Origin of the sequence: Gracilimonas sp., assembly GCF_031581265.1 — a bacterium.
Lineage (GTDB): Bacteria > Bacteroidota > Rhodothermia > Balneolales > Balneolaceae > Gracilimonas.
Genome location: NZ_JAVLBQ010000013.1, coordinates 1 through 57,671, shown reverse-complemented (window position 1 = coordinate 57,671; position 57,671 = coordinate 1). Strand labels below are relative to the sequence as shown.

49 protein-coding genes (1 of these 49 running past the window's edge) are annotated in these 57,671 nt (G+C 41.4%); 15 read left to right on the top strand and 34 right to left on the bottom strand.

The window, feature by feature from the left end; translation table 11 throughout:
- The 3 genes from secF to RI561_RS06760 all read left to right on the top strand — a co-directional run.
- Positions 1 to 160 carry the 3' portion of a protein translocase subunit SecF gene (gene secF, locus RI561_RS06770; RefSeq protein WP_395079473.1) on the top strand. The gene continues 752 nt to the left of window position 1, outside the view, so the window shows 160 of its 912 coding nt (coding positions 753-912); the start codon falls outside the window, past its left edge; the stop codon is at positions 158 to 160.
- A 19-nt stretch (positions 161 to 179) separates the two neighbouring features.
- Positions 180 to 521 carry an STAS domain-containing protein gene (locus tag RI561_RS06765; RefSeq protein ID WP_395079472.1) on the top strand — a complete coding sequence of 114 codons (342 nt, stop codon included), beginning with the start codon at positions 180 to 182 and terminating at the stop codon, positions 519 to 521.
- A 62-nt stretch (positions 522 to 583) separates the two neighbouring features.
- Positions 584 to 1,858: an adenylosuccinate synthase gene (locus tag RI561_RS06760; protein ID WP_395079471.1), complete on the top strand. Its 1,275-nt coding sequence runs from the start codon at positions 584 to 586 to the stop codon at positions 1,856 to 1,858.
- A 30-nt stretch (positions 1,859 to 1,888) separates the two neighbouring features.
- Here the strand turns inward: RI561_RS06760 and RI561_RS06755 are convergent, their stop codons facing one another.
- The 10 genes from RI561_RS06755 to RI561_RS06710 form a co-directional block, all read right to left on the bottom strand.
- Positions 1,889 to 2,617, bottom strand: a complete 729-nt coding sequence (locus RI561_RS06755; RefSeq protein ID WP_395079470.1) for a sulfotransferase family protein — start codon at positions 2,615 to 2,617, stop codon at positions 1,889 to 1,891.
- A 71-nt stretch (positions 2,618 to 2,688) separates the two neighbouring features.
- The gene (locus RI561_RS06750; RefSeq protein ID WP_395079469.1) at positions 2,689 to 3,612 is read right to left on the bottom strand and encodes an aminotransferase class IV; all 924 of its coding nucleotides are present in this window, start codon (positions 3,610 to 3,612) and stop codon (positions 2,689 to 2,691) included.
- Between the two features lie 163 nt (positions 3,613 to 3,775).
- The gene (locus tag RI561_RS06745; protein WP_395079468.1) at positions 3,776 to 4,450 is read right to left on the bottom strand and encodes an FAD-binding oxidoreductase; all 675 of its coding nucleotides are present in this window, start codon (positions 4,448 to 4,450) and stop codon (positions 3,776 to 3,778) included.
- 76 nt (positions 4,451 to 4,526) lie between these two features.
- Entirely contained in the window at positions 4,527 to 6,422 is a 1,896-nt protein-coding gene (locus tag RI561_RS06740; RefSeq protein ID WP_395079467.1) for a PAS domain S-box protein, read from the bottom strand.
- A gap of 136 nt (positions 6,423 to 6,558) precedes the next feature.
- On the bottom strand, positions 6,559 to 7,023 hold the full coding sequence (locus tag RI561_RS06735; protein ID WP_395079466.1) for a nuclear transport factor 2 family protein: 465 nt from the start codon (positions 7,021 to 7,023) through the stop codon (positions 6,559 to 6,561).
- 391 nt (positions 7,024 to 7,414) lie between these two features.
- A complete protein-coding gene (locus RI561_RS06730) occupies positions 7,415 to 8,926 on the bottom strand; it encodes a sodium:solute symporter (protein WP_395079465.1) in 1,512 nt (503 codons plus the stop codon).
- Positions 8,926 to 9,888 (bottom strand): N(4)-(beta-N-acetylglucosaminyl)-L-asparaginase, encoded by a 963-nt coding sequence (locus tag RI561_RS06725; RefSeq protein ID WP_395079464.1) that lies wholly within the window; start codon positions 9,886 to 9,888, stop codon positions 8,926 to 8,928. Before RI561_RS06725 ends, RI561_RS06730 begins: the two co-directional genes overlap by 1 nt.
- A 50-nt stretch (positions 9,889 to 9,938) precedes the next feature.
- Positions 9,939 to 10,520 (bottom strand): RdgB/HAM1 family non-canonical purine NTP pyrophosphatase, encoded by a 582-nt coding sequence (gene rdgB, locus RI561_RS06720; protein ID WP_395079463.1) that lies wholly within the window; start codon positions 10,518 to 10,520, stop codon positions 9,939 to 9,941.
- On the bottom strand, positions 10,517 to 10,777 hold the full coding sequence (locus RI561_RS06715; protein ID WP_395079462.1) for a PQ-loop domain-containing transporter: 261 nt from the start codon (positions 10,775 to 10,777) through the stop codon (positions 10,517 to 10,519). Before RI561_RS06715 ends, rdgB begins: the two co-directional genes overlap by 4 nt.
- 24 nt (positions 10,778 to 10,801) lie before the next feature.
- Positions 10,802 to 11,797, bottom strand: a complete 996-nt coding sequence (locus RI561_RS06710) for an adenosine kinase (RefSeq protein ID WP_395079461.1) — start codon at positions 11,795 to 11,797, stop codon at positions 10,802 to 10,804.
- 127 nt (positions 11,798 to 11,924) lie between these two features.
- Between RI561_RS06710 and RI561_RS06705 the strand changes: the two genes are divergently transcribed.
- Both RI561_RS06705 and RI561_RS06700 read left to right on the top strand, forming a co-directional pair.
- Positions 11,925 to 12,563, top strand: a complete 639-nt coding sequence (locus RI561_RS06705; protein WP_395079460.1) for an NUDIX hydrolase — start codon at positions 11,925 to 11,927, stop codon at positions 12,561 to 12,563.
- A gap of 76 nt (positions 12,564 to 12,639) precedes the next feature.
- Positions 12,640 to 13,569 carry a 2-hydroxyacid dehydrogenase gene (locus tag RI561_RS06700; RefSeq protein ID WP_395079459.1) on the top strand — a complete coding sequence of 310 codons (930 nt, stop codon included), beginning with the start codon at positions 12,640 to 12,642 and terminating at the stop codon, positions 13,567 to 13,569.
- A 104-nt stretch (positions 13,570 to 13,673) separates the two neighbouring features.
- Here RI561_RS06700 and crcB read toward each other — a convergent pair whose 3' ends face one another.
- The 3 genes from crcB to ppc all read right to left on the bottom strand — a co-directional run bounded on the left by crcB (position 13,674) and on the right by ppc (position 18,028).
- The gene (gene crcB / locus RI561_RS06695; protein ID WP_395079458.1) at positions 13,674 to 14,051 is read right to left on the bottom strand and encodes a fluoride efflux transporter CrcB; all 378 of its coding nucleotides are present in this window, start codon (positions 14,049 to 14,051) and stop codon (positions 13,674 to 13,676) included.
- Positions 14,052 to 14,065: 14 nt separating this feature from the next.
- On the bottom strand, positions 14,066 to 15,157 hold the full coding sequence (locus tag RI561_RS06690; protein WP_395079457.1) for a branched-chain amino acid aminotransferase: 1,092 nt from the start codon (positions 15,155 to 15,157) through the stop codon (positions 14,066 to 14,068).
- A gap of 69 nt (positions 15,158 to 15,226) precedes the next feature.
- Positions 15,227 to 18,028 (bottom strand): phosphoenolpyruvate carboxylase, encoded by a 2,802-nt coding sequence (gene ppc, locus RI561_RS06685; protein WP_395079456.1) that lies wholly within the window; start codon positions 18,026 to 18,028, stop codon positions 15,227 to 15,229.
- Between the two features lie 104 nt (positions 18,029 to 18,132).
- Between ppc and RI561_RS06680 the strand changes: the two genes are divergently transcribed.
- Together RI561_RS06680 and RI561_RS06675 are read left to right on the top strand one after the other, a co-directional pair.
- Positions 18,133 to 18,705 (top strand): DNA-3-methyladenine glycosylase I, encoded by a 573-nt coding sequence (locus tag RI561_RS06680; RefSeq protein WP_395079455.1) that lies wholly within the window; start codon positions 18,133 to 18,135, stop codon positions 18,703 to 18,705.
- A 153-nt stretch (positions 18,706 to 18,858) separates the two neighbouring features.
- Positions 18,859 to 19,392 carry an REP-associated tyrosine transposase gene (locus RI561_RS06675; protein WP_395079454.1) on the top strand — a complete coding sequence of 178 codons (534 nt, stop codon included), beginning with the start codon at positions 18,859 to 18,861 and terminating at the stop codon, positions 19,390 to 19,392.
- Between the two features lie 74 nt (positions 19,393 to 19,466).
- Here the strand turns inward: RI561_RS06675 and RI561_RS06670 are convergent, their stop codons facing one another.
- Positions 19,467 to 20,879, bottom strand: a complete 1,413-nt coding sequence (locus RI561_RS06670) for a rhodanese-like domain-containing protein (RefSeq protein ID WP_395079453.1) — start codon at positions 20,877 to 20,879, stop codon at positions 19,467 to 19,469.
- 74 nt (positions 20,880 to 20,953) lie between these two features.
- Between RI561_RS06670 and RI561_RS06665 the strand changes: the two genes are divergently transcribed.
- Positions 20,954 to 21,550, top strand: coding sequence for a class I SAM-dependent methyltransferase (locus tag RI561_RS06665; protein WP_395079452.1), 597 nt, complete (start codon positions 20,954 to 20,956; stop codon positions 21,548 to 21,550).
- A 202-nt stretch (positions 21,551 to 21,752) separates the two neighbouring features.
- Here RI561_RS06665 and RI561_RS06660 read toward each other — a convergent pair whose 3' ends face one another.
- The 16 genes from RI561_RS06660 to RI561_RS06585 form a co-directional block, all read right to left on the bottom strand.
- Positions 21,753 to 22,736 carry a 6-bladed beta-propeller gene (locus RI561_RS06660; protein WP_395079480.1) on the bottom strand — a complete coding sequence of 328 codons (984 nt, stop codon included), beginning with the start codon at positions 22,734 to 22,736 and terminating at the stop codon, positions 21,753 to 21,755.
- Positions 22,737 to 22,784: 48 nt separating this feature from the next.
- Positions 22,785 to 22,937, bottom strand: a complete 153-nt coding sequence (locus RI561_RS06655; RefSeq protein WP_395079451.1) for a hypothetical protein — start codon at positions 22,935 to 22,937, stop codon at positions 22,785 to 22,787.
- 172 nt (positions 22,938 to 23,109) lie between these two features.
- Positions 23,110 to 23,772, bottom strand: coding sequence for a sulfite exporter TauE/SafE family protein (locus RI561_RS06650; protein WP_395079450.1), 663 nt, complete (start codon positions 23,770 to 23,772; stop codon positions 23,110 to 23,112).
- Entirely contained in the window at positions 23,762 to 25,699 is a 1,938-nt protein-coding gene (locus RI561_RS06645) for a heavy metal translocating P-type ATPase (RefSeq protein ID WP_395079449.1), read from the bottom strand. Before RI561_RS06645 ends, RI561_RS06650 begins: the two co-directional genes overlap by 11 nt.
- 109 nt (positions 25,700 to 25,808) lie before the next feature.
- Positions 25,809 to 26,474, bottom strand: a complete 666-nt coding sequence (locus RI561_RS06640) for a c-type cytochrome (RefSeq protein ID WP_395079448.1) — start codon at positions 26,472 to 26,474, stop codon at positions 25,809 to 25,811.
- A 4-nt stretch (positions 26,475 to 26,478) separates the two neighbouring features.
- Positions 26,479 to 27,048: a cbb3-type cytochrome c oxidase subunit II gene (locus tag RI561_RS06635; protein WP_395079447.1), complete on the bottom strand. Its 570-nt coding sequence runs from the start codon at positions 27,046 to 27,048 to the stop codon at positions 26,479 to 26,481.
- A 6-nt stretch (positions 27,049 to 27,054) separates the two neighbouring features.
- Entirely contained in the window at positions 27,055 to 28,458 is a 1,404-nt protein-coding gene (locus RI561_RS06630) for a cbb3-type cytochrome c oxidase subunit I (protein WP_395079446.1), read from the bottom strand.
- Positions 28,459 to 28,464: 6 nt separating this feature from the next.
- Positions 28,465 to 28,668 (bottom strand): hypothetical protein, encoded by a 204-nt coding sequence (locus RI561_RS06625; RefSeq protein WP_395079445.1) that lies wholly within the window; start codon positions 28,666 to 28,668, stop codon positions 28,465 to 28,467.
- A gap of 84 nt (positions 28,669 to 28,752) precedes the next feature.
- Entirely contained in the window at positions 28,753 to 30,009 is a 1,257-nt protein-coding gene (locus RI561_RS06620) for an FAD/NAD(P)-binding oxidoreductase (protein WP_395079444.1), read from the bottom strand.
- A gap of 118 nt (positions 30,010 to 30,127) precedes the next feature.
- On the bottom strand, positions 30,128 to 30,313 hold the full coding sequence (locus RI561_RS06615; RefSeq protein ID WP_395079443.1) for a hypothetical protein: 186 nt from the start codon (positions 30,311 to 30,313) through the stop codon (positions 30,128 to 30,130).
- Between the two features lie 228 nt (positions 30,314 to 30,541).
- Complete coding sequence (locus RI561_RS06610) at positions 30,542 to 30,856, bottom strand: rhodanese-like domain-containing protein (RefSeq protein WP_395079442.1); 315 nt, start codon at positions 30,854 to 30,856, stop codon at positions 30,542 to 30,544.
- A 238-nt stretch (positions 30,857 to 31,094) separates the two neighbouring features.
- Positions 31,095 to 32,342 (bottom strand): MFS transporter, encoded by a 1,248-nt coding sequence (locus RI561_RS06605; RefSeq protein WP_395079441.1) that lies wholly within the window; start codon positions 32,340 to 32,342, stop codon positions 31,095 to 31,097.
- A gap of 244 nt (positions 32,343 to 32,586) precedes the next feature.
- Positions 32,587 to 34,314 carry a SulP family inorganic anion transporter gene (locus tag RI561_RS06600; protein WP_395079440.1) on the bottom strand — a complete coding sequence of 576 codons (1,728 nt, stop codon included), beginning with the start codon at positions 34,312 to 34,314 and terminating at the stop codon, positions 32,587 to 32,589.
- Between the two features lie 471 nt (positions 34,315 to 34,785).
- Positions 34,786 to 36,207 (bottom strand): rhodanese-like domain-containing protein, encoded by a 1,422-nt coding sequence (locus tag RI561_RS06595; RefSeq protein WP_395079439.1) that lies wholly within the window; start codon positions 36,205 to 36,207, stop codon positions 34,786 to 34,788.
- Positions 36,208 to 36,306: 99 nt separating this feature from the next.
- Entirely contained in the window at positions 36,307 to 36,732 is a 426-nt protein-coding gene (locus tag RI561_RS06590; protein ID WP_395079438.1) for a DUF6691 family protein, read from the bottom strand.
- 18 nt (positions 36,733 to 36,750) lie between these two features.
- Positions 36,751 to 37,308, bottom strand: coding sequence for a YeeE/YedE family protein (locus RI561_RS06585; RefSeq protein WP_395079437.1), 558 nt, complete (start codon positions 37,306 to 37,308; stop codon positions 36,751 to 36,753).
- A 426-nt stretch (positions 37,309 to 37,734) separates the two neighbouring features.
- Here RI561_RS06585 and RI561_RS06580 point away from each other — a divergent pair, with 426 nt between their 5' ends.
- The 4 genes from RI561_RS06580 to RI561_RS06565 all read left to right on the top strand — a co-directional run bounded on the left by RI561_RS06580 (position 37,735) and on the right by RI561_RS06565 (position 43,189).
- Complete coding sequence (locus RI561_RS06580; protein ID WP_395079436.1) at positions 37,735 to 38,523, top strand: GntR family transcriptional regulator; 789 nt, start codon at positions 37,735 to 37,737, stop codon at positions 38,521 to 38,523.
- Between the two features lie 75 nt (positions 38,524 to 38,598).
- Complete coding sequence (locus RI561_RS06575) at positions 38,599 to 40,101, top strand: M16 family metallopeptidase (protein WP_395079435.1); 1,503 nt, start codon at positions 38,599 to 38,601, stop codon at positions 40,099 to 40,101.
- Between the two features lie 33 nt (positions 40,102 to 40,134).
- Positions 40,135 to 42,204: a M16 family metallopeptidase gene (locus RI561_RS06570; RefSeq protein WP_395079434.1), complete on the top strand. Its 2,070-nt coding sequence runs from the start codon at positions 40,135 to 40,137 to the stop codon at positions 42,202 to 42,204.
- Between the two features lie 460 nt (positions 42,205 to 42,664).
- Positions 42,665 to 43,189, top strand: a complete 525-nt coding sequence (locus RI561_RS06565) for a DinB family protein (RefSeq protein WP_395079433.1) — start codon at positions 42,665 to 42,667, stop codon at positions 43,187 to 43,189.
- Positions 43,190 to 43,193: 4 nt separating this feature from the next.
- Here the strand turns inward: RI561_RS06565 and RI561_RS06560 are convergent, their stop codons facing one another.
- Positions 43,194 to 44,198: a hypothetical protein gene (locus RI561_RS06560; RefSeq protein WP_395079432.1), complete on the bottom strand. Its 1,005-nt coding sequence runs from the start codon at positions 44,196 to 44,198 to the stop codon at positions 43,194 to 43,196.
- 365 nt (positions 44,199 to 44,563) lie between these two features.
- On the opposite strand from RI561_RS06560, the gene RI561_RS06555 reads away from it, so the two are divergent.
- The 3 genes from RI561_RS06555 to RI561_RS06545 all read left to right on the top strand — a co-directional run bounded on the left by RI561_RS06555 (position 44,564) and on the right by RI561_RS06545 (position 50,976).
- Entirely contained in the window at positions 44,564 to 47,800 is a 3,237-nt protein-coding gene (locus RI561_RS06555; RefSeq protein WP_395079431.1) for a SusC/RagA family TonB-linked outer membrane protein, read from the top strand.
- A 27-nt stretch (positions 47,801 to 47,827) separates the two neighbouring features.
- Entirely contained in the window at positions 47,828 to 49,618 is a 1,791-nt protein-coding gene (locus tag RI561_RS06550) for a RagB/SusD family nutrient uptake outer membrane protein (RefSeq protein WP_395079430.1), read from the top strand.
- Between the two features lie 95 nt (positions 49,619 to 49,713).
- Entirely contained in the window at positions 49,714 to 50,976 is a 1,263-nt protein-coding gene (locus RI561_RS06545; protein ID WP_395079429.1) for an alkaline phosphatase family protein, read from the top strand.
- Positions 50,977 to 50,986: 10 nt separating this feature from the next.
- On the opposite strand, the gene RI561_RS06540 is transcribed toward RI561_RS06545, so the two are convergent.
- From RI561_RS06540 to RI561_RS06530, 3 genes are all read right to left on the bottom strand, one after another.
- Positions 50,987 to 54,148, bottom strand: a complete 3,162-nt coding sequence (locus tag RI561_RS06540; RefSeq protein WP_395079428.1) for an efflux RND transporter permease subunit — start codon at positions 54,146 to 54,148, stop codon at positions 50,987 to 50,989.
- A gap of 87 nt (positions 54,149 to 54,235) precedes the next feature.
- A complete protein-coding gene (locus RI561_RS06535; RefSeq protein ID WP_395079427.1) occupies positions 54,236 to 55,318 on the bottom strand; it encodes an efflux RND transporter periplasmic adaptor subunit in 1,083 nt (360 codons plus the stop codon).
- Positions 55,319 to 55,548: 230 nt separating this feature from the next.
- A partial coding sequence (locus tag RI561_RS06530; protein ID WP_395079426.1) for an efflux RND transporter permease subunit occupies positions 55,549 to 57,671 on the bottom strand: 2,123 nt, incomplete at its 5' end.

Here is a 57,671-nt window from a genome sequence, read left to right as displayed (position 1 = left end):
TACCTTGTTTGTGGTAACCGTGCTGTTTATTTTCGGCGGAGAGGTTTTAAAAGGATTTTCCTTTGCCCTCTTGATCGGAGTAGTATTGGGTACTTACAGTTCACTGTTTGTAGCCAGCGCATTAGTAGTCGAACTCGAAGAGCGTACCAAAAAATCATAATTTAAATAACAGGAAATTTATGAGCTTTAATACATCAGAACGCTACAATAGCGTTGTCATCGAATTTAAGGGAAACGTTATGGGTGGCCCTGATGCGGTTAGCCTAAACGAAAAACTTCATGAACTTATTGAAGCCGGCAAAACCAACGTTGTGGTTGATCTCGGTAAAGTAAAATTCATGAATTCTTCAGGACTTGGTATGCTTATCGGAGGATTAACTACCATGCGTAAAGCAGGGGGCGATCTTAGAATTGCCAATGCTACCGATAAAATCGAAAGTCTGCTAATAGTCACAAAATTGATTACGGTCTTTAAGCACTTTAAATCAGTGGAAGAAGCCGCAAAATCATACGAAGACTAATTTCCTAAAAAGTTAATTAAACACAGAGGGGTGTTCTGCACCCCTTTTTTATTGAGCATATTATGAGTACAAGAGTTGTAATTGGAGCACAATGGGGTGATGAAGGTAAAGGCAAGATCGTTGACCTGCTCAGCGATAAGGCTGATTATGTAGTACGGTTCCAGGGAGGAGCCAATGCCGGACACACCCTTAAATTTGACGATAAGAAAGTAGTCCTTCATTTAATTCCTTCAGGAATTTTCAATGGAAATGCAGACTGTGTCATCGGGAACGGAGTAGTTATTGACCCCATCGCCTTGGTTGAGGAAATCAAGGGAGTTGAAGAAATGGGGTTCAACCTAAAAGGCCGTTTCTTTATAAGCCAAACCGCACATGTTATCCTTCCCTATCATAAACTATTAGATCAGCTCAAAGAAAAACGACGGGGCGGTGATGCAATTGGAACCACGGGACGTGGAATTGGTCCGGCTTACGTAAGTAAAGTATCTCGTGTGGGAATTCGCATGGTTGATCTGTTGGATGAAGACATTCTCCGCAATAAAATTGATCAAAATCTAAAGGACATCAATTTTGCCCTCGAAAATCTTTATAAAGAGCCGACATTAGATACCGATGATCTGATTGAAGAACTCAGAGATTCTATTGAAACCCTGAAGCCCTATATCTGTAACACCACTGCACTGCTTCATAATGCAATTAAAGATGAAAAACCTATTTTACTTGAAGGGGCACAAGGCACGTTATTGGATGTAGATCACGGCACCTATCCCTATGTCACTTCCTCTTCCCCTACTTCAGGAGGTGCTTGTACGGGTTCCGGGATTCCCCCTTCTGCTCTTACAAACATCATGGGTATCACGAAAGCCTATTGTACAAGAGTTGGCAACGGACCTTTCCCAACAGAGTTACTGGGTGAAACCGGAGAAGAACTTCGAAAGAAAGGAGCTGAATTTGGTGCTACTACCGGACGGCCAAGACGATGTGGCTGGTTAGACTTGGTAGCTCTTAAATACGTAGTTCAGCTTAACGGAATGAACGAAATGACGCTCACCAAGATGGATGTAATGGATGGCTTTGAGGAAATTAAAGTGTGTACATCCTATAAAATTAATGGTGAAGAAACGGATGTATTCCCTCTAAGTCTGGAAGAGGTTGAAAATATAGAACCCATTTATACTACTCTGCCCGGATGGAAAAATTCCATCGAAGGGCTTACCGACTGGAATAAACTTCCTTCAACCGCCCAGTCTTATATTCGCTTCATTGAGGAATACCTTGGCGTCAAGTTTACGGTTATTTCAACCGGACCTAAGCGCAGCCAAACGATCATACTTTAAGGATTACACATATTTTGAGCTCGCAGGATATCAATCGCCTGCGTAGCTCAATAACTCATCATATGCTTCCTGGCACTCTTCCAGAAGATCTTCCAACTCTTCAGGGAAAGGTTCTTTTTTAGGTTGATAGGCTCTGAATCCTGTTGAGCGATGTACATTATGGTACCAATATTTGGCCCACACCCCATCTTCTTTCCTGGAACCGGCAGGCCACTTAAGCATAGACTCATCAAATGGGATTCCTAAAGTACCACATAACTCCCTTAACCGAGATTGTGGGTATTGAAGAATATCTTTTGAGTCCACAATCACCGGCTTCCTGTCAATAGATTTTAAGTATTTCACTATTTCGAGGTGCTTTTCATACCCCACATCTCTCATAGTAGGATTTTTGACCTGCTTGGCATAAGAGGGTAGCATGTCTTTTGGCGGACGAGTTAGAATCACGTTGATGGTATCTTCCATAAAACTAAGATCCAAATTCACCAGATGATGCGTCATATTCTTAAAAAAAGCTATGGGCGTATCGTAATCACCCAGTATCACTTCTTCAATAACTTTTTGGCCGTCATTTTCTTGGCTGGCCAATACTTCATCAGCTCCCGGATGATAGCCTTTGGCATCCGTTGAGGACAGGTAATGGGCGTAAAGGGGTTCATCCACCACTGTAGTATCATCTCTTTGAGCGAAGGAATACATCAACGCTGTAGAGATATTGCGGGGGCCGCTCCATAAGCAAATTCGTTTAGTTTTTAACATATAGGTCGTATTTACTTTTTGTTATAAATCGGGTTAAAAATACACCCAAATTTTACGTTCAAATTTTACTGTTATACTTTTCCTTTTCGTATCGCTTCTTTAATTTCGTTTTCATAGAGTTGATGCAGGCGTTTTACCATGGTTCCGGGAACTGAATCTGAAATAATTTTTCCATCAATTTCAGTTACCGGTGTTAAACCTCCAAAACTACCGGTTACAAATGCTTCATCTGCTCCATATACATCAAACAAAGAAAAATTTTTCTGGTGACAGGGAATCCCAGATTTTTTACAAATTTCTATCACTTTTCCGCGTGTTATCCCGTTCATGCAATATTGACCGGTAGAAGTCCACACTTCACCATCTTTAACCATAAAAAAGTTCGTAGCATTACAGGTTGACACAAATCCATTTACATCCAACATTAATGCCTCGTCGGCTCCTGCTTCTATAGCCTGAATTAACGCCTGCACTTCGTGAATTTTACTGTGACAATTTAAGCGGGGATCCAAATAATCAGGTGAGCCTCGACGAATAGTACTTGTAAACAGAGTTACACCACGATTTTTGCTTTTGGGATCGGCTTTTTTATGCTCAGCAATAATTACAAGATTTGGATCTGAAATGGTTAACCTCGGATCTTGGGAAGGAGTTTTTTTGATGCCACGGGTAAACATCACCCGCACGTGAACTCCATCTTTCATATCATTAGCCTCCAGTGTTTCTCTAATAGCTTGTGTTATCTCAGCACGGCTCATACCTAATTCCATACCTACTGTTTTGGCGCCCTGAAACAATCGATCAAGGTGATCATCTAAAAAAACTAATACACCTTTGTGTAACCGAAGTCCTTCCCAAACACCATCACCTACTAAGTAGCCACTGTCAAAAACAGATATTTTGGCCTCATTCCGGGGATGAAGCTCTCCGTTGATGTAAACTAATATGTTTTCGTTTCGCGGATCGGGGACCGCATTATGAGTGCCGTGTGCCATTTAATTTTTGAATGAACATACAGAAAACATAGGAAATCGTCACCCTTTTGAACTTATACGCATGTAATTTATTAACTAATATTTATAACAAAAAAGATTGAAAAATTTTACACTAAATGATAAATGTGTTCGAAAGTATTGGGTAATCTCATTCAAGATTGAATTATTCCTCAAACACCAAGGCGTCAGGATTAGCACCCAGTTCTTTCAAATACTTCATCATAGCATTATTAAAAGGCTGTGGGCCGCATATATAGAAAGGCTGTTTAAAGTCATCAATCTGGGATTCCAAAAATTCTTTATCTATGAATCCATCCAAAAATATATGATTCCCGTCCGGTTTCTCATCGGTTATAACATTGATAAAATTATCCCCTAATATTTTGCTAAACTCTTCTTGCAGGATGATATCGTTTTCGGTTTTGTTGGAGAAAATGAGTTTATTATCGCCAATTTCTCCATTCTTATGAAGGTCGCGGAGAATAGCAATAAAGGGAGTTACTCCCGCTCCACCGGCCAAGAAAACACCCTCACCGTCATATTGAATAGTGCCCCAGGCATCGTCGATTATAAATGAATCCCCTGTTTCAAGTTTTCCAATTTGCTCTGTAACCCCATCATGTTCCGGATATATTTTGATCACAAATTCTAAGTGCTCGTCTTCATTTAATGAGGTAAAGGTGAAAGGACGCTTTTTACCTCTCCAGCCATCTTTATCAATGGCTACTTCTGTAGCTTGACCGGGTTCAAATTCATAGCCTTTCGGTTTTTCAAAAGTAAATTTTTTGACGTCATGAGTTACCTTTTCTATATCTAATATTTTAAGTGTATGTGCCATAATTTTATCCTTTTTTGTATTCACACTTATTACAAAAACTATGGCTAAAACATTCAAATTTCGGGGACTCAATCTTTTAGGATAGCATATTGCTTGATGACCCGCTTATATCCCTGATGGGAAATTCTATTGTACATTTCAGTCCGGCAGAAGAGTTTTCAAATTGAAGATTTCCTTTTAGCTGTTGGTTTAAAACTTTTAGTAAAGTCATACCCAATGTATCTGTTTCCGTAAGATCCACATCATTCGAAAATCCTATTCCATCGTCCTTCACAGAAAGCTTTATTTGCTCTCCAATTTTATCCAGGTTTATATAGATGCACCCTTCATCTTTTTCTATAAAAGCATGCTTAATTGCATTCATTATTAATTCATCAATCATCAATCCAACAGGGATAGCTTGATTAATATTTAGTTCAACCTCATCAATATTAGTTTTAAAAGTCACCTTTCGTTTCCCTCCATCAATAATTGAATATTCTTTATTTATAAGGCGTTCTACATATTCTTTAAATGATATATGCGAAAAATCTTCTGATTGATAGAGCATTTCATGGACTTCTGCCATTGCCTTTATTCTCATCTGACTGCTTCTGACAAATTCTTCAATGCCAATATCTTTCCCCCTTTGATATAAATTCAATTCTAGTAAAGCTGAAATGATGGCGAGATTATTTTTTACACGATGGTGAATTTCAGATAAAAGAACCTCCTTTTCCTTCAATGATTTTGCTAATTCCTCTTCAGCTTCTTTTTGCTCGGTGATATCATGCTGAATGGCAATAAACCCATTCATATTTCCATCTTGATCAACAATTGGATTAGTAGAGTAAATTATATAAACCAACTCTCCGTCTTTGGCTTTATTGATCATCTCTCCCTTCATCACCCGACGATTTAATAGATTGTTCCAATATTTTTCATAGAATGCTTGTGAATACTTCCCTGACTGTAAAATTCTCGGCGTTTTACCGATCACTTCTTCACGACTATATTTGTATTTTTGAACAAAAGCATTATTTACATACTCAATTTTCCCATTCATATTTGTCATCACTACTATATCTGAGGAATTGTCAATCCCCATTTTAAATCTTTGTAACTCTTTCTTGGCTTTAACCCGCTCTGTGATATCGTGCACTATAGAGTATAAATAGTGCTTGCCTTCTACAATTATCATTCCTGAGTATAGTTCCACATCTTTAACAGTACCGTTGGCTAACCGATGTTTGAAATGAAACCCACCGCTATCCTTTTTTTGAGCCTTTTGCATTTCTTTTTTAACTCTTTCAGAAGGCAGCGTATTGATATCCCCGATCTTCAATTCTGTAATTTCATCCAGATTCCATCCATAAAAATCCAAAGCAGCAGGATTTGCATCAAAAATAGAACCGTCATCAATATCAATGAGCAGCATTACACTATCATTCTGCTCAAAAATAGTCCTGTATTGGGCTTCACTCTCTCTAAGTTTCTTATTAGCCTCATATCGCTCACTGATATCTTCCAGCATCCCAATACCCCCAACCCAGTCTCCCTCCTCATTTAGCTCGGGGTGAAATTCTACACGAATGGGTAAGGTTTTTCCTGAGGTAAAAGACGTATACATTCCCTCATATCTGCCTTTCTTTCCCTTGAGGGCATTTTCCATTGCCTGTTTTACACCTTCATTTTTGATATCCTCTATTTGAAGGCCTTTTATCTTTTCTTTTGATGTATTGAGAATCTCAATAAATTTTTCATTGCAGGCATCTATTACACCTTCCGAATTGTAATGCAGTATTCCTATCGGTGCTTTGTGAAAAATTTGCTTATATAAATTATCTGTAGAATTTGAATTCTCTTTCTTATTCCTGATTTCTTCCCGAAATTTTTGCAGCAAATCTTGAATAATATTTTTTTGGGGACTTTCTGAAAGCAATTCTTCAATTTCATCAACCCATTTATCAAACTTCTGAAATGTACTTTTCATTACTCAACCTTTACTAAATTTGTACCGTAATTAACTTAATTTAGTCTATTATTATGAAGATTCTGTGTAAATCTTAGTTATTAAACTATTATAGATTTTTCAGAATTTATATTTAGTCACATTAAGTTACTACAGGTTAGCTGTCCAAAAAGATACCCAAATTTTCCCCAGCCTCTTTTCTGACTTTATTTTGCAGCAGGCTACTCCACCCTAATAGATACCCCGGCAAACCAAGTGCATACCTGCTCCATCTCCAAAAATCAAAAGAATCCACTTGTTTAATAATGAGTCCGTCTTTGAAATTAAAATTGGCTTCTATTTTATTGTGAACCATCCGTCCTGTTGAGGAAAAAAGATACTGTGCTTCAACATATGCAGAACCGGATTTTTCATCTGCTTCAATGGAATCAAAGGTAAGTTCGAATTTCTTGGCACGTGAAGATAACATTGCCCACATACCTGCTATTTCTCTCTTGGATTTTAAATCAAATACAGGATCTCGAAAAGTAGCCTCTTCATGATAACAAGCGGCCATTTTTTCTGCATTCAGTTTTTGCAGGCCTAAGTATAGTTTTCGTATTACTTCTTCATGTTTTTTCATGACTCAATAAATGAAATCGCAACGAGAATTGCTTGCTTAGTTAGGCTTCTTGAGTTTTTATTTGATACCTGAGTTCGAATAAAAGTTTCAAGATGTCATCCCTGCCTTTGCCAGCAGGCAGGCTGAGTGCTTAGAATGCATTTTTAAAAAAATAGTTACTTAACGCGAAGGACTGTGTCCGACTACCGACGTGATCTCAAACCCTCAAATACTAACGATGTTGTTGTTCTTATGTCCCGAGCTCGGGATCTCGTTACACATCGAAACTAATTGAAACTTTTAATGCGCTCAGAGTTGTAGATGTTAGATAATTCTCTGATCAGAATCTTATCGAATTTCCCATTTATAAGTATTACAACTCAGCGAATGATTACGCTTTCGGATAGGAAGATTACCGGATAAAAGAAGAAGCCAAACCGGTTAGCACCACGATAAGTGATCCAACCAATGTATAAAGGGGCCATGCAATAGCCAATCCATCGCCGGGTAATATATTTTGAACAGGACCTTGAACCATAAATAGCAAAGCAATCAACCCGCAGAAAAACCCAATTATTGCATCAGTTTTGTCTGGCTTATCGAAAAACATTCCCAACAAAAATGCTCCTAATAGTCCGCCATAGGTATAAGATGCTATTCCTAAGCCTAACTCTACTATAGCCGGACGTTCACCACCTTGCAATTGAAGCACGGCAAAGAAAATTGCTGATACCGTTAAAATAACTCCCCACCCCATAGTAATTTTTCTGGACATGGACAGGTCTTCAGCTTCTGTATTCTCTTTCCCGAAATAGGGTTTATACAAATCATAAGTCGTTGAAGATGCCAAAGAATTCAGGGAAGAGCTGAGACTGCTCATTGCCGCAGCAAATAAGGCTGCTACAATTAATCCTGATACACCCACCGGAAGTTCTTCTACAATAAACTTGGCAAAAATTTCATCGGTTGTGGCAAGCCCCATCTCTGCAGCCGACATTCCCTCATAAAACATAAACAGTAATAACCCGATTCCTAAAAATAATGCAAATTGAAGCATTGCCACAATTCCACTCCAAATCATTGCTTTCTGTCCTGATTTCAAACTTCTTGTTGCTAACACCCGTTGTACCAATAATTGATCCGTACCATGTGAGGCTAATGAAAATACCGCTCCTCCAACAATAGCCGTGACTATGGTGTACGGTTCAGCAATAAACTCCCTAAAGCTCATATCGAACCCAAGATTAACCATTTTTATTTTCTCAGCTGACAATTCAAATCCCGCAGGCATATTCCCAAACAAGACTCCAATAGCAATAAAAGCCCCACCTATATATACGATCATCTGCACAAAATCCATCCATACCACTGCTTTGATGCCTCCAAAAAATGTATAAATCAACGTAATCACCGTAATAACAGAAATTGACAGAATGTATAATTCCAGGTCTCCCCAACCTGAGAAAGCCCCTCCAATCCTCAATATTATAGCCAGTGGAATAGCCGTTGCAAAAAGCCGTACTCCATCTGCTAACAAGCGGGTAATCATAAAGGTAGAACTTGCCGCATTTCTCATAGCAGCCCCAAAACGTCGTTCCAGGAATGTATAGGCTGTAAAAAGCTCCCCTTCATAATATTTAGGAAGAAAAAAGAATGCGACCAAAATCCTTCCTATTACATACCCTACTGTAATCTGCAAAAAAGTAAGATTACCTCCATAGGCCACGGCAGGAATACTAATGAATGTGAGTGTGCTTGTTTCAGTAGCAACAATAGAAAAAAGAACTGCCCACCAGGGAATTCCATCTCCGCCCAAAAAATAGTCCTTATTGGACGTTTGCTTACCGGATGATTTGAGTCCCAAATAAGCTACCCCGACCAGGTATATGATGATTACGAAGTAGTCTATTATGGAAAACTCCATTACACTAAGAAATTCATGGGTTGAACACGCTGCCCATCGGTGTTTGTCACCACAGCATCAAAACCATCCTGAATGCTATATCCCCCAAAAGCACCATCAACATTAAGTGCGATATATGCCACCTGAATACCTTTTTTATTATCCGGATTTCGCTCTATGATTCGTTCAACGGCTATCTTACAGGCTTCCTCAGGTGAATGTCCGGCTCGCATCATCTCCACTACTAAGTGACTGCCGGCTGTTTTTATGACTTCTTCTCCCAATCCGGTAGCCACTGCTCCACCTATTTTAGGATCGATGAACAACCCTGAGCCAATGATGGGGGAATCTCCAACCCGACCGTTCATTTTCCAGGCCGCTCCACTGGTAGTACATGCGCCTGAAATTCTGCCCTTTTCATCCAAAGCCAACATGCCAATGGTATCGTGGTTTTCGACATTTATTTCCGGGTTATAATCCTCTTTCTCCAACCACTTTTTCCAGGCTTTTTTGGATTCCTCTGTAAGTAAATCTTCTTCTTTAAATCCGCTTTCCAGTGCAAATTTCTTCGCCCCGGCTCCTACTAAAATAGAATGAGGTGTATCCGTCATGACCTTTCTTGCTACCGAAACAGGATGCATCATATTTTCCAGGTACATGACCGAACCACAGTCTCCTTTCTCATCCATTACGCAAGCATCCAGGGTGACATTACCATCGCGATCCGGACGTCCACCATAACCAACAGTGGAGTTCTTGGGATTTGCTTCTTCCACTTTTACTCCCTTTTCTACAGCATCGAGGGCGTACCCTCCTTTTGATAAAACCGACCAGGCTGCTTTATTTGCATTTTTTGCAGTTTTCCACGTGGATATTACGACCGGTTTTGTTCCTGTGAATTTTTTTGGCTTTAGAATCCCGGAAAAGCTGACAGGCACCAAACCTGCAATCGATGTTTTCAAAAAATCTTTTCTGCTGTACATTTGGTTACTGGATTACAGGTTCTATTTATTTTTCGATTTATATACGAATGTTAACTAATAAATTCTGTAAACTTTTTAATGGCTTTACCGCGGTGTGAAATTTCATTTTTAACAGCACTAGCCAGTTCAGCAAAAGTCTTATCAAATCCTGTTGGCTTAAAAACAGGATCGTAGCCAAATCCTTTGTTGCCCTTTTGTTTTTTAATAATCCGACCTTTACAAACTCCTTCAAAAGTAAACTCTTTTCCTTCAATAAAAAAAGCGACAACTGTCCTAAATTGGGCACTTCTTTTTGCTTCATTTTTTAATTCATCAAGCAGTTTATCCACATTATCTTGGTAGGATGCTTTTTCACCGGCATATCGTGCAGAATAAACGCCCGGCCGCCCTCCAAGGACTTCCACTTCTAAACCGGTATCATCAGATAATGCCGGCAGATTGGTTTCCCCTGCTACGTATTTTGCCTTTTTCAAAGCATTACCTTCCAGCGTAGGCTGGTCCTCTTCAACTTCTTCCAGCTCCGGAAAATCTTGTGTTGAAAGCACCTCTATCCCAAGTGGCTCTAAAATCTGTTTCATCTCCTCGATTTTATGAACATTTCGGGAAGCCAATACCAGTCGATCAATGTTCATGATTTTGTTCTTGGGAAAAGTTTGTAGAATAAATTAATACCACTGCCAAGTGTAAGCAATGCATTGAGAGCGGTGAAAACGGTATCATCAATGAGTACAGAATAAATAGTTAACATCAAGCTGGACGAAAAGTACATAATGATAAATGCGATATTCATTTGTGTATTTCCCGCTTTAATAGTTTCCCATGTTTGTGGAATCCAGGCAGCTACTAAAATGCCAAAACCGGCCCATCCTAAAAATTCAATTCCTACCATAATGTATCCTACTAATGCCTATTTCTATTTCAATTCGTGAAGCAGTTCCTGGGCTTCATGCCATTTTAACCTTGGCCCATATTGAGAAACTATTTTAGACCCGGCTAAACTTGCCAGTTTCCCGGAATTGGCAAAACCCAATCCATTGGTAATGCCATATAAAAAAGCACCTGCAAACATATCACCTGCACCATTGGTATCCACTGCTTTCACCTCATAAGGTTCAATATCTATAAACGTATCTCCATCAAAAATCATAGCCCCGTTCCTTCCCTGGGTAATTACAAACCTCTTAGCTTCTTGCTTCAGGGCTTCTCTTGCCTCAAGTAAATTATCCTTCTCTGTAAATGCCTTTGCTTCCTGTTCGTTGCAAAACAAAAGGTCTACTGACGCCCCTATAACTTCTCTAAAAGCCCCTTTAAATGCTTGTACAATAGAAGGGTCGGATAACGTTACAGCTGTTTTAATTCCATTCTCCTCTGCCACTTTCTTGGTGTATTTCATAGCATCAAGGCCCTTTTGAGCTGCTACTAAGTACCCTTCCAGGTACACATATTCAGAATCTTTTATAGCTCGTTCATCTACTTCATTGGTAGAAAGTCCGGAGGAAATTCCCAGATATGTATTCATGGTCCGGTCGGCATCATCGGTAATCATTACCAAACATTTTCCGGTAATGCCATCTTCTCTATCCTGCCGATTGAAGTTTGTTGGGATACCGGCATCTTCCATATCCTTTAAATAGAAGTCTCCAAATTCATCATCTGCTACTTTGCAAGAGTAAAATGACTTTCCACCAAATTGATTTACCGCGATAACCGTATTAGCAGCAGAACCCCCTGATTTTTTTTCAGCGTCATTGTGATCAATAGCCTTAATCAATCGATACTGAGTGTTTTCATCAACAAGAGTCATTAACCCTTTCTTGACATTATGTTTTTCAAGAAACTCATCGGAAATTTTAAATTCTAAATCTACCAAGGCATTTCCAATGCCATAAACGTTATATTTTTGACTCATTAAAGAATGGGAATACTTTTATTATTAGTGGTTTTCTGAACCCTCAAAAGTAAGGACATGAGTTCAGCTTTAAAAATACTTTGAAATGCTTGGTGCCTGTTTTATGTTTGCTACTCAAATAAAAGATATGTCTTCATTCAAATCGCACATACAATCTCAGCTAAACAATACACTGCCGGGAAGAGAAGCCCAACGCAAGATGGCTCCTACCCCCGTAAACGGCAAGAACAATCCCAAAAATTATGAGCCGGCCAATGATGATTTCAGAAATAGCAGTGTGCTTGTTCCCATTATTACCTGGAAAGATGAGCTGCAAGTTTTATTTACTCTTCGAACTCAATCAATAAATCATGGCGGACAGTTGAGTTTCCCGGGTGGAGGAAAAGAAGGCGATGAAACTATTGAGGAGACTGCACTACGTGAGGCCCAGGAAGAAATCGGGTTAAATCCTGAAAAGGCAGAAATTATTGGACGACTAACTCCCCTATATGTGGGGCATTCTGATAATATGGTCACACCCGTAATTGCGTTTATCCACCACAAACAAGAATTCACGCCCAATCCAAATGAGGTGGACGAAATTATTACCGTACCTCTCAAAGATTTCATACATAAAGATAAACTTGTTACTGAGAAATGGTCATTACGGGACGTACCATATCATGTCCCATTCTGGAAAATACATCACGTTCCGCTTTGGGGAGCTACAGCTATGATGATGAGTGAATTTGTTGAAATCAGCCGGCCGTTTTTTAAAAATCAATAACCTTATTTAACGGTTAATTATTCTGCCTTAAGATTTCTAATTCTTATCTTCCTTTGATTTTAATTTAACTCTGTATATGTCACTTTTACTTATTGCAAAAAACCGTGATTTCAGTTCTCTTGAAAAAGCTCTGCTCGTTAAAGACCCCAACCTGGATGTTGAGATTTGGCCCCGGGTAGAAAATAAAGAACGAGTCCATTTTGCTGTCTGCTGGAATCATCCTGAAAAAGTATTGGGGAATTATCCTAACTTACGAGCGGTCTCCTCACTGGGAGCAGGGGTAAATCACTTATTGGATGATGAAAGCCTTTCGGACGACATCCCCATTTGCCGGCTTATAACTGATGCCCTTCAAGATCAAATGGCTGAGTATGTACTCAATTCAGTCGTTAACTACCGCCTTCACATCTGGGATTATTACGAGAACAAAAAGAAAGGAGTGTGGGAACAGAAAAGCACGATTCCCATCAAATACTCCCCTGTTGGCATCATGGGCATGGGTGAAATGGGTACTAATGTTGCAACATTATTGGCACAACAAGGATATGCTGTTTCGGGCTGGAGCCGCTCTAAGAAAGATATTGAAGGGGTTACCTCTTATGCCGGAAATAATGAGTTAAACGATTTCCTTTCAGAAACTAAGATCCTGGTAAACCTCCTGCCCCTTACCGATGAAACCGAAGGTATCCTCGATCTCGATCTCTTCAAAAAATTAAAACAGCCGGGCTATTTGATTAACGTGGGACGTGGCGATCACCTGGTAGAGGAGGACCTGATCTACGCTTTCGATATGGACTACCTTGAAGGTGCCTGCCTCGATGTATTTGAAGAAGAACCACTCCCTAATAATCATTCATTCTGGAACCGCAAGCAGATTATGGTAACCCCACATATTGCGGCTATCACTCCAGCCAGGGAAGCCGCTAAAGTTTTAGTGGAAAATTACAAACGAGCCATGTCGGGAATGGATTTGTTGTATGAGGTGGATCGGGAGAGAGGGTATTGATAAGTTATTGCTTCAAATAACTTTGGGAACGGAACACGGATGACTCGGATTGAGCGGATGGTCACTGATACAAACTAATGGAAGCTTCAGCTTAGTAACGAGCTCTAAAATAATCTGGTAAGCTGATACCCCACCCAAACAAACGCTAATCCAAAGACCACTTGAACTCCTACATTTGCCAGGCTCAGCAACAATTTTCCATTCTCCCAAAGCAGAAAGGTTTCATGAGAAAAAGTAGAAAAGGTTGTAAATCCGCCTAAAATTCCTACAAAAATAAAGAGTCTGAATTCAGGATTGCCCCAGGATTTTAGTTCAAACAATCCGGCCAAAAAACCTATCAACAAGCAACCTAAAAGATTTGCGGCTACTGTACCGTATGGAAATTTACTGCCGGGGAACTGAGATTGAGCAAACACCGAGATGAGATAACGAAAAACGGCTCCAAGAAAACCACCGGAGCCGACTGCAAGTATTTTGATCAAATCAACATTCATGCTTAGATGCTCACCTTATGCACCCAACCAAATTTATCTTCTGCCCGGCCATATTGGATATCCGTGATTTTATCGAAGCATTGCTGGGCAAACTCACCGGGTTTTTCGCGGTCGAGCTCAATAGTTTTTCCTTTGTGGTGTATCAAACCTACCGGCGAAACAACGGCAGCTGTTCCCGAGCCAAATACCTCTTGAAGTGTACCATTTTCATGGGCTTCAAAAACTTCATCAATTGTAATACGTCGTTCTTCCACATCCAGTCCCCACTCTTTGGCAAGTGCAATGACTGACCTGCGGGTAACACCTGGTAATATTGATCCCGTTAAGGCCGGAGTTACTAAAGTATCATCTATTAAAAAGTGGATATTCATGGTTCCCACTTCTTCAATATATTTGTGTTCCTTGGCATCTAACCAAAGTACTTGGGTGTAGCCATCAGCTTTGGCTTTTTGAGCGGGAAGAAAACTTCCGGCATAGTTACCTGCGGCTTTAGCTTCTCCCGTCCCACCTTTAACGGCTCGAACGAATTCTTCAGTTGTGGTAAGCGAAACAGGATTAAAGCCCTCTTTATAATAGGCTCCCACCGGTGAGGTAATTATTTGATAGGTAAAGGTATCAGAGGAACGAGCCGCCAATAAATCATCGGATGCGAAAATAAAGGGACGAATATAAAGGGCCGTTCCGGATCGTTTTGGGATCCACTGGTGATCCAATTTAATCAGCGTTTCCAAAGCTTCAATGAAAATATCATAGGAAGTTTCCGGAATACACATGCGCCGGCACGAATTATTAAACCGCTCGTGATGCTCTTCAGGCCTGAAAATATGAACCGTATTTTCATCAACATAATACGCCTTCATACCTTCGAATACGGCCTGCCCATAATGCAAAACATTGGTGGCCGGAGTCATCTCAAAAGGAGCATATGGTTTGATAAGAGGCTCACCCCATTTATCATTTATATACTCCATTTCAAACATGTGATCAGAGAACTTTCGACCGAACACAAGGTTATTAAAATCAACCTCGTGGATCCGACTTTGTTCAACTGGTTCTATAGCTATATTTGTATCAGTAATTATTTCGCTCATCATATTTTTAAAATAGCATGTTTCGAATTAAATAACAGTGATCACCCTGTTATTATATGTGTTTTTATTAAATCAGCCGGTGCTTTGCATGGCTGCGGCAATCCCATTAATATTTAAAAATAAAGCCTCCGTCAGCCTTTCTTTCTGGGCGTCCGTCTCTGCTTTTTTCCATCGTTTTAATAATTCTGCCTGAATGAAATTCAGGGGATACGTAAATGGGTTTCTAAATAAAATCGAATTTTGTATCACTTTATTGTGATCCAGAATGTGGTCATATCCCGTAATTTCAGTAATCTTATTTTCGGTCTCACCAAACTTTCGAATTAGCTGGTCATGAAATTTTGATGGTTCAAAATTATAAAGATCCGACGTCGGTAAATGGGTTCTCGCCATTTCACGCTGTGAATTATTTAGTACCGTTTTGAAAAAAGTCCATTCTTTATGCCATTTTTGTAACACAGTCATTGCATCATCTCTTTTTTGAATGGCGGCTTCAATCCCTTCAGCTATGCCATACCAGCCGGGTGTATTGTAGCGAACCTGGGTCCATGCAAATACCCACGGAATTGCTCGTAATGTATCAAAAGTCATATCATCAGAGGAACCGCGGGAAACCGGCCTTGAAGCAATCGGTAACTTTCCAATATGCTCAATCGGTGTGATCCCGGAATACCAATCCCAAAACTCGGGGTCGTCGATCAGTTCACGATATGCTTTCATAGAAGTTTCGGCTATTTCTTCAATGATAGCTCGTTCACTTTCCTTACCGGTAAGATAGCCGGCTGCCTCATCGTGTTGAGCCATTGTTACTGTGGCCATGGCGTTTACTATCTGTTCCAGGTGACGATGAGTGATAGATGGCAGCATATATCGAAAGGAAATAACCTCCCCTTGCTCGGTGAATCGAACTCGCCCATTATTGGCAACAGCCGGCATAGCGACGATGGCTTGGTTGGACTGACCTCCCCCACGCCCCACGGTTCCGCCGCGCCCATGAAATAACCTGAAATCAACTTTATGCTTGCGACAAACGGAGCCAAGTTCATATTGCGCTTTATCGAGGGCCCAATTAGCCATCCAGTAACCACCATCTTTGTTACTGTCAGAATATCCCAGCATGATCTCCTGAAAATTATCCCGGGACTTCAAGTATTTCGAAAACAGATCGTGTTCATACATTTGTTCCATCAAGTCTGCACTATTCTCAAGATCTTCGATAGTTTCAAACAATGGAACTACATCTATTTGACTGTCAACCTCTCCCCCTTGATAACTCCAAAGACCTGCTTCTTTTGCAATCAGCATCACCTCCAACATATCGCTGATGCCATGAGTCATACTGATGATATAGCTTCCAAAAATATCAGCATTCAGCGCCAGCATATCACTGATTTCCTCAAAAACCGTCATCACTTTTGCTGCAACTTCAGATCGATCACTTTTAACAGGACTCAGCGGACGAGGATTTTTAAGCTCCTTCACCAATGTGTTTATCTTCTCATCTTCGCTCAGTTCACCATAATTAGAAATGACATTGGCTTGTGCCAGTAATTCCTCAACCGTTTCCTCATGCAAGCTGCTGTGCTGACGGATATCCAATCCACTTAAATGAAACCCAAATGTTTTGGCCCGAATAATTAGATCCTGAAGCCTTCCCTGCTCTGAAAGCCCGGACAGCCCATTGCTCACCAAGCTTTCCTTTATGAGCTCTAAATCATCAATAAAATCAGCGTTTGTATTAACCTCAGACGTCTTAATAATTGTCTGTTTGTCTTCGGAAAGTTTATCAATCAAAAACCGGATTTTATGCATCATATGCGTCACTTTCCGACGATACATTTCGTGCTTATATCGACGTTCATAACGCTCGGATAAAGGAAATTCGTCCTCATCTGTTTTTATAGACTCTTCCAGGTCTTCAGAAACTTTAGCTTGTTTATCAGAAACACTCAGGTATCGCCTCAACTCGTTCAGCTCATCCAGGTATAGATTCAAAATAGTTTTTCGCTGCTCAACTACCGTTTGCCAGGTTACATTCGAAGACACATTTGGATTTCCATCCCGGTCGCTCCCAATCCACGATCGATACCTCAGCACAATCGGCACCTCCGGTCTTTTGTTGTAATAGGTATCAAAAGCCTGTCGAATATCACGATACAGTATGGGAATAGAGTCCCAAATTGAATGAGTGAAATAAAACAGGCCGTTCTCAACCTCATCTTCTACCGTTAGTCGCTCAGAGCGGACTTCATCTGTTAGTAATAGCAGATTCAGCTGATTCAAGATTTCGCGGTGAAGATCAATTTTCTCATCCGGGGTGATATCAGAATCTCCCAATCTTGATATCATGGAAGCCAATTCCTGCTGTTTCAGCAAAACGCTGCGTCGACGTGCTTCGGTTGGATGTGCGGTGATGGTAGGCTGAATATCCATCTGCTGAAATACATTCAGGGCTTCCTCATAACTATACCCTTTTTCTTTCATGTCATGAACCGATTCGGCAATACTTTCTTTCCTTGGCGATTCCGGGGTCTCCTCAAACTCCCGCATTCTATTAACACGACTTATTTCATGCTGCTCAAGTGAATTTACCAAGTGGAAGAAAGTAGTGTACATCTGTAGAATTTCTTTGATCTCCTCAATCGAAAGGCCTTCCATCTCCTTTTGTAGCTTCTGAAGTAATTCTTCATCTCCCTCATCCAAAGCTTTAGCACTTTCAACCGGCAAACGTCCTAACGTTTGAACTAGATCTTCCCCATGCTTCTCAATCGTCAATTCTTCCAAAATCTCAGTAAGCTTTAAAACCCGCTTTGAGAGATTTTGACTAATTCCGCTTTCTTCAGCCAGATTTTTTACCGTTTCTTTCCAGTTCATGAAATACTTGTTTTATATTGAGTGTGTGAGAGTTTCCTAAGGTAGAAATAATTGACTTCTTATATAATTACGCCAAGGTCAATCCTTTTAATTAAATACATATTATGAGCAAAAAACGTTGTAGCTGGGTTGAAAATACTTTCCCCGAATACATAAAATATCATGATGAAGAATGGGGTGTTCCCGTCCATGATGACCGAACACATTTTGAGTTTTTAATACTGGAAGGCGCCCAGGCCGGACTAAGCTGGTCAACTATTCTAAAGCGTCGGGAAGGATATAGAAACGCATTTGCCAATTTTGACCCAGAGAAAGTAGCCCGGTTTGATGAGGCCAAAATTCAGGAGCTGTTGCAAGATGAGGGTATTATCCGCAATAAGTTAAAAGTGAGATCTGCGGTTACCAACGCTCAGTTATTTCTGGATATTCAAGAAGAATTCGAAAGTTTTGATACATACATCTGGCAATTTGTTGGGGGTGAACCGATCATAAATCACTGGGAAAGCATGAAAAAAGTGCCGGCCACCACCAAAGAATCAGATACCTTGGCAAAAGACCTCAAAAAACGGGGTTTCAAATTCACCGGAAGCACCATCATGTACGCCCACATGCAAGCCTGCGGCTTGGTAATGGATCATACCACTGATTGCTTTAGGCATGAAGAATTAAGCTCCTAATTCTTAAAAGCCCCTCGTTACGAAGGTCTATCTTCGTAACGCAGTCCCGGAAGCTCCGGCTTCCAGTAAGTACACCGTAAAATTATAATCTGAATTATTCTCAAAAAAATTTGTAAGGAATCCCATTCTCATCGCTCCTACTTATAAAAAACGATGGGAAGAAGCAGATATAAACAACACGAAACTTGGTATCCATACTCAATGTCAAGCAGCTTTGTCCATGGACTGCCACTGTTTTCTAAGCCAGAAATTGCATCATTACTAATTGAAGCTATCAAGTTTCATCAATCCAAAAGTGAACTCAAAGTGCATGCCTGGTGTGTCATGGAAAATCATTTTCACATGATTGCTACACATTCTGACTTCAAAAGCTGTATGCAGAGCATTAAATCTTATACTGCAAAACGGACCCTTGATTTTTTAAAATCACATAACAATCAGCTCTATTTAAAGCAGCTTGCTTTTTCTAAAAAACGTGGAAAGAAAGAATCTGCATATCAAGTTTGGCAGGAAGGATATCACCCCAAACAAATTAATTCAGGAAAGATGTTAAGACAAAAGATCAATTATGTGCATTTTAATCCTGTTAAGAGAGGTTATGTAGATAAACCGGAAGATTGGAGATATTCTTCAGCGAGAAATTATTTATGGCAGGATGGTATCTTGGATATAGAGCGTATTAAATGACTGGAAGCCGGAGCTTACAGGACTGCATTGCCAAGCCGGAGCTTGGCAACGAGGAGTTACTGAATATTGAATGTTCAATATTCTTTACTTATCAGCCACTCTTCAATCAGGTCATCCACGTATTTAACATCAAAGCCGACTCTTTCCAGCATAGCAGATGCCACTGCAGATCGTGCCCCGGAGCGACAAGAAACCATTACGGGCTTGTCTTTGGGGACTTCATCCAGGCGATCTAATAAACGGGTATGAGCAATATTCATCGCGCCGGGAATGTGGACCTCCTCAAATTCGGATTGTTTCCTAACATCCAGTAAGTGGGCTTCTTCTTTACTCAAATATTCTTCTGTTTTTTCAAACCCTATGGTTTCCATCGATATTAGAGATCCATCTTTTTCGCCAAATTCAAGAAGCTGCGAAGGAGTAGCGTACCCGGCGATGTTATCCAAACCAATTCGGATCAAATCAACGACCGCTTCTTCTACCTTTTCTTCCTCCACAATGAGATAAATCGACTCTTCTTCATTAATGTAGGAACCGGCCACCGTGTTAAAAGCTTTATTTAAGGGGGAAAGCAATGCACCTCTTACATGTCCAGTCATAAACTCGTACCGATTGCGGGTATCAAGAGTCACTCCATTTGAAGCCTGAACTTTATCAATAATTTCCTTCACGCTTAAATTTTTCGGCTTTGGAATTTCTCCGAGTACCTTCGGCCCCTTTCTGTTATCACGCTTCATTCTTGCGAAATACAAAGGAGTTTCAGGTTGTCCATCTAAAATATATTCCACAAAATCCTGTTCATCGATTGCTGCGCGAATAGAATCATTAAATCGCTGTTCATAGCCCACCGTAGATTCCGGAATAGACCCCAACGCTTTACCACAGGCACTACCGGCTCCATGACCGGGCCACACTTGCCAATATTCCGGCATTTCCTTGAATTTCTGAATGGAGTCGTACATCACTTTGGCTGATTCCCTCATCGCACCTTTTTGTCCGGCTGCAGTTTCTAACAAATCGGGGCGGCCTACATCACCCACAAAAATAAAATCACCTGAAAGGATACCCATGGGCTCATCAGTAGCAGCACCATCTGCAACTAAAAAACTGATGTGTTCAGGCGTATGTCCCGGTGTGTGTTTTACGGTGAATTTAATATTCCCGATGGCAAACTCATCCCCATCTTTCAACAACTGATGACTATACTCACTCCCAATCACCCATTCATATTTCCAATCGGCATCGCCTTCATCCGAGACTAATATTTTCACCCCATCCTCTGCAAATTCCCTCAATCCTGATAGATAATCTGCATGAATATGCGTTTCAGTTGCAGCTGTAATACTTAGGTTATTCTTTTCTGCGATTGCTTTATATCGTTCGATATCACGCATCGGATCTACTATAATAGCTTCTCCGGTAGCCTGACAACCAATCAGGTAGGCATATTGTGCTAATTTTTCTTCGAATATATGCTGAAAAAACATGAATGAGTTTGTGTAATTTTGCGTTTTTAGGAGCTGGAAGAAAATACTACATCTTGAACCCATCAAAAACCATAATGAAAGATTTTTGGAATGACCGTTATTCGGAACCTGAATTTGTATACGGAACTAAACCCAACGATTTTTTTGCAGAACAGTTAGAGCAACTTAAACCGGGAAAGATCATACTTCCCGCAGATGGTGAGGGGAGAAATGCGGTCTATGCTGCCCAAAAAGGCTGGAAGGTTCAAGCTGTGGATTACAGTAAATCCGCAAAGACAAAAGCGTTGAAATTAGCTTCTGAAAATGAAGTTGAGATCGATTATGATCTTAGCGATCTCTCAGAATATGGCTTTGGGAAAGAAAAGTACGATGCCGCTGCTTTCATTTATGTGCACTTACCACGGTCGATCATCAAAAAGGTGTATCAAAATGTCATCAGAAGTTTAAAACCGGGTGGAAAAGTCATTGTGGAAGTGTATTCAGTCAATCAGTTGGGAAGAGATTCCGGAGGGCCTAAAGATGAACGGGTTTTATATACCGAAGACAAACTACGAGATTTACTATCGGGAACTGATATTGAATGGGTGAGAGAAATGGAAATAGATCTGAATGAGGGTGATTACCATGTGGGTAAAGCCATGGTGATTCGAGCTGTCGCTATTGCAAAGTAATTTTCCTTAATGACCGTCCATCATAAAGAATCCTCGATAGATCAGGATCAGCCCAAGAACTATGGTGCCCAGGGCAAAATTGGGTGAATTACTTTCCGGCACTGATATCGAGTGGAAACTCTGTACACCGCTGTATCTTCTTGTGGTGTCTGCAAATATGTAAAACCTCACTCCCTCGCCATCACGAACAACTCATTCTGATTTACTTCAGCGTATCACCCAGTACTATTTTCGTGACTTTAACTAGAGGTATTCCGCTGGAATAATCCACATAATACAGTTTGTTATCATTATCTAAATGTTTGGGATAAAATCGTGTACGCATTCCTTCCTGGGTCACAAAATCATCATCAATTTGAGTATAGCCCTTATATTCCCCCTCTAAAGTATAGAATTCAATGTAATACTGTCCTTTATTTCCCTCATTTACACTAACAAAATTGAGCAACCACTCATTATTGGACAATAGAATATCTGACGTTAGTTTTTTTTGATATCTGAACTTTCCTAACACCCCTCCAGATCTTATTACCCCATAGTATTCATTTTCACGATACTTTTTATTTGGATCTAACTCCAGGTATCGCTCCTTACCTGTAAAGTTACCGGGCACTTTTTTAATACTGCCATCAGCGGACGACAAATCTATCATATAGACATTTCCATCAAATATTTTATGGGTTAGGGCTACCCTATTACCATCCAGTTTGGCTAATCGATAATCCCAATCGGTGGCAAGCTTTCGTTCCAGCTTCTTCTGCGGGTCAAACAGGTACTCATATACATCAAAATAGGATCGCTTAAAAGCCGAAAATTTGTCATTAATCACATGTACCACCCGGTTGTCTAACTCGCTTGCCGGACGATCAAAGTACACATCCCTTACTTTGGATGTAATAGCATAGGTTTGATCATTTATCGGTACAATATTCTCCTGTATCCGTTTATTCCCTATACTACTATTCCAACTCTTTGGAGGGGCATGGGTAACGGTGCTGTCTCCAAAATGATAAAAAAGGGTTATCCTTAACAAACGGCTGTCATTGATCACTACAGCTCCTTCACCAATAACGGCAAAAGTAGTTATTTTGAGAAACTCACCTGGACCTCGACCTCTGCCACCCATTGTGGTTTTGTACTCTCCCTCTGCCGTAAAAACCCGGATAGTGTTGTTGGTTCCTGCTATATAAATATTTCCAGAATCATCGGTATCTATTACCCCCGGACCAGCAAACTAGTATTCCAGGGGTGCACGCTCATCATCCCCCAGAACCAGTACTTCTTCAAAATGTATATTCGTTATTTCCTGGGCCTTAACCGTCACCTGTAATACCGTTACAAGTAACATCCCAGTTATAGCAATAAATGTTTTATCAAATATATACATTTTGAGTAGTTGTTATGTTTTCTTTTAGAGGAAGATTATTCAGGGACTGTTCTTTAGCCAAAAATACAAATATTTATCTTGATCTTTAACACAGTACCTCCAGCTTCCATTTTCACACATTGTCACTCAATCTAAATCAGACATTAAGAGTCATTTCAAGCCATAATGCTTCTTAATGCCCACCCATCATAAACAATCCGCGGTAGACCAAAATCAAGCCAAGTACAACAGTAGCCCAGGGCAGAAATCTTTGAATTTTTCTGCGCATTTCCAGGCTCAGGAAACCGGGGCTCATTGCTACTGCAATCATGGCGGGCATGGTTCCAAAACCAAATCCGGTCATAAATATCATGCTGGAAACTGTGTTGCCGGTATTTAGGGCTGCTGCTATAGCCATATACACAAATCCACACGGCAAAAGCCCATTGAGTAACCCGATGGCAAACAAAGCTGAAACAGAATTTTTCTTCATCAACTTTTTGAACGGTTTAACAATCGCCCCCATTTGATTAGAGGGAATGGCCTGCCAACTGTTTAGTTTATTCCTGATTTTTGGAATCAACACGGCTGCGATTATCAATACACCTGTCAAAACAGATAACCATTGTTGAAAACCAACCAATCCGGCCAGTTTACCGAAGAAACCAACCACGGTTCCCAAAAGCACATACACAATAGTTCTTCCCAAATTATAGAGAAGGATGCCGGTATATTTTTTTACACCCTGCATGTCATGTACAGGAAGTGCCAAGGCAATAGGCCCACACATTCCTACACAGTGTGCACTACCTAAAAAGCCGAATAAAAGTCCACCGATCAGCCATTCATTGATCATAGGTATTCTTTTTTGCGTTTTTTAGTCTTAATGAATTTGCAGTTACAAAGATAGAGGATAGTATCATTGCTCCAATTGATATTAGTGGTGAAAGAAAGCCGGTTGCAGCAAGAGGTAATCCTATTGAGTTGTAGATTAAAGCCCAGAAAAAATTTTGCTGTATAATCTTTTTCGTAGATTTTGCTTTCTGAACTGTAAACTGCAAATATTTGATGTTTGGATTATAAAAAACTATATCAGCTTCTACTTTATTCTTATCTGATCCTTCAAACATAGCTATCGTGCAATCAGCTTTTGTCATTGCCATTAGGTCGTTTAAACCATCTCCGACAAATAATATATTATCGCCAGATTCTTTTTTCTGCTGTACATAATCTGCTTTTTCATCTGGACTCAAGTTCCCAATATAAGTCCAATTCTGATTTTTCATCTCATCTTGAGCAGCCGGATCTCCGGAAATAACGGACACCTCATATCCTTGACCTGCAACATATTCTAAAAGATCTTTAGCCTCTGTTTGTAAAGGATGATGGATCCTGATTTTCAGCATTATACGGCCATCTAAAAACAAAGCAAATACATTCTCCTCTAGCTCTTTCCCCATTGGATGTGCTCTGTTCAGCAAAGCAACCCGATGTTCTTTTCCTTTTTCATCTAACCAACTGCCTTCAATACCCAATCCTTTTTTTTTCCTTATTTCGGTGATTTGCTGGGGTTTAATCTCATACTTCACCCCATATTTTCTGACGGCTTTTGCAATAGGGTGTTCATCTACGGATTCTAATCCTACCAAGAGCTCTTTGATTTTCTGATCGTCTAAAAGTGTACTGTCAACTACTTCAACAGAGTGGATATTAGCGGGTGCTGTTATCGTTCCTGTTTTATCGAAAATCATATGTGTTACTTCCGATAATCTCTCAATCGCTTTTGAGCCGGTTCTCAGTAACACGCCTTCATCGTGTAGGGCTTTGTGAGAGATCCATATGGCCGCAGGCGTTGCGATTGCAAATGCACAAGGGCAGCCTATAATAAGTACAGCTAAAAAGTTGTTGATGGCAGTGCCGGTATCTCCTGACCATAAAAAGAAACCCAGTGATAACATAGCTAATACTAAAACTGTGGCAAGTAATATACTTGCCGCACGATTTGCTATATCCTCGTAAGAGGAAAGTTGCTTTTTCTCCCATTCAAATTGTCGAAAATAAGACGACAAGGATGACCGTGCATATGAGCTACTCAATTTGATCTCAATATCCTCATCCAGTGCAATGGAACCTGCTTTTACCTTGTCTCTTGTTTTCTTTAATACAGGAGTCGGTTCACCCGTTAAGTGTGCCTCTGAAACAAACCCACCCTGGTTTTCTACGATTCCGTCTACCGGAATCACCTTTTCCACCTCAGACTTGATCATATCCCCAACCTTTAAGGCTTCTGCACTGATTCTGCTGTAGGCTCCATCTGAAGTTTTGGCTATAACATTTGGGACATATGCTTCCCACTTTTTACTATATGTGCCAATCTTATTTTTTAAATAAATATCTATTAGCAGGCTGCCTATATAAAAGACCAGTATCATGCCGGATGTTTCGAAGTAAGTTGTATTATCTGCCCCCTTTAAAATATTACTAACAGAAAGTCCATAGGAAGAGAATACTCCTATAAAAATCAATGTACCGAGGCTGAAACTTTTGGTCTTCCATTCATCATATGTCACCCAAAACACTTCTTTTCCCAGTAGTAACAGCATCAAAGTGTTAATGCCCAATGACAGCCAAATAAAGAGGTCAGGTGTACTTTCATCAATGTGCAAAGTCAGGCTCAGAAATAGAAGTAACATGCCCAAAACCGCTGCAATCACCCAACGTATGAGCAGGCCTTCGGGTAAGTGAAACTGATCGTCATCCCCAACCTGAAGTCGATGAGCCATGGCACAACCATGACAACAAAAATTCAAATCCGAATTTACATCTTTAGTTTGTGCGGGTAAGCCACAGTGGTCACAAGGAGTAATTTTTAAAGCCGAATCAGCCAAGGCATTAGTTTATAAATGTATCGTTAAGCTCTCCAACTTCCCACTGAGAGGTCCTATTCCCATAAATATCATTGTAGCTTTTGATACTATCAACCGGTACATCACCGCCATCATTACCAAATGAATTTCGTACGTAGGTCATTACTGCCGCCACTTCTTCGTCAGATATCTGTTCTCCCCAAGCCGGCATATTTCCATTATAAGTCACGCCATTCACTTCAATTTCACCATATAATCCATGAATTATAATACCGGCAAAACGTCCTACATTTCCATTCACATAATCAGTACCCACCAAGGTAGGAAAAGCTCCTTCTACCCCTTCTCCATTTGCTTGATGACAAGTTGAACAAACCCTTCCGTATATACTTTCTCCAAGTTCCACTTGGGTAAGTTCAACCGGCTCTGCCGGAACTTCTGCTTCCGCATTCGAAATATAAAGCTGGTGAGGTTGATAGCTAAAATCTCCGAAGTAATAGCCAATATAAAAAAACCCAAAAGCAAAGGTGATGAAAATAATTGCATAGAGCCACCAGGGACCTCTTTCATTTCCTTCACCAGGCAATACCCTTTCTCTTAAAGCCGCCTGATGTATTTCATAGATGTCTTCGCGATCTACCTCTTCTGAATTGTCAGAAGTATTCGAATTTTTAGCTTCTTCTTTATCCATAACATTACTCTTTTTCTCTCTCTTGATCTAAGGAAAGCAAGTAGTCAACCAAATGTTCAGCTTCTTCTGTTGGTATTACTTTTTTCCCTTCTTTGGCGTACTCTCCCGGTAAATTGATGGGTTTTCTACTTGTGGCCTCATCTTCATCAACCACTTCAAATAACCATGGGAAAGGAGGCATGATAGACCCGGGAGATACCGATTCAGGTGCATACAAATGTGTATAGTGCCAATCTCTGCTTGGCTGCCTTTTACCAATATTAGCTAAGTCGGGCCCGGTTCGCATAGTTCCGAGTACATGAGGGGTTAACCCCTTATAATCTTCGGGTAAAGAAGCTTCTCCCCATCCTCTTTCAAAATCTGCCCCAAAACCTTTTGGCCTTACTTGTTGGGTATGACAATAAACACAACCTTCTCTTACATATATTTTGTGACCATTTTCAATGTTTGGTGCCACATATTCTACTTGATTGACTTCTTTATCAGCCAACATTTGTGGTATATAAACCAGTCCCAGCATCGAAGATATGAATAAAGCTACAGCACCAAAGATCAACAGAATATTATTACCCATAATATATCAATCACTTAGAGTTACAATTTCATTCTCTTGTATTGTATCCGTTTTAATCACCTTAAAAAATGAGTAAGCAAATACAATATGACCTGATGTAAGTAATATTGCAGCAAAAGACCTTGACTCCAGGAATGGCTTCATCTTTTCAACAATATCCAAAAAAGGAATATCAGGATTGTTCATAAGCATACCCTGCCAAATTCCTCCAATTTGTAAAGCTACGATATATAGAATGATTCCAACTGCACTCAACCAGAAATGCCATTTTATCATCCCTTTAGAATGCCATTCATTACCAGTGATTCGCGGCATGATGTAATATAAAGAACCAAACAGAACCATCGTTACAAAAGCGTACATTCCGATATGTGCGTGTGCGATCACATAATGAGTAAAGTGAACTACTTCATTTACATTTCGTAATGCCTGAAGACTTCCTTGTAGACTTACAAAGGTATAACTCATAGCCCCAAATACTACAAACCTGAGAGTTGGAGAATTAACCACTCGCTTAAAAACTCCCACGACCGTCAAGTGATGATTCACAGCCACGGTAACAACCGGAATAATCATCATGGCACTTGCTGCAATTGAAATTGTTGTGGCCCAAGTTGGGACCGGACCACCTATCAAATGATGAAAGCCATTCCAATTATAAAAGAGTGCGAGTGTCCAAAAACCAAGCAAACTTAAAGAGTAGCTATATATAGGCCTTCCTGTTACTTTTGGTATTAGGTAATAGGCTGCTGCGAGACAAATAGGGGTAAACCATAATCCCAATGCATTATGAGCATACCACCAATTCATACCGGCTTGCACGGTCGTATCAAAATCAGGTATATAAGCCACCAACAGTAAAGCAAATATCCAAATAAACCCTGCGATGATGTAGTACACTGAAATATAAAGGTGTTTAGTAGCACGGTATGCAAGCATTGTCAGCGCTGATATTAAAAGTGGTAATAACCCTAATAGAATGAATATTGCTGAGCTAAAAGGGAATTCCAGCCATTCAAGACCTCTCGAAAAGCCACCAAGTATTTGGAAAGATCCCACGGTCAAACCAATATTCCATAATACAATACCACCTAGTAGAAATTTTTGCATAGGGATAACCACCCTGAGTGTTCGGGTGAGTAACCATAGCGCAACACCGGCACCTGTCATGGATGCCCACCCGTATACCATGGTGTTCAAGTGTAAAGGCCGCACTCGGCCAAATGTAAGCCACGAGATGTCCCCTAAAAAATTTGGGGCATGTAATTTAAAGGAAGCAAGAATAGCAAGTACCGAACCCACCAAAAGCCAGATCATACCCGATGTGAAGTAAGCAAGTAAAACATTACTAGAGTCTTGATCTGTAAAATTTCTTCTCTCTGCAGCGTTCTTGAATTTTTTTTGTTTCATAGAACTTTAGTCAGACTCATTATCACTTTCCTTAAATAGTTGATCAGTAGGCTCTCCGACAGGCTCGTCTTCTTCAAACGGTATCATAGCACCTTTTTTCAAGTCTTTGATATAGCCCTTTTTTATGGTAAAGATCAGAATTATTAACGCAGTTATTACCATAAGAACTGAAATAGAAAATACAGATACTGTTCCTGATCCTAAATCCATAAGTAATCTTCTCTAATAAAAATGTTTATTATTAAATCATAGTATGAAATCAAACGTTCATTTCATTTAAAACTTTCGGTAAAATTATACCTTCTTCCCTTTCAACATTTTATTCCAATACAAATAAGGAAGAGCGTATTTCTTCAATAGCCATAGCCTGTAATGTTCTTTAGAGCTATCAAAGATCAGCATTCGCTTGAGTTTGGGGTCAGGAGTGAAGTTTTTTTCGTAATCAAATTCAGCAAGCGCCATTTTTCCGTAACCTGTTATCAGCGGACAAGATGAATATCCATTATAAGAAGCGTTATCAGCTTCTTTTTCAGCCATAAGTTTGAAAATATTATCAACCACAACAGGCGTTTGTTTACGGATTGCTGCCCCGGTTTTGGCGGTTGGTAATCCGCAAACATCTCCAACTCCAAAAATATTGGGATATTTGTTATGCTGAAGGGAATGATGATCTACATCCAGCCAGCCTTCACCATTTACAAGGTCTGATTTTTCAACAAAATCAGGTGCTTTTTGGGGAGGAGCCAGGTGCAAGAAATCAAATGGCATTTCGATATCCGTAGCACCGGTCAGTTTTTCCCCAATGGGATTACCTTCCTCCACATTACAGTTGTTGTCTTCGGTTTCAATAAACTGGAAATGTGCAATCTTGTTTTCAACATCAATTTTGTATGGCGCATAAAACGGCCGGAAGTAAATATCATAACGATCCAAAACTCTCCGGAGGGTTTTTCTGATTGGTTCAACTCCAAAAATTACTGAACCGGGTGTTGCAAATATCACATTGGCATCAATGTTATTCTTCTCGAAATAATCCGCCGAGAGGTAGCAGATCTTTTGTGGCGCTCCCCCACACTTGATGGGCGTATTAGCCTGTGTAAAAATGGCATTCCCACCTTTAAAGTTCTTTAGGGTCTCCCACACATGCTCGGGGTCAGTGTAATTGCTGCAAACGATGCCTTTTTCCATGGCTTCAGGCAAACCTTCGATCTTTTCCGGAGCCATTACCAATCCGGGTGATACAATCAGATATTTATATTCAAGATCACCGTTTTTTTCAGTGAATATTTTGTTTTCTTCCGGCTTAAACCCCGTGGCTTTATCTTTAATCCAGGTTGCCTTCTTTGGCATCACCTCTTTCATGGGCTTGGCCGTCTTTTCCATGTCGTAGGTTCCGGCTCCAACCAGGGTCCAAGCGGGTTGATAGTAATGGGTATCACCAGGTTCAATAATTCCAACTTTCAGGGAAGAATCTTTTGCCAGAATTTGTGAAGAGGTCATAATTCCACCCGTCCCGCCTCCGATTATAAGTACATCAAAAATAGTATCCATCACTCTACCTCATTTATTAATAGTTACCTCAATTAAATTCATTTCCGATCCTTTTTTCTACTTGTTATAACAAGATTCATCTATATCATGACGAATTCTAAGTAACTTTAATGAAGATTTATTGAACCTTCTGTTCCAGTGTTTCTAATCGTTTATCCAACTTTTCGATGCTTTTATTCATTTCCTGCAGCATATAGATAATCACGATGTGTGTTTTCTTGGCATCAATACCTACTACGCTCTCTTCGCTGCCTATCATTTCCTCGATGTTGCTGTGTTCTTTCTCGGGTATATTGGTTCTCATGAGTTTGAGGTTAGTTTAAAAGGTTAGTTTTTTCAGCAGGCACTGTCCTCTCTCTGATTTCCAGCAGAGCTGAAATCGATCTCTCTCCAAAGAGAGATAGGTTCTTGCCATTGCCTGTAATTTCAGCTTTCATCAACATTTGTATTAAAGGCAAGAAACTGTGTCCGTCCGGAGGGACCGAAAGTACAGCTTGCTGTTACTTTCAGGGAGGATAGTCAGAATTCAAGCCTACTCCGCCTCAAAACCGGCATCTGCCAGTTCTTCGAATCCGCCTACGTTATACACCTTTTCAAATCCGGCATTTCTCATGATGCGAGCCGCTTGTCCGCTTCGATTTCCCGTTCGACAGTAGAGGTAGTAGGTTTCTTCTTTGTTGAAATTATCGATTTGAGTCTGAAATTCTCCGTTCATCAAATCATATTGAAAATCGGTTTCGGCAAGGTGGCCTTCGTCGTATTCATCCTGCGTACGCACATCAATAATCACGCCTTCTGTCTCTGCTCTTTTCTCTTTGAATTCTTCGATACTGATATCGATACTCATAGTTGTTCCTTTTTCGGTATTTGTTTTGTTGAAAATATTAAACATGATGATTCCTAAAATTAATATTGTCGCTATTGTTAAAATCGTTTTCCACATGGTTTAGACCTTATGTGATTTAAAATTTTTCTTTTTGATCGTCATTTTTTGGCGATCCGGTTAGCAACCTCGCAGCGTCCGACAGGTCCTGCGAGCTTTGCGGTTAATTAGCTCATAATCATTCCAAACGCTGCGAGGTCTTTCATACGCTCTCAGGTTTTTCATTATTTTTTTGATGAACCGGTTCTTTTAGTTTATTCATACTGATAAACAAGGTAATCGCTGAAACCGTTACAATCATTCCTGTTATGGTGATGGCAAAGCCCAAGTCAAACATATCTGCCAGAAATCCGGCCAGCAATGCGCCAACGGCATAACCGCCATCCCGCCACAACCTGAAAACTCCGATACTTTCCGCGCGGTCGTCGGGGTGAACCAAGTCTGCTACGGAGGCTAAAAAGGTTGGATAGACCATAGCTGTTCCTATTCCAAGGAAAGAAGCTGCAATCACAAATTCATAAAATTCACTCAGTAAAGGGAAAACCAGCAGACTTCCGGCCTGCACCAGTAATCCCCAAAACAGCATTCTTTTCCTTCCAGTATAATCCGAGACTTTACCCGTCACCACCTGCAGTATTCCCCAGAAAGCAGGGTAAATCCCGGTTACAATTCCCACTTGGTACAAATCCAATCCGGCGGCGGTGAGGTACAGTGGAAAAATGCCCCAGGCCATGCCGTCTTTTAAATTTGTTGCCATTCCGGATTGTGAAACAGCAAACAAATTCCGGTCTCCAAAAGAGACTTTCCAAAACAGATGTTCTTTACTGCGCTTTTCATTTTCGTCCTCATCGACCTCGGCTTCAACCCAGGGTGCGGTATCAATCACAAAAAAGACGGACAGCAGTAAACCGATGGCTGCGATTCCAATTCCGAGATAAAACGGATAAGGACGTAGTCCGAACTCAGAGGCGATCCATCCGGTCAAAAAAGCTACAACGGCTACGGCCAGGTATCCCGCAAATTCGTTGAGACCCATAGCCAATCCTCGATCTTTTTTCCCTGCCAGGTCAATTTTCATGATCACGTTGGCAGACCATGCAAGCCCCTGGTTTATACCAAGGAAGATATTGGCAGCTATCACCCAATTCCAGCTATCAGCCCACATCAATATGAAAGGAACCGGCAGGCCAAACAGCCAGCCAACGATCAGCATTTTCTTACGCCCATATTGCTGAGCAAAGCGTCCGGCAAAATAATTGGAAGCCGCCTTGGTGATCCCAAACACAATAATGAATGAGAAAATGGCCGATCGTGCCGCAATCCCAAATTCAGTTTCGGCGATCTCCGGAAGGATGGTCCGCTCCAACCCCACCATCCCACCTACAAAGGCGTTGATGAGTACAAGCAGCGAAAATTGCTTCCAGTTATTTTTAAGACCGAGTGGTTTCATTTTGTTTATTGATTTAGGACTGAGCCAATAATGTTGTCATCCTGAGCGCTTACAAGTAAAATAATGAGTTAGCATAGTTGACGCGAAGGACTATGTCCGACTACCGGCGTGATCTCAAATTATAAGTCAGCTTTTGGGTTGTTTTCACTTTGAGACTCTTCGCGTTCAACATCCTTTATCTTAGTTGCAAACGGGCGCTCAGAGTGACAACAATTGAGAGTATTTGTATAGAATTTCATCTTTCTTAAATATTCGTTTGAAGTGGGGAGAATTCCCGTTCCGGCTTTCCATCTGATTTGTATGCATCAATGGCATCAGCAACATCAAAATAAAAATTGGTGATACTGAGTCCGTCTGTGATTCCTGCAACCTTCAACTTGTCGCGTACAGGACCAATGGCACCGGCGAAGTAGAGTTCAATATCTCGTTCTTCAAGATCTTTGATCAGTTCTTCGAGCGCATGCACCCCTGTTGAATCAATGCTGTTAATAGCTGAAGCATCCAATACAACTAATTTAAGTTCATCGCCTTTTTTGTCGATCAGCTCATCTATTGAGGATCGAAAGTGCTCTACATTTGCAAAGTAGAGTTCAGAATCAAAGCGAAATACAAGAACATCTTCCTGTGTTTTTGCCTCATTATATCGATTCACATTTCTGAAGTTTTTGGTCTCTCCTAATCGTCCTAATTCTGTATTGTGAGGTGTTGTACTATTGTAAATTACCATCACTAAGGAAAGCAAGACACCAATGGCAATCCCTTCTTCAATTCCTAATGCAAGTGTAGCAATAAAGGTCGCCGCCAACATAGCGAGATCTTTTTTGTCAGTTTTCCAGAGATGCTTCATTTCATGCGAATCAAACAATCCGGCTACGGCCACGATAATAATCGCTCCCAATACCGCTTTGGGCAGATAATAAAACAATGGAGTCAGGAAAAGCACCGTCAATGCAATGATCACCGCACTGATGATGGAAGCCATCCCGGTACTTGCTCCGGCCTGATCGTTTACAGCTGTTCTGGAAAATCCACCTGTAGTTGGATACGATTGAAATAGCGCACCACCAATATTAGCTACACCCAACCCAATCAATTCCTGGTTGGGATCTACTTTATATCCTCGTTTGTTGGCAATGGCCTTAGCCACGGCAATGGATTCCATATAACCTACCAAAGAAATCACCAGAATAGTTGGGAAAATGAGTTCGAAATCTGACCAACTGAACGAGGTTAGTTTGAAACTTGGCAGACCTTCCGGGACTTGCCCAACAATAGCCACTCCCGATTCATGCAAACTGAAGAAATAGGTAACCAGCGTTCCCAAACCTACAACTACAAGTGCAGAGGGAAAGGTTTTCTTCCATTTCCTGAGTAGGATGATCGTAGCGATGGAACCGAAACCGATCAACGCTGTAAATGGGTCGATCTCACTGGCTTTCTGGATCGTATTCATCACGATCTCGTGCACATAATTAGTTCTGGCAATATCGATCCCCAAAATGCTTTTAACCTGACTTCCGCCAATGATCAAAGCTGCCGCTGAAGTAAATCCACTCAGCACAGGGTGAGACAAAAAATTCACCAAAAACCCCATCCTGAATACACCCATGAAAAATTGAAAAAGCCCAACTCCTATGGCAGTCATAATAGCCAGCTGAATGAATCGGTCGCTTCCGACTTCGGCAACTTCACCTACACCGGCTAAAACAAGCAAGGAAACCATCGCTACCGGCCCAACCGCTAACTGCCTCGAAGTTCCAAAGATCGCATATAAAATAAGCGGTACAATGGAAGCATAAAGTCCGTAGATAGGCGGAAGTCCGGCAAGCATCGCGTAAGCCATACCTTGGGGAATAAGCATGATTCCCACCGTGATACCTGCATTCAGATCTCCCTTCGCGTCATCACCGGAGTAGGATTTAATCCAGTCCAGAATGGGAATGTATTTGGTAAAGGATGGTTTGGATTTCATGGGTTTGGTTTTTTGGAATGGGGTTGGGAAAGCAATGTTGGCCTTGGCTACAGACACCCTCCGCCAGACTTCACATTCGTTCAGTCCGGCACCTCCCTCAAGGGAAGATTATCCGAAGTTGATTTTACTTTAGAGTAAAAATTCAACATTCGAACTTTCATCTACTCTGGAGAAGTCTCCCCTCGAGGGGAGATCAATCAAAAAAAGCTGTTCCTTTTTTTGATTTCGTGGGGTGTTGTCTTACATGGCAATAAGCCTTCACAACCACCAATTCAATATGTCAAAGTTTTTGTTTATAAAACCCGCCGGACCTTTCACCTTCCGACGGGTTGGGTTTTTCGGGGTACAAAATAGTAACTCTCTTTTGGCCAGCCCTGTAAAAGTGGCCGGGTAAGCTGCCCAACTTGCGTTTGGTTCTCGTTCCGAACGTCCCATTCGAAATGCATGCGGGAACCGCCGGTTCCACTTAATTTATGCAGTGGCTGCTGCTTTGGATTTATAGTTTTCCCATTCATCATCGATGAGAACTACATCGTATCCATTTCGCTGAAGTAAGGCTGCAGCTACTGCAGAACGTCCACCGGCCTGACAGTGTACTATGATCTTGCGCTCGCTGGGTACTTCTTTCATTCTTGGCAATAAGCGTGTGTGGGCGATGTTTTGTGCTCCTTCCACATTGCCTTCTTCTTCATATTCTGAAGCCTTGCGAACATCCAAAATCTGGTAGTCATCATTGCCTACATACTGATCGATGTCATCGAATTTCTGTACGGTGATGGTTTTCAGCTTACCACCCTGTTCTTTGTAATGATCCAGGTCGGTTGGAGTTACAAACCCAACTATATTATCAAAACCAATTCTATAAAGATCGCGAACAGCCTCTTTCACACGATGTTCTTCCACTATCAGATAAATATCTTCATCTTCTGTGATGTATGAACCTGCAACCGTGTTGAATTGCTTGTTCAGTGGAGACAGCAGTGACCCGGGTATATGACCTTCGGAAAACTCGTCTCGCTCACGTGTGTCAACAAGAGCCACTTCAGTGTTATCTGCCAATTTCTTCAGCTCATTCATGTTTAGATGTTTGGGCTGTGGAAGTCCTTTCAGGATTTTGGGACCAATCTTGTTATCACGCTTCATTCTGGCGAAATACAAGGGCGGCTCGGGCTGTCCTTCAAGAATAAATTTCACAAAGTCATCCTCAGAAGTCGCTGATTTAATGGAATTGTTGTAACGCAATTCATATCCAACAGTAGTTTCCGGTATGGCCCCTAAAGCTTTTCCGCATGCGCTGCCGGCTCCGTGTCCCGGCCAGATCTGCATATATTCCGGAATACTCTTAAAATCTTCAACGGTCTTATAAAGTGTTCGCGCTGAAGGCTCCATCACATTAGCTTGACCGGCAGCTGATTCCAGCAAGTCGGGACGACCCACATCACCTACAAACACAAAGTCACCCGTTGCAATGCCCATCGGCTCATCAGCGGCAGCTCCATCTGTAATAAAATAGCTTAAGTGCTCGGGCGTATGACCCGGAGTGTGCCAAGCTTTAAAAGTGATGTTTCCAATGCTAAATTCATCGCCGTCTTTTAGTAATTCGAAGTCGTAATCGCTGTCAATCAGCCATTCGTACTTCCAGTCTTTATCGCCTTCATCCGAGGCATAGACTTTCACTCCACGCTCCGCAAATTCCCGAAGACCGGAAATGTAGTCAGCATGAATGTGAGTATCGGCAGCACCGACAATATTTAAATTTTGGCTGGCTGCGTGTTCGATATATTGATCGATATCACGCATCGGATCAATTACGATGGCGGTGCCATTTGCCTGGCAACCGATCATATATGCGTACTGTGCGAGTCGTTCGTCAAAGAATTGTTTGAAATACATGTTGTTTCTCCTGTGTTGTGTTGTTTTTAATATTCTTGGAACTCAGAATTCAGTAGTCAGAACTCAGTAACTTCTGAGTTTTGTGTTCTGAATTCTTCCTCAATGAGGTAAAGTGTCTCTAAGCATACCATAGACGTAGGTTCCTGCAATTGCTGATATAATAGGGATGATCATCACTGTGAGGCCGCTTCCAAGCAGTGCAAACATCGGTCCGGGGCAAGCACCTAATAGTGCCCATCCAAGCCCAAACATGCTTCCGCCAATGATATAACGCTTCCATTGAGAGGCATCTTTGGGCGGAATGGTGATGGGATTTCCTTTTGAGTCTTTGATGTTATTTCTTTTGATGATCTGAACGGAAATAATGCCTACTACTACCGCAAGTCCAATTATTCCGTACATGTGAATAGAATCGAACCGGAACATTTCCTGAATTCGGAACCAGGAAACCACTTCGGACTTCACAAGGATGAATCCAAAAGCAGTACCGATCAGTAAGTATTTGAGATATTCTAAAAATTTCATTGTTCTGCCTTATTTCGATTAAAGAATGAGTGGGTAAATGAAGTAGGTCATCAGTAAGCCGCCTATAAAAAAGCCAACTACGGCCATCAGCGAGGCAAGCTGCAGATCAGAAAGTCCTGAGATGGCATGACCGGATGTACATCCACCGGCATACCGTGCACCAAAGCCTACCAGAAATCCGCCCAACACTAATACTATAAGTCCGGCTGGAGTGCCAAGTGCTTCCCATGAAATCAGGTCAGCCGGAACAAGCCCGTCAAAATTCTGAATTCCAAGTGCTTGTAAATCGGCTATTGTTGAAGCGGCAAGATCGATCGGTTCGGGGTTCGCAAAAACATATCCGCCTAAAAACCCACCTAAAACAGAACCCACTAAAAAGGTAATGTTCCACCAACCGGCTTCTTTCCAGTCGTAATTGAAAAATTCTACGTTTCCGAAATTACAGGCCGCGCATGCGTGACGTAGGTTTGCAGATACACCAAACATCTTCCCTCCCAGAATAAGAAGAATGGGGACGGTGAGGCCGATAATCGGTCCTGCAATGTACCATGGCATAGGTTGTGAAAGTATGTCCATCAGTTTATGATTTGTTGATTGATTGATCGTTTAATTTTTTCTTCGCTCCAATGATATCGAAGTTGTATTGTTTGTAACAACATGTTATAACAAGTATATTGAATCTGGAATAAATGGTGAGTTTTGAGCAAGCTAAATAAACCTTTAATCTCATTTAGATCAGTTTAAGTTAAAGTAATTCTTTTGTTGTCACCCTGAGCGCATATAGCATATAATTAAGATTATATAGTATTCCGTGAAAGGGTCTCAAAGTATAATTAATTGGGTTGTATTAATGTTTGAGATCCTTCGCGTTCAACAAGTTGTGCTTAAATAATTTTTAAGGCGCTCAGGATAACAACTTCTAAAATCTTACTTGAACTCATCTTAATTAGCAGTTGGGGTGCTTGGTCATGCACATTTACTGCAGGTATAAACAATACAATCATGGAACAACAAACATCTAAACACGAGAAAGTTAAACAGCATTTACAGAAGGAGATCACCGGAGGGTATTATGAAGGCGGTGATAAACTTCCTTCCGAACAAAGGCTTTGTGATTATTTCGATGTGAGCCGGGTCACGGTTCGTCACGCCCTTCAAAATTTGGAAAATGACGGTTTAATTTATCGTAAACAGGGTGTTGGGGCTTTTGTTAGCAACCAAACCTATAAGAGCAATTTAGTTCGTCTTACAGATTTTTCTGAGGATATGCGAAAAGCCGGACTTGAAAGTAGCTCACGCCTTATTGATCTCAAGAAAGTAGATCCTATAAAAGAAGTGAATAAGATCCTGGATATCCGTCCCGATATGAAACTTATCCGGGTTGACCGGGTTCGTTTGGGAAGCGGAAAACCGGTGGCCTTCGATATCACTTGGCTCCCCCCCGGTTACGGGCAATTGTTATTCGATGAAGACCTCACCACACAAACCATTTACAATGTGATCGAGGAGAAGTATGAGATCCCCATCATTGCGGGCAGTTATCGGTTCACTGCTGTAAAAGCGGATGAGTATGTGGCTGAACATCTGAATTTGGATCCCGGAGATGCCCTTTTTGAGATCGACCGCTGCTCCCGTACTACCGGTGACAAGAAAGTTTATTTCCAGAAGAGATATTACAACCCTGAGTATGTTTCTTATGTAATGGAACTCTCTCGAAAAGAAGACTCGGAAGAAGCATCTTCAAAAGATGGTTTACCGTTAAAAACATTCTCTCCTAAGTTTGCTAAATAGTAACAATAACATCATCTTCTATCTAAGAAATTATTCGTACCTTAAAAAATTATTCTTAACTAACAAATACTGCATATGGAACAACTAAAAAAGCTTACGGTAACCTCCCTGCTGTTTTTATTACTGTTTTCCTTTTCGGGGATACAGGCACAATATCTGGAGGAGTTTGAAGAGAAAGTAACCGAGTTCACGCTCGACAATGGTTTGCATTTTATAATCATTGAACGTCATGACGCTCCGGTAGCAAGTTTTTATACACACGTTGATGTCGGAGGCGCAAATGAACCGGTTGGAAATACGGGGATTGCCCACATTTTTGAGCACATGGCATTTAAGGGAACTCATTACATTGGAACCACCAACTGGGAAGAAGAAAAGAAAGTCATTGAAGAAATGGATCAAACCTATCAGGAGTGGCTCCGTGAAAAATACAAAGCCAATCCTGATTCCAATATACTCAACGAAAAGTGGACTGAGTTCCAGGAGTTACAAGAAGAGGCCAAGCAATACGTAGTCAATAATGAATTCTCTCAAATTATTGAACAGAACGGTGGTTCAGGTCTTAATGCTTCCACCGGTGCAGATTTCACCAATTACTTCTACAGCCTTCCATCAAACCGAGCTGAACTTTGGTTTAACCTGGAAGCAGATCGATTTAAAAATCCTACATATCGGGAGTTTTATGTTGAAAAAGAAGTGGTACGCGAAGAACGAAGAATGCGAACAGATTCTAATCCTATTGGACGGCTTATAGAAGAATTTACTGCTGTTGCCTACACCGCCCACCCTTATGGAAGACCCGTAGTGGGATGGAATTCTGATATCACTGCAACAACCATTGAGGATGCCCGGGAGTTTTACGAAAAATACTACGTCCCCAGCAACATCACCATCGCTATTGCCGGTGATGTAGATCCTGATCAAATGAAAGAATTCGCCGAAATGTATTTTAGTGATTTACCTGAAGGTGAACCCGCCCCTATGGTTACAACCATTGAACCTGATCAACGAGGGGAACGTCGGTTTACGATTGAAGGAAATGCACAGCCCGTTATGCTTATCGGATACCATGGCGTGGAAGAATCACACGAAGATTTTGAAGCTCTGAATTTGTTAGGAAATATCATATCCAGCGGACGAACATCCCGCCTGTATAAAAAACTGGTTGAAGAAGAGCAGTTAGCCCTTCAGGTTGGTGCCTTTAATGGTTTTCCCGGAAGTAAGTACCAGTCTATGTTTTTGACTTTGGCCATTCCAAATATGAGTGTTGAATTAGATTCCCTTGAAGCTTCTGTATATGAAGAAATTGAGGCTGTAAAAGAAGGAGATTTGACCCAGGAAGAGCTGGATCGTGCCCGAACCAATATACGCGCAGGTATTATCAGAGGGCTTAATAATAATACCGGCCTTGCCAGTAATTTTGCAAGCACCCATGCCACAAAAGGCGACTGGAGAGAAGTATTCCTCCGGTTAGATCGAATTCAGGAAGTCACTTTGGAAGACCTGCAACGAGTAGCCCAAGATTATTTAGTGAAAGATAACAGAACCGTCGGCGCTACGGTTCAAGCTGATTCCTAATCCAAGATTTTTAAAATTTAAAACCGATTTATTATGAAACGTTTAATCCTTTTTACTTTTGCTTTGCTTTTGGCTTTGCCCCTTACGGCACAAAAGCGATATGACCAAATTGAGTACCCGGAGTTGAATCCCATTAACATTCCGGAAGTAGAAGAATTTAATCTCGATAACGGGATCAAATTCTTTTTAGTGGAAGACAAAGAATTGCCTTTAATTAATATTCAGGTGACGGTTAAAACCGGAAGCATTCTGGAGCCTGCCAGTAAAACAGGTCTTGCCAGTATGACCGGGCGTGTAATTCGCGAGGGTGGTTCCGAAAACTATCCGGCAGATCAGCTTAATGAGCTGCTTGAAAATAACGCTGCTTCCATCGGTACCTTTATAGGATTTGGTTCCGGCGGTGCAAGTCTTAGCATTCTTAAAGAAGACCTGGATGAACTTCTGCCTGTTTTTGTGGATGTTCTGCAAAATCCAAGATTTCCTGAAGACAAAATTGAGCTTGCTAAAACTCAGACCAAGAGTGGAATTTCCCGCCGAAACGATAACCAACAACAAATTGGTGGTCGTGAATTTCAGGAATTGATATATGGCGAAAATTCAGTTTATACTCGCCAAACGGAATACGAAACGGTAGATAATATCACCCGTGAAGATATGATTGAATTCCATGAAGATGCTTTTGTGGGTTCTAACATGACCGTAGGCATTGTGGGTGACTTTGATACGGAAGAAATGAAACAAACGCTTCGTGAAGCCTTTGGTAGCTTACCGGAAGGAAGTCCTACTAACCTTATCTACCCTGAAGTGGATTACAACTTTCCAACCACTATAAACTTTATCGACAAACCGGATGTGAACCAAAGTTATGTTAGTATGGGACATATAGGTGGCTTGCGCGAAAATCCTGACTATCCTGCAATCCAGGTTATGAATCAAGTATTGGCCGGTGGATTTTCAAGCCGTCTTTTCCAGGAAGTTCGCACGAATCTTGGTCTGGCCTATTCTGTGGGTGGAGGCTACGGTTCCAACATCAATTATCCCGGAACTTTCCGCCTGACTACGATGACCGCAAGTGAAACGACTTCTGATGCTATTGATGCCATTATCAAAGAAGTAAAAAGACTACAGAATGAGCCGATCATGCAAGAAGAACTCGATCAAACCAAAGATCAATTCCTGAACTCCTTGGTATTCCGCTACGACAGCAAGTCAAAAATTCTTAATCAGCGTATTAGCAATGAATACAACGGGCTTTCTCCGGATGCATTCGATGAGCTTATAGAAGGTATCAGGAATACCACCGTTGAAGATGTTCAGCGTGTAGCTCAGGAATATATCAAACCTGACCAAATGCAGATATTAGTGGTTGGTAATGCTGACGGAATCGGCGACCAATTAGAGAAGTACGGCAACGTAAATGAAGTTGACATCTCTATTCCGCGACCATCTTCCGGTGAAGAACAAGCCGAAGCCGGAGACAAAGCCCAGGGACAAGAATGGCTCCAAAAAATGACGGATGCCATAGTTGAGCCGGGCATTGAAGTTGAAAAAATTACTACCGAAGGTAATCAAACCCGCAGCACTCCCATGGGTGAAATGAATGTTTCAGGTACCATCAGCATTAATTTTGTTGAAAATACACAGGAAGCAACTTTAAATACTCCACAGGGACAAGTTCAGCTTTCAGTAACCGAAAACTCCGGAACTCAACGAGTTGCAGGACAGGAATTCCCCATGCAGCCGGCCCAGGTACAGCAAGCCCAAAATGAGATACAACGACACTATTTGAATGTTGCCATCAATAAAGATGACCTTGATGTTGAATACCTTGGTATGGATACCATGTATGATACGGAGTACGCGAAGTTGAAAATCAATTTTGAAACCCCGGTCACCTATTACATTGATCCAAACACATCACTTCCGGCCTACAGCACCTATTCTCAGTTTAATCCCCAAACGGGATCAAACTCACAAGTGAGAACTGAGTACAGCAACTGGACTACCGTAGATGGCGTGACCTATGCTTTTTCAGCAATAAGTTTTGCTGACGGCGAAAAAGTAAGCGAAAATATTACCGAAAGCCTTGAAGTGAATAACTAATTACTTCTGCTTAAATATATTTTTCAAAATAAATCCCGCATTTCTTAATTGAGATGCGGGATTTTTTATGGGTAAATTCATAGGCTAAAAATGACATAAGGTTTTGATTTCTAATATTTAGATAAGCCTTTCCGGATAGTCCTCCCTTGAGGGAGGTGCCGACCGAATGGGAGGCGGAGGGTGTTGGTGCTAATGCTAACATTGCTTTCTTGGATATGCAATTTTACCAGTAGCTTTAATGTTCGATCGATTCAAACATTAAAATCCTTGGCACCTACACCCCTCCCGGCTAAAGCCGTACTCCCCTCAAGGGAAGACTTTTCCGAACTTAACTACTGTCAACGAATTACCTAACATCTACGGCGATGACAGACTGTTTTTTATTTTTATTCAAAATTCATCTTACATTGATTTCAATTACAATCAACCCTCAAAACACTTATTAAACTAAGGATCACTTATGTCAGTTTGGGAAAATGAATATCCTACATCTTCAGAATATGCCCATTACTATGCCGGTTATGTGGAAAACGTTCCAAAAGAAAACATCATCGATACGCTGAATGCTCAAATGCATGAAGTGTATACTTTCTTTAATTCTATTCCCGGTGATAAAGCATACCATTCTTATGAAAAAGGTAAGTGGACGATCAAGCAGATTATTGGTCACCTTATAGAAACAGAACGCGTTTTTGCCTATCGGGCTTTAGCTATTTCCCGCCGTGACCCACACCCCCTGCCCTCAATGGAGCAGGATGACTACGTGAAATACTCCAATTACAACAGCCGTTCAATTAGCAACCTTGCCAACGAATACCTGGCCGTTCGTATCTCAACCATCCATTTGTTCCAGAATATGACCAAGGAGATGATTTCCCTGAAAGGCACCGCCAGTGGATTTGAATTTACGGTTCGCGCCTTCCCCTTTATTATTGCGGGACATGAGTTGCACCATATGGAGGTTATTAAGGAGAAGTATTTGTAGAAATTTAATTTCCGGTAAATTCATAAACAACAATACCGGGATTCAATACATTATCATCTTCCATTCTTTCATCAAAAACACGGTAGGCTTTGTTATCTCGTGCAAACGAAAATGATTGTTCAAAAATAGCGTATTGCTCTTCCACTTCATTGGTTTTCAGGTTTATGAAATGAATTCCATACTTATATTCTTCACCTTCTCTGAAATGAGTTTGAATAAGCACATACTCTTCTGATAGTTTGAACATTGAAGATACCCAGTAGTGGTCATCCCTAATTTCATCCAGATCTTTAGTTATTTGGGATGGATCTGCTGAAATATCCACATCAATGGCTGTTCGATACTCCGGCTCAAATGGGATGCTTTCAATGGATACATTTCTTTTAATGTCATACCTATAAATCTCAGCTCCAGAGGGCAGCATATAATACAAAATGCCGTCATGAACAGCTGTTCCACCACTTTCAAAGCGGTTAATAAAATTAGGGAATTTCGGTTTAATCAGTTCAGATTCACCGACCAAGCGACCGGTCTCTTGATAGCTTTTGAACCGAAGTGGCTGATTTGGAAAAGCCCTGAGCGTGTAAAAATGATTCCTATCTTCATCATCATCCACGGCTAATTTGCCTGGAGGCACCTGAATGAAGTCATCTTCAACTGATCCCCTGCAGCTACCATCAGCCTCAAACCGGTAACCCGGTAACGACGCGTTGATCAGGAATATAGAGCTATCGGCCAGATGAAAGGTGTGAATCGGCTTGAAATCAAAACCTGGAAAACAGTCCTCTGGATTTAAAGGAATCAATTCATCCGTTCCGTCCTTAAACAAAAAAACCTGCTCCTGCATATCGGTGATCAGAAAACTATTTCCCAATACATCAATCCCCATTATGCTCCCAATCAGGTGATTGTCCGGTAACTGAATTCTCTTTATTTCAGTGAATTGAGCAACCCCATCAACTGAAAAAGCGATTAAAATCAGCAAAACCAAAATGATAGGCTTCTTCATATAATTATAACTAATAACTGCAATTTAGTTCTCTATAATAGTAAACTTTTGATTCTGTAAATAGAAATTTATTAGTTCTTAAACTATTAAAAAAATTGTTTTTAGGCAGGCATAACTATTGGATACACCAAAAATTCCTCTTTTAAACTCTCCTTTATTCTGGTGAAAAATAGAATCTGTAAATAGGTTCATGTAATGAAAAAATCATCAAAAGAGCATAGGATCTAACATTCTTTTATGATATTAACCATGATTTAACATTGCACAAATAATGGTAACACTACCGTTAACTTGGCTTAAAACATTACTGATACTGAGGGTATAGATTGAATTGCATTTAAAATCAAAACCCATAATCAAACAGTATGAAATTAAGTTACAAACTTTGGATAGCAGTAATATTTGCTATCCTTGCGTTTGGTTTCGTTCAAGAATCACACGCACAAACCAGAACCGTTACCGGTGTAGTTATAGAAGCTAGTTCAGGAGAACCTCTTACCGGAGTAAATATAGTGGTCAAAGGATCACAAGCAACCGAAGGTGGTGTAATTGGCACCCAATCGGATCTTGATGGAAAATTTTCTCTTGAGGTTCCCACTCAATTCAATGTCTTAACCTTTTCTTATGTAAGCTATATAACACAAAATATTCCTATTGAAGATGACGATATGGTCGTTGAAATGGAAGTTAATACCATCTTGATGGAAGAAGCCGTTGTTGTTGGCTTTGGTACCCAGAAAAAAGCAAATTTATCAGGGGCGGTAGATGAAGTGGATATGAAAAACCTTGACTCCCGTACGATCTCCAGTGTAACTCAGGGACTCCAAGGTTTGATTCCAAATCTTAATATTGACTACACATCAGGTGCTCCGGGGACAGAACCCAGAATTAATATTCGTGGATATACCTCCATTAATGGCGGGGAACCGCTAATTGTTATTGATGGAATTCCCTCGGAAACTCGAGACTTAAATTTGTTGGATCCAATGGATATTGAAAGCATTTCAGTACTTAAGGATGCTTCATCTGCAGCCATTTATGGAGCTAGAGCCGCTTTTGGTGTTCTTTTGGTTCAAACCAAAAAGGGCGATTCCGGAGAGACGATGCAAATTAATTTTTCCAGCAGAACTTCGTGGGACAAACCAACTATCGTTCCTAATAAAGTTACGGATCCCTACATTTACATGAGATGGCAAGAAAATTCTACCGATGCCACTCCATGGGATTACATAAACTATTCTGATGAGATGTACTCATGGGCAAGAGAGCGGTCTGACAACCCAAATGCAACCCAAGCCGTTCGGCAAGACCCTAATAACCCTTCACAATGGCAATATATGGGTAACCGAGACTGGAGTAATTATTTTCTTTCTGACTACGGTATGTCTAACAATAATACACTGAGTCTGAGCGGAAGCTCCGATAAAACTCAATATTATCTTTCAGGATCGATGGACAATCAAGATGGGGCCCTTCAAATAGCCGAAGACAATTTTGAGCGATTCGGAATTCGGTCAAATGTAGAATATCGCGCAAACCGTCTCTTAAATATCAGCAATCGTACAGAGATGACTCGTTCAAAAAGAAATGCACCTTCTTATCTGGGAAATAATGAAAATGCAATGCAGTCATTCTATCTGATTGCACCCACTTCAGTAAATAAAAACCCGGATGACACATGGGCAAATTCTGAAGCAGGACATCTTGCTGCCCAAATGGTTGATGGAGGACAATTCACTGATGAATACAACAAATTCCAGACCACATTTAAAATTCGATCTGAAGTTGTACCTAACATGCTTACAGTAAACGCGGATTATACCATTCGCAATGAAGTGCAAGACTATGACTGGGATCGTAAAAAATACAATATTGGATATGGTCCAAATGATGTAAGAGAAGTTGGAGATACCGGTGTTTACCGCTACCAAATGGATTATGATTACCAGGTTTTCAATATTTATTCCAATTTCAATTTAAATCTGGAAAATCATTCCTTTAGTGCAATAGCAGGTTACAACCAAGAGAAATATGAATTTTATCAGGTTAATTCATCTGTTACTGACGTCATTTCATCGTCTCTGCCCTCCATCTCACTGGCTTTGGGTGATGCCACTACTACTGATAAATACACCGGTTGGTCCCTGCAAGGGGTTTTTGGTCGGCTGAACTACACCTACCAGGATAAGTACATTGTAGAATTTAACGGCCGTTATGACGGCTCTTCACGATTTCCTGAAGATGATCGCTTTGGTTTCTTTCCATCCGCCTCACTCGCCTGGAGGATTGACCAAGAATCATTTATGGATAATGTATCCTTCATCGGTCTTCTAAAAATACGTGGTTCTATCGGAAGTTTAGGAAATCAAGCAGTAAGTGATTTTGGGTATATTCCCAATATGAGCACCTACAAAAACGGGTACCTCGTAAATAATGAACGGCCTCTTTCAATATCTGCTCCCGGAATGGTTTCATCCAATTATACCTGGGAAGAGGTGGTCTCCCGAAACATTGGTGTTGATTTTGACATTCTTGAAAGTCGTCTGACTGCCTCTTTTGATCTGTTTACCCGGGAAACAAAAGGAATGCTTGCACTGGGTCGAGAGTTACCTTCGGTGCTTGGAACATCAGAACCAAATGAAAATGCTGCCGACCTCAAAACAAATGGTTGGGAAACATCGATTAACTACAGGGATCGGGTGGGTTTATTTGGAGATGACCTGTTGTTCGGAGCCAAATTAACCCTGGCTGACTCTCAATCTGAAATCACCAGTTTTGATAATCCCAACCGCAACCTTGATCAGTATTATGTAGGTCAGCAAATTGGTGAGATCTGGGGATTTGAATATGAGGGGTTCTTTACCGGACCTGAAGATATCGCCAATCATGCTGACCAGTCATCCATAGTACCATGGGGAGTAATTCCAACAGTTGAAGGCTCTGTTAAAATTCGAGACCTCAATGGTGATGGAGTCATCACAGCAGGAAATACCGTGGACGATCCCGGCGATCTGAGAGTAATAGGTAATTCTCAGGCTCGCTACCGTTTCGGAATTAATCTCGACTTTCAGTACAAGGGATTTGATCTCCGTTCATTTTTCCAGGGTGTAGCTAAACGGGACTTCTACCCACATCACTATGTCTTTTGGGGCTTCCATCAGCAACCATATGAAGGTGGTTTTACACATCTGATGGATTACTACCGAGCCTCAAACGATCCCGAAGAGCTCATGAGTCAGCATTCTCAAGCTTACATCGATGCCGGTCTCGCCAGCGCTAATACGGATGCAAAATATCCTGTGCTACAGGCTTGGAATATGGATATAAATACAAGTGGCATGGGAAGGGAGGCAAATACTGGATATATGATGGATGCCTCTTACCTGCGGTGGAAAAATTTGACCATCGGATATAGCCTTCCGGTTGATTTAACCTCAAGTCTTGGTTTGAGAATGATTAGGATCTATGCCAGTGGAGAGAACCTGATGGAATGGTCTGAAGTATCAGACATTGTAGACCCTGAAGCTATTACCAACAATGGGTTAGGCTATTCCTATCCATTTCAGCGTCGTTACTCCCTCGGTATAAACATCCAATTTTAAACTTAATTGATAAAGGATAACAAACTCATGAAAAAACTTATATTAATACCACTCCTCATAACTGTTTTTGTATTGCACGGGTGTGATGACAATTTGCTGGATGTGGAACCAAAGACTGAAATTGGCCGAGAGAATTTCTTCAACTCGGCAGCTGATCTGCAAATGTATTTGAACAGCATGATCAACTGGAAAAATGTGATGGATATGAATCACGAGCAGTCAGATGATGCTACTACAACCGGCTCATCCGAAATCAGAAATATGATGGTTTTTGACCAAACATCGCGGGATTTTACCAGTGGTTGGGATTGGTCGGAACTAAGAAATATTAACTACTTCCTGGAAAACTTTGAGAAAGCAGATATTCCTCAAGAAGCACTCAATCACTATGAAGGAGTAGCACGATTTCACCGGGCTAAGTTCTATATGAACAAAATCCAGCGATTTGGTGACGTACCTTGGTATGACAAAGTATTGGGCACTGATGACGAAGATCTATACAAAGGACGCGATTCTCGCGAATATGTAATCGATAAAGTCTTTGAAGACCTGGAATTTGCGGTTGAACATGTTCGTTCAAATTCCACCGTTGGTGCTGTTAATAAAGATGTAGTTCGGACATTTATGGCACGATATGCACTCTTCGAAGGTACGTTCAGAAAGTATCATGACTATCTTGGCTTGAATGCAAGCGCCACCCGATTTCTTCAGATTGCCAGAAATCAGGCCAAATACATCATTGACTCCGGCAAGTATTCAATCTATAAAACCGGCTCAGCTGATGCTTATGGCTCATTATTCAACAGTACAAATCTACAGGGCAACCCTGAAGTTATCTTACTGAATAGAAGCATCTCAGGAAACCGTAACAGTGGTTGGTGGGCAGCAGGCTTTGGCCAATATGAGCAATCTCATACCAAGGCGATTGTTCAAACCTACCTTATGCGTGATGGTTCATTTTATTCAAGTCAGCCCAATTACAAGGAAAACTCCTTTGTTGAAGAGTTCAAAGACAGGGACCCTCGACTTTCCCAAAGTTTCGCCTATCCCGGATGGGTTATTAATAACACCGGAACGTATGCGCAGGGAGAGGCTGGCTCTGAATACATTCAGGAATTAAATAGGAACTTTACCGGGTACCATACCATAAAATGGTTTGTAAATTCTTCTGATGCTACTGTTCAGGAAAGTGTTGATGTTCCCGTACTCCGCTATGCGGAAATCCTGCTCATATATGCAGAAGCATCGGCCGAACTGGGAGAAATATCGCAAGGTATTCTGGATATTACAGTCAATGAACTAAGAGATCGTGTAAATATGCCTCCACTTACAATGGGCGTTGGACGTGATCAGATGTTAGCCGAACGGTACCCAACTGTGAACGATAATGTTCTGTTGGAAATCCGCAGAGAAAGAAGAATAGAATTATTTAACGAAGATTTCCGCTATCTCGATGTAGTTCGATACGGTGCCGGAGAGCTTTTTGAGACCGTACCAAAAGGCCCATATTTCGATGGACTTGGTAATCACGACCTGACCGGTGATGGTGTACCCGATATCAAACTAATTGGAGTTGATGAAACCATCCCTTCACCCGATAATCGGGAAGTTAATGAACTCGGAAAAAAACTAACCTATTATCGTGCAGGACCATACGGAAGTGATGCTTCGGTATTTCTTGAAAATGGGACATCAGGAGCAATTCTTGCCCGAGAAGATAACGGTACGTTCATATCGCCAAAACACTACTATCGTCCCATCCCATACGATGAAGTACAACTGAATACGAATTTAACTCAAATATTTGGTTGGGAATAAATTAGAATTGGTGATTACACGAGCGACAGGACTGCACTCTCTCTCCTGTCGCTTTTTCATTTTAACATAAATCAGAATAACAACAACATAGAAGCATGGATTTGAACAATCAATTAGCATTTCTACTCTTAATCCTAATAGGACTGAGCTTTGGATGCACATCCCAAAATTCGAAACAAAAACCCGCACCAAAAGCTGTTTATATAATTCTTGACGGGATTTCTGCAGATGTTCTTGAGCAAACGGATACACCAAATCTCGATAAAATTTCAAAAATCGGTGGATATACCCGCGCCACCACCGGTGGTATGGCAGGAGGATATTCCGAGTCTCCCACTGCTTCCGCTATTGGATACAATAATCTATTAACCGGCACTTGGGCAAATAAACATAATGTATATGATAATAATATAGACCATCCTAACTACGAATATTGGAGCCTCTACCGCCTAATTGAAACTGAAAAACCAGCATTGAAAACGGCAATTTTCTCCTCTTGGACAGATAACCGCACCAAACTTATCGGTGAAGGGTTGGAAGAGTCCGGTGGCTTTCAAATTGATATTGTTAGAGATGGATACGATATCGATACACTCTCTTTTCCACACGATTCTGCATGGGTTCGCCAGGTAGATGAAAAAGTTGTACAGGAAGCAGCTAAAAGCTTAAAGGAAAATGCTCCTGATTTTTCATGGATTTATCTTTGGTACACTGATGATACAGGACACTCATTCGGTGATACGGAAAAGTACTTTGAATCCATAAAAAACGCAGACAGACAAGTAGGTAAAATTTGGAATGCCATTCAGGAACGTAAAAATAACTTTAATGAAGACTGGCTCATCATTGTAACTACAGATCATGGCCGGGCACTGCCAGACGGTAAATCTCACGGAAATCAATCCGAAAGGGAGCGAACTGTTTGGTTTGCCACAAACGCTGACAATCTGAATGAGTACTTCCGAAACGGCAAACCTCAGCATGTAGATCTTTATCCAACCATTGTACAACATCTTGGAATTAAAATTCCCAAGGATGTTGAGAGAGAACTCGATGGTGTTCCTTTTGCAGGTTCAATCTCTCTAAGTAATCTGAATGCATCTGTAAATAAGAATCAAGAACTTCTTTTAAAGTGGGACAGTTGGGAAAACAGTGGAGAGGTTGAAATTAAACTTGCTCACACAAATTACTATAAAATAGGCGGCAAAGATGAGTATCAATTAGTAGGTACCAAAGAACTTTCCTCAGAAAAGGCTCTAATTAACCTGAATCCACTCTTTGATTCAATACCTGATACACTTAAGGTTATTGTGCAGGGAAAACATAACCAACATAGTGCCTGGGTCGTTAAAAAATAACGTATTTATTTTAGGATTTAACCTTAACCCCATCACTCTTAACCCTCAAACCCGTCATAATTAACAGCAAAATAGTACTCACCGAAAGCCCCCAAATAACTACTATCGCCAGGTTTTCCCAGAATTCATTGCTGCCGAAAAGCATCATGGGGAGCAGTCCGGTGATGGTGGTTACGGTGGTTATCAATATGGCACGAATTCTTTTTTTGTAAACTCCCATCCAGCAGCGAAGGCCAAATATACCTTTTTCATGTTCCAGCTGCTTTTGGTGGTAAATGAGGATGGCATTATTCACCACCACCCCAATACAAAGTAAGGCTCCTGCAATAGCCCCCCTATCAAAGGCGAGGTCGTTCACCAAACCGCCAAGCATGATTCCAATCAAACTGAAGGGGACAGCCATGATCACAAAAATAGGATACTTTACACTTTCCAGTAACGCCGAGACAATCATCCATACGCTGAGCAAACTAAGAAGAGCTACCAACAGAAAATTCCGGCTGCTGTCATCGTTGCCAAAGCCAAAGAATCCCCTTCCAAACTCGATTTTAGCCCCAACCGGTACCGGGGTCGTTTCTATCACTGATTCTATAAACTCCTGCCCCATTCGGTAGTTCCCCAGGTAATCAACTCTAACGGTTCTTTCATACGATTGATTGGTTCTTCGAATTTCATTAAGTCCGCCTTCCTTCACCACTTCCCCAATCCGACCGATGTTGAAATTCACTTCGCCAAACTGACGGGTACGATTCATCATATCTTCTGCAAATGCCTTATCCCGTTCACTGCGACCCATCAAATACATTTCCTGTCCGCCAAACTCTACTCTTCCCACCGAATTTTCAGGGTTCAAATCCAACAACAGCGTTGAAATAACTTCCCTTCGGCTTAAATCGCTGGCTAAAATCCGTTCTTCATTTAACCGCAAAATATACTGCTGAAAATCATCGCTGCGTGAAAAATAGGATGTTGAATTGATATCCACTTCCTGAACGCGCCGGCTGGTTTTTAAACGCCGCTCCAGGTCTTTCGCCAGGTTAAGCAGTTCACTGTATGAATACCCTTCTAAACGAATGGAGTGATTGGAGGACCCCCCCCCAAAGCCTGTACTTATTCCGGGAATGTTTAATCCTGAAACTGAGGTGGCGAAATTTCCGGTTCGGGCCCCAAGGTACATGGCCTCAAAATAAAACTGATAGGGTTCCATTTGCATCAGGTAGTCCGGATCTACCAAAAATTGCATACGCGCACCATAATCTTCCGAAATATTGGCCTCGTAATATTTGAAAGCATGTGCATAAGGCTCTACAATCTTCTCATAATTCTTTGCGATCTTGTCTATTTCTGAAAGCGGAGTTCCCTGTGGCGCACGTATATACACGCTGATATATTGATCGTTATTTCGGCTCCAGGGACTTCCAAAATAGGTTTCATCACTGAATTTTTTGGTCAGTCCGCCTACCCATGTATCGATATTATCGCGATTATCGAAATAGATTTGGGTGAATTCAGGCCACGCCGTTCCTTCTTCCGCATCCCAATCCGGCTCCTCGATGGCAAAAAGAGGAATTCCAATTACTCCAATTAATGCAACCGGCAGCACCCACCGTAACTTTGATTTCAGGAGGAAACTTTTCATAACCAGGCGATTGAGCCAGCCTGAAGCTCTTCCGGATTTTTTCTTTTCTTCAATTTTTGGAGTCAGCCAAACGAGGGAATAGGGAATCCACGTAAAAGCGATGACGACGGAACAAACCAAAGTTATCGTAAGGGCAATAGCTAAGGGAACCAAAAAGATCCGAAGTTCCTCGAGTGCAAACAGAAGCGGTATAAAAATTCCCACCGTGGTAAAAGTACTCCCTAAAACCGGCACAACTGCTTTCCCAATTTCGTTGGTAATATGGGTTATTCGCTTTGATTTTTCCGTTGGCAGATTGGGGTTTAAGTGCTCAAAAACTACCACCGCATTATCAATCAGCATTCCAAGTGCTACCGTTATTCCCGCCAGTGTGATGATGTTTAAACTATACCCCATCAGGTATAAAATGATCAGGCTCAGCAGCACCGAAAATGCCACGCTGCCCATGATCACAAAGGGCGCCCGCAGTTTCCGAATGAATAAAATCACCACAAAGAACACGAGGAACCCACTTATGATTGCCTGAAGCTGAAGATCCTCGAACTGCTGACGGAGTTCTTCGGTAGAATCTATGGTCAGCATGATAGACAGCCCTTCCGGAAGCTGTGCTTCAACATCTTCCATCGCCGTCAATATATTTTCAGCCAGGGTAAACGCATCGGCTCCGGATTCTTTGACAAATTCAATAGTCAGCGCCGGGTCTCCATTAAAGCGCTTAATAGATCTTGCAGGGTAATCCTGAATGGAAATAGTAGCGAAATCATCCAGCACCAGTTGTTTTCTTGAGCCGGGAAGTTCAATCTTCATTCCGGCGATATCCGCAATGCTGTTAAATTTGGGGGGAATGATGAGACTGTAACGAGACACCCCCTGTTCTACAAATCCTGCCGAGCGCCAGCTCAGCTGTTCTCGAATCTGCATCAAAATTTGTCGGGGTGAAAGCTTGTATTTTTCCACCTCGTCGATGTCAAACTCTACCACCATGGCCGGGTCACGAACGCCCCGAATAGCAACTTCAGCAAGCCCTTCAATGGATATCAGCTTTGGTCGGATATTCTCCCTCGCATATTCCAGCAGCTGTCGCGGCGCCATATCGCCATTCAGTGTATAGGTAATAAACGTCTGCTGGTCTTCCAGTTCTTGCGGCACCTGACGGGTGATACTGGGCGGAGAAATGCTTTCGGGGAGATTTTCATCCAGCGTAAACAGATACTCCCTTAGTTCCAACACGCGATAATCTACCGGGGCCTCTTTTCGAAAGGTAATGGTTACCGTTGACCGGCCTTCCTGCGTGATGGATCGGATGTCGGTGACATCCCGCAGCCTGTTGACTTCACGTTCCACTTTACGGGTTATTTCTTGCTCCATTATTTCGGGTGAAGTACTTCCCCAGCTGTAGTTCACCGTTACCGATGGCAGGTTTAATTCCGGCGTACTTTCAATAGGCAACACTCTCCACACCGCTACCCCAATCACACATACAATGATGTAGAAAAAAGAGATTAGGTATTTTCGATTCAGTAACTCTTTCAATGTTATGGTTTAAAATTAGAAATGTTAAATGCTAAATGTTGAATTTTAAATGGTATCAGATCATTTAAAATTCAACATTTAACATTATTAATTAACCAAAAGCGGTACAACTTTCTGTTGGTGGCTGACGCTAAAGTGTTGATCTACGGCCAGAGTGTCGCCCGGTTCAATTTCGGGATGATCGATCAGAACCCAGTCGGTATTCATGGCTACGGGGGTTACATAAATCCATTCTACTTCGTCGTTGTTTAAACGAAAGACCAGCGTTCGTCCGTCTCTTTCAAGCAGTGCTTCGCGAGGCATTCGCACTTTACTTTCCTGACTTCTCACAAACACACGACCTTCCACCGTCATACCTGTTTTCAGCTCGCCCGACTCGTTATCCACTTCCACCAGTACTTGCCCGGTTTTTGATTCAGGGTCAACCTCAGGCGAAATGGCGATAATCTCACCTTCAAACTGACCGCCTCCGGGACCTATGAGTTCAACTGCCATGCCTTCCTCAAGACTAAAAATCTCAGATTCCAACACATCAAAACGGATGCGAACGATGGATGCATTAATTAATGAAGCCAGTTCTGTTCCCGCAGACACGTATGATCCAACGGATATAAAAGATTGATTTGTTACAACATTTCGCAAGGATAAACGACCTGAGAAAGGTGCTTTTACCGTGTTATAGCTTAAATTAAGTTTAGCCTGTTCATAAGCTACTTCTGCTTCTGCCAATCCACTGTTAATCCGGATCATTTCATTATCGGTGCCACCGGTATAACCTTCTCTTAATCGCATATCAATTTCATATTGATTCTTAGCTTGCACATAAGCCTGCCGTGCCTGTTCTAACTGGTTTTCCCACTCATCATCCACAAACTGAAACAACACCTCTCCTTCTGCCACTTGCCGCCCTTCTTCTATTTTATGCGATTCCACATAACCGCTAATCCTCGGCACAATCTTGGTCTGCTGCAATGGCTCTACCACCCCCCGGCTCTCAATAAAGAACTGAAGCGGTTCATCGTCCACCACATCAAACACCACTTCGGGTCGAATTTCGACACTGTCCTGATCGGGCGTATCGGGTTCTTCCTCCTCACTCTTACAGGCAGTGAACAGTGTTACAGTGATCAGTAAACAATAAAGTAGCGAAATATATTTGGGTCGTTTCATAATCTCATGGTTTATACTTTATCACAATAAACTTTCATTCGATATCCTTTGAAATATAAAGACACATTAATTTCTGTAAGCATGTTGGCACAAAAAGCTCCTTTTGCCTCTGGAATCAACACCCTCCGCCAGACTTCACATTCGTTCAGTCCGGCACCTCCCTCCCCGACACGCTTGTACGGGACAGGCAAGGGAGGACTTTCTCATTACTTGAAAGTTCATGTAATCGATTATTCAATATTCTTCTGTTCAACATTCGATATTTCCTTCCTCCCTTCAACCCATTTGAATACTAACGGGATGATGTACAGGGTTAAAAAGGTACTTGTTACCATACCGCCCATTAAGGCAACGGCTAAGGATTGTCGTAAAATATATCCATCCCCGAAAGGCACCAGCATAGGGATCAGTGCCAGGATGGTCGTCATACTTGTCATTACTACGGGACGGAATCGATTAATTCCTGCTTGTTTAATGGCTTCATCCAGGTTGCCGGTTTCGTCGAAATAGCGGCGCATAAAATCTACTTTCAGGATAGAGTCATTTACAGCAATACCGGTCAGAATCAGGATACCCATAAATGAAAGGGCATTCAGGCTGATTCCCGCCATGTAAATCGCAAAAAATGAACCGATCCATGCAAAGGGAATCGCCAAGATAATGATAAAAGGATATTTCAGGTTTTCGTACTGAATAGCCAGGATCAGGTAAATCAACAGCACACTGATGGCCAGTAAAAATCCAAGTTCTTTCAATAAGTTAATGACCTGTAAAGCCGAACCGCCGATGCGAACTTCATGCCCGGTTTGCTGCATAAAGCGATTGGTCAAGCTTTGAAGCTCGCCTCCATCCCACCACCAATCCATAAAAGTGAGATCGGTGTTGTACGTCAGTATCGGAGATTGCCGCTCCCGTTCTATTTGCTCTGCCTCATCAATTTTGGTGATTTCGGCTACGGTCGGCAGTGGAATGATCTTGTCACGGATATCAATGGTAATTTCAGTGGGGTCCAGGTTCCTGTTTTCCTCTCCAATAAGTCGAATCGAAATTTGCTCATCCTGTCGGTTCCAGTCGGTAATGAAAGCCCCACGGGTCAATGATTCCAGGTATCGAATCAACTCATCTTCACTAAGTTCAAAAGCCAATAATTCATCTTGCTTAAACTGTATCCGGTATGCTTCAATCCGCTGGGGATATTTTAAATCAAATTCCACATCCCGGTAGTTACCATTCATAAATTCAGTAAAAGCCTCAGCAACACGTGCACTAAAATTTCGATCCATGCCTACCACACTAAATTGCACCGGGGCATCCTGACCAATACCTACCGCTCCAAAGCCATCTTCATCTAATTTTTGAAAGTTCCACGATTGATAAGATTCGGCAATTCGCTCCATCACATGATCAACCCGCGCGGCTTGCTCAAAACCATCAACAGGGACGGTAACTCTGAATTTATTTAAGCCCTCGTTGGTGATGGATGATAAGTTGGTATTATCGGTGTAGCCACCGAGGGAGAGGATATTGGTTTGATCCGTTTCTGTGCTCAGAATTTCAGTGATGTTGATAGCCGCACTTTTTGAAGATCGCAAGGCAGTATTACCGGGCATGGAAACCAAGTACTCAACTTTGGCGGGTTCATCCACCGGGAGTACGGCTTTGGGGATGGTCATAAAAGCATAGCCTGCGCCCACCAACAGTATAAATGCAAACAATAGGATGGGAAGCGGCTTCTGAATGACATTCCCTAAATTTCTCTCGTAGGCTGCAATAATTCGATCCAGTCCTGCAGATATTTTACTTAACAAGCCTTTCGATTTCGCCTTTTTACTTAACTGCACTACAAAAACAGGCAAGATAAACAGCGCCACCAACAGCGAAGCAATTAAACTAAAGGACAACGTTGCCGCTAAATCTCTGAAGAAGGCCCCTTCAAATCCACCCAAGAAAATAAGCGGCAGGAATACCGAAATAGTCGTAAAGGTAGAAGCCGTTACAGCCAGGCTGATTTCCTTGGTTCCTTCCCGGGCAGCTTCCAATCGTCCCAGCCCCTTTTGGCGATAGCGACTGATATTCTCGAGCACCACAATGGCATTATCCAGCAGCAAACCGATCCCGAGGGTGAGTCCACTCAGGGAGATGATATTGAGCTGAATATCAAAGAGGAACATCACCACAAAAGTGAGGAAAATACTGACGGGAATGGAGATCCCGATGGTAAAGGGACTCCGGGCATCATCCAGGAATAAAAACAAAACCAGGAATGCCAGCACCCCGCCAATCAGCAAGGTTTGTAATAAATTTGAAATGGAATTTTCGATATAGCTGGCATCTTCCTGTATGACCTCAATCA

What these genes read in the sequence shown, in the direction of transcription:
- rdgB (WP_395079463.1), bottom strand. Translation starts at nt 10,520, where the DNA reads ATGAACATTGATCGACTGGTATTGGCTTCCCGAAATGTTCATAAAATC.
- RI561_RS06640 (WP_395079448.1), bottom strand. Translation starts at nt 26,474, where the DNA reads ATGGATAAAGAAGAAGCTAAAAATTCGAATACTTCTGACAATTCAGAA.
- RI561_RS06725 (WP_395079464.1), bottom strand. Translation starts at nt 9,888, where the DNA reads ATGTACAGCAGAAAAGATTTTTTGAAAACATCGATTGCAGGTTTGGTG.
- RI561_RS06605 (WP_395079441.1), bottom strand. Translation starts at nt 32,342, where the DNA reads ATGAAACCACTCGGTCTTAAAAATAACTGGAAGCAATTTTCGCTGCTT.
- RI561_RS06745 (WP_395079468.1), bottom strand. Translation starts at nt 4,450, where the DNA reads ATGGCACATACACTTAAAATATTAGATATAGAAAAGGTAACTCATGAC.
- RI561_RS06755 (WP_395079470.1), bottom strand. Translation starts at nt 2,617, where the DNA reads ATGTTAAAAACTAAACGAATTTGCTTATGGAGCGGCCCCCGCAATATC.
- RI561_RS06550 (WP_395079430.1), top strand. Translation starts at nt 47,828, where the DNA reads ATGAAAAAACTTATATTAATACCACTCCTCATAACTGTTTTTGTATTG.
- RI561_RS06680 (WP_395079455.1), top strand. Translation starts at nt 18,133, where the DNA reads ATGAGCAAAAAACGTTGTAGCTGGGTTGAAAATACTTTCCCCGAATAC.
- RI561_RS06585 (WP_395079437.1), bottom strand. Translation starts at nt 37,308, where the DNA reads ATGGACATACTTTCACAACCTATGCCATGGTACATTGCAGGACCGATT.
- RI561_RS06675 (WP_395079454.1), top strand. Translation starts at nt 18,859, where the DNA reads ATGGGAAGAAGCAGATATAAACAACACGAAACTTGGTATCCATACTCA.
- ppc (WP_395079456.1), bottom strand. Translation starts at nt 18,028, where the DNA reads ATGAACTGGAAAGAAACGGTAAAAAATCTGGCTGAAGAAAGCGGAATT.
- RI561_RS06665 (WP_395079452.1), top strand. Translation starts at nt 20,954, where the DNA reads ATGAAAGATTTTTGGAATGACCGTTATTCGGAACCTGAATTTGTATAC.
- RI561_RS06580 (WP_395079436.1), top strand. Translation starts at nt 37,735, where the DNA reads ATGGAACAACAAACATCTAAACACGAGAAAGTTAAACAGCATTTACAG.
- RI561_RS06620 (WP_395079444.1), bottom strand. Translation starts at nt 30,009, where the DNA reads ATGGATACTATTTTTGATGTACTTATAATCGGAGGCGGGACGGGTGGA.
- RI561_RS06615 (WP_395079443.1), bottom strand. Translation starts at nt 30,313, where the DNA reads ATGAGAACCAATATACCCGAGAAAGAACACAGCAACATCGAGGAAATG.
- RI561_RS06635 (WP_395079447.1), bottom strand. Translation starts at nt 27,048, where the DNA reads ATGGGTAATAATATTCTGTTGATCTTTGGTGCTGTAGCTTTATTCATA.
- RI561_RS06655 (WP_395079451.1), bottom strand. Translation starts at nt 22,937, where the DNA reads ATGTATATATTTGATAAAACATTTATTGCTATAACTGGGATGTTACTT.
- RI561_RS06700 (WP_395079459.1), top strand. Translation starts at nt 12,640, where the DNA reads ATGTCACTTTTACTTATTGCAAAAAACCGTGATTTCAGTTCTCTTGAA.
- RI561_RS06760 (WP_395079471.1), top strand. Translation starts at nt 584, where the DNA reads ATGAGTACAAGAGTTGTAATTGGAGCACAATGGGGTGATGAAGGTAAA.
- RI561_RS06650 (WP_395079450.1), bottom strand. Translation starts at nt 23,772, where the DNA reads ATGATCAATGAATGGCTGATCGGTGGACTTTTATTCGGCTTTTTAGGT.
- RI561_RS06560 (WP_395079432.1), bottom strand. Translation starts at nt 44,198, where the DNA reads ATGAAGAAGCCTATCATTTTGGTTTTGCTGATTTTAATCGCTTTTTCA.
- RI561_RS06730 (WP_395079465.1), bottom strand. Translation starts at nt 8,926, where the DNA reads ATGGAGTTTTCCATAATAGACTACTTCGTAATCATCATATACCTGGTC.
- RI561_RS06645 (WP_395079449.1), bottom strand. Translation starts at nt 25,699, where the DNA reads ATGGCTCATCGACTTCAGGTTGGGGATGACGATCAGTTTCACTTACCC.
- RI561_RS06715 (WP_395079462.1), bottom strand. Translation starts at nt 10,777, where the DNA reads ATGGTAGGAATTGAATTTTTAGGATGGGCCGGTTTTGGCATTTTAGTA.
- RI561_RS06625 (WP_395079445.1), bottom strand. Translation starts at nt 28,668, where the DNA reads ATGGATTTAGGATCAGGAACAGTATCTGTATTTTCTATTTCAGTTCTT.
- RI561_RS06555 (WP_395079431.1), top strand. Translation starts at nt 44,564, where the DNA reads ATGAAATTAAGTTACAAACTTTGGATAGCAGTAATATTTGCTATCCTT.
- RI561_RS06570 (WP_395079434.1), top strand. Translation starts at nt 40,135, where the DNA reads ATGAAACGTTTAATCCTTTTTACTTTTGCTTTGCTTTTGGCTTTGCCC.
- RI561_RS06670 (WP_395079453.1), bottom strand. Translation starts at nt 20,879, where the DNA reads ATGTTTTTTCAGCATATATTCGAAGAAAAATTAGCACAATATGCCTAC.
- RI561_RS06765 (WP_395079472.1), top strand. Translation starts at nt 180, where the DNA reads ATGAGCTTTAATACATCAGAACGCTACAATAGCGTTGTCATCGAATTT.
- RI561_RS06565 (WP_395079433.1), top strand. Translation starts at nt 42,665, where the DNA reads ATGTCAGTTTGGGAAAATGAATATCCTACATCTTCAGAATATGCCCAT.
- RI561_RS06595 (WP_395079439.1), bottom strand. Translation starts at nt 36,207, where the DNA reads ATGTATTTCAAACAATTCTTTGACGAACGACTCGCACAGTACGCATAT.
- RI561_RS06710 (WP_395079461.1), bottom strand. Translation starts at nt 11,797, where the DNA reads ATGAGTCAAAAATATAACGTTTATGGCATTGGAAATGCCTTGGTAGAT.
- RI561_RS06750 (WP_395079469.1), bottom strand. Translation starts at nt 3,612, where the DNA reads ATGGCACACGGCACTCATAATGCGGTCCCCGATCCGCGAAACGAAAAC.
- RI561_RS06740 (WP_395079467.1), bottom strand. Translation starts at nt 6,422, where the DNA reads ATGAAAAGTACATTTCAGAAGTTTGATAAATGGGTTGATGAAATTGAA.
- RI561_RS06610 (WP_395079442.1), bottom strand. Translation starts at nt 30,856, where the DNA reads ATGAGTATCGATATCAGTATCGAAGAATTCAAAGAGAAAAGAGCAGAG.
- RI561_RS06705 (WP_395079460.1), top strand. Translation starts at nt 11,925, where the DNA reads ATGTCTTCATTCAAATCGCACATACAATCTCAGCTAAACAATACACTG.
- RI561_RS06535 (WP_395079427.1), bottom strand. Translation starts at nt 55,318, where the DNA reads ATGAAACGACCCAAATATATTTCGCTACTTTATTGTTTACTGATCACT.
- RI561_RS06690 (WP_395079457.1), bottom strand. Translation starts at nt 15,157, where the DNA reads ATGATGAGCGAAATAATTACTGATACAAATATAGCTATAGAACCAGTT.
- RI561_RS06600 (WP_395079440.1), bottom strand. Translation starts at nt 34,314, where the DNA reads ATGAAATCCAAACCATCCTTTACCAAATACATTCCCATTCTGGACTGG.
- RI561_RS06735 (WP_395079466.1), bottom strand. Translation starts at nt 7,023, where the DNA reads ATGAAAAAACATGAAGAAGTAATACGAAAACTATACTTAGGCCTGCAA.
- RI561_RS06545 (WP_395079429.1), top strand. Translation starts at nt 49,714, where the DNA reads ATGGATTTGAACAATCAATTAGCATTTCTACTCTTAATCCTAATAGGA.
- RI561_RS06630 (WP_395079446.1), bottom strand. Translation starts at nt 28,458, where the DNA reads ATGAAACAAAAAAAATTCAAGAACGCTGCAGAGAGAAGAAATTTTACA.
- RI561_RS06590 (WP_395079438.1), bottom strand. Translation starts at nt 36,732, where the DNA reads ATGAAATTTTTAGAATATCTCAAATACTTACTGATCGGTACTGCTTTT.
- RI561_RS06575 (WP_395079435.1), top strand. Translation starts at nt 38,599, where the DNA reads ATGGAACAACTAAAAAAGCTTACGGTAACCTCCCTGCTGTTTTTATTA.